At 76.3% G+C, this 52,299-nt stretch carries 48 protein-coding genes, 1 tRNA gene, 2 pseudogenes and 1 riboswitch; of the genes and pseudogenes, 35 read left to right on the top strand and 16 right to left on the bottom strand.

The window, feature by feature from the left end:
* Positions 1–93 precede the first annotated feature (93 nt).
* A pseudogene (locus ACK586_RS15490) lies at positions 94–297 on the bottom strand (IS1380 family transposase); the annotation flags it as partial.
* Positions 298–752: 455 nt separating this feature from the next.
* Here ACK586_RS15490 and ACK586_RS15485 point away from each other — a divergent pair.
* Positions 753–1,199: an SRPBCC family protein gene (locus tag ACK586_RS15485; RefSeq protein WP_409331386.1), complete on the top strand. Its 447-nt coding sequence runs from the start codon at positions 753–755 to the stop codon at positions 1,197–1,199.
* Positions 1,200–1,245: 46 nt separating this feature from the next.
* Here the strand turns inward: ACK586_RS15485 and ACK586_RS15480 are convergent, their stop codons facing one another.
* Positions 1,246–2,211 carry a cobalamin biosynthesis protein gene (locus ACK586_RS15480; protein WP_409331385.1) on the bottom strand — a complete coding sequence of 322 codons (966 nt, stop codon included), beginning with the start codon at positions 2,209–2,211 and terminating at the stop codon, positions 1,246–1,248.
* A gap of 39 nt (positions 2,212–2,250) precedes the next feature.
* Here ACK586_RS15480 and def point away from each other — a divergent pair, with 39 nt between their 5' ends.
* From def to cobM, 3 genes are all read left to right on the top strand, one after another.
* Complete coding sequence (gene def / locus ACK586_RS15475) at positions 2,251–2,799, top strand: peptide deformylase (RefSeq protein WP_409331384.1); 549 nt, start codon at positions 2,251–2,253, stop codon at positions 2,797–2,799.
* A complete protein-coding gene (gene cbiE, locus ACK586_RS15470; protein ID WP_409331383.1) occupies positions 2,796–4,019 on the top strand; it encodes a precorrin-6y C5,15-methyltransferase (decarboxylating) subunit CbiE in 1,224 nt (407 codons plus the stop codon). The genes def and cbiE overlap by 4 nt, the downstream gene beginning before the upstream one ends.
* A gap of 94 nt (positions 4,020–4,113) precedes the next feature.
* Positions 4,114–4,854: a precorrin-4 C(11)-methyltransferase gene (gene cobM, locus ACK586_RS15465; protein ID WP_409331382.1), complete on the top strand. Its 741-nt coding sequence runs from the start codon at positions 4,114–4,116 to the stop codon at positions 4,852–4,854.
* A gap of 44 nt (positions 4,855–4,898) precedes the next feature.
* Here cobM and ACK586_RS15460 read toward each other — a convergent pair whose 3' ends face one another.
* Positions 4,899–5,981 carry a cobalt-precorrin-5B (C(1))-methyltransferase gene (locus ACK586_RS15460; protein WP_409331381.1) on the bottom strand — a complete coding sequence of 361 codons (1,083 nt, stop codon included), beginning with the start codon at positions 5,979–5,981 and terminating at the stop codon, positions 4,899–4,901.
* A 26-nt stretch (positions 5,982–6,007) separates the two neighbouring features.
* On the opposite strand from ACK586_RS15460, the gene ACK586_RS15455 reads away from it, so the two are divergent.
* The 3 genes from ACK586_RS15455 (at position 6,008) to ACK586_RS15445 (ending at position 8,048) form a co-directional block, all read left to right on the top strand.
* Entirely contained in the window at positions 6,008–6,754 is a 747-nt protein-coding gene (locus ACK586_RS15455; RefSeq protein ID WP_409331380.1) for a cobalt-precorrin-6A reductase, read from the top strand.
* Between the two features lie 41 nt (positions 6,755–6,795).
* Positions 6,796–7,290: an FBP domain-containing protein gene (locus tag ACK586_RS15450; RefSeq protein ID WP_409331379.1), complete on the top strand. Its 495-nt coding sequence runs from the start codon at positions 6,796–6,798 to the stop codon at positions 7,288–7,290.
* 137 nt (positions 7,291–7,427) lie between these two features.
* Positions 7,428–8,048 carry a flavodoxin family protein gene (locus ACK586_RS15445; RefSeq protein WP_409331378.1) on the top strand — a complete coding sequence of 207 codons (621 nt, stop codon included), beginning with the start codon at positions 7,428–7,430 and terminating at the stop codon, positions 8,046–8,048.
* A gap of 3 nt (positions 8,049–8,051) precedes the next feature.
* Here the strand turns inward: ACK586_RS15445 and ACK586_RS15440 are convergent, their stop codons facing one another.
* Complete coding sequence (locus ACK586_RS15440; protein ID WP_409331388.1) at positions 8,052–9,314, bottom strand: MFS transporter; 1,263 nt, start codon at positions 9,312–9,314, stop codon at positions 8,052–8,054.
* A gap of 76 nt (positions 9,315–9,390) precedes the next feature.
* Between ACK586_RS15440 and ACK586_RS15435 the strand changes: the two genes are divergently transcribed.
* Complete coding sequence (locus ACK586_RS15435; protein ID WP_409331377.1) at positions 9,391–11,184, top strand: alkaline phosphatase D family protein; 1,794 nt, start codon at positions 9,391–9,393, stop codon at positions 11,182–11,184.
* 82 nt (positions 11,185–11,266) lie between these two features.
* On the opposite strand, the gene ACK586_RS15430 is transcribed toward ACK586_RS15435, so the two are convergent.
* The 3 genes from ACK586_RS15430 to ACK586_RS15420 all read right to left on the bottom strand — a co-directional run bounded on the left by ACK586_RS15430 (position 11,267) and on the right by ACK586_RS15420 (position 14,382).
* The gene (locus ACK586_RS15430) at positions 11,267–12,178 is read right to left on the bottom strand and encodes a DNA-formamidopyrimidine glycosylase family protein (RefSeq protein ID WP_409331376.1); all 912 of its coding nucleotides are present in this window, start codon (positions 12,176–12,178) and stop codon (positions 11,267–11,269) included.
* A 63-nt stretch (positions 12,179–12,241) separates the two neighbouring features.
* On the bottom strand, positions 12,242–13,765 hold the full coding sequence (locus tag ACK586_RS15425) for a precorrin-2 C(20)-methyltransferase (RefSeq protein WP_409331375.1): 1,524 nt from the start codon (positions 13,763–13,765) through the stop codon (positions 12,242–12,244).
* Complete coding sequence (locus ACK586_RS15420; protein WP_409331374.1) at positions 13,762–14,382, bottom strand: precorrin-8X methylmutase; 621 nt, start codon at positions 14,380–14,382, stop codon at positions 13,762–13,764. Before ACK586_RS15420 ends, ACK586_RS15425 begins: the two co-directional genes overlap by 4 nt.
* A 73-nt stretch (positions 14,383–14,455) precedes the next feature.
* On the opposite strand from ACK586_RS15420, the gene ACK586_RS15415 reads away from it, so the two are divergent.
* On the top strand, positions 14,456–15,640 hold the full coding sequence (locus tag ACK586_RS15415) for a glucose-1-phosphate adenylyltransferase family protein (RefSeq protein WP_409331373.1): 1,185 nt from the start codon (positions 14,456–14,458) through the stop codon (positions 15,638–15,640).
* On the opposite strand, the gene ACK586_RS15410 is transcribed toward ACK586_RS15415, so the two are convergent.
* Together ACK586_RS15410 and ACK586_RS15405 are read right to left on the bottom strand one after the other, a co-directional pair.
* The gene (locus ACK586_RS15410; RefSeq protein ID WP_409331372.1) at positions 15,637–16,809 is read right to left on the bottom strand and encodes a precorrin-3B synthase; all 1,173 of its coding nucleotides are present in this window, start codon (positions 16,807–16,809) and stop codon (positions 15,637–15,639) included. The genes ACK586_RS15415 and ACK586_RS15410 overlap by 4 nt on opposite strands.
* Before the next feature lie 85 nt (positions 16,810–16,894).
* Positions 16,895–17,572 (bottom strand): DUF4383 domain-containing protein, encoded by a 678-nt coding sequence (locus tag ACK586_RS15405; RefSeq protein ID WP_409331371.1) that lies wholly within the window; start codon positions 17,570–17,572, stop codon positions 16,895–16,897.
* Between the two features lie 120 nt (positions 17,573–17,692).
* Here ACK586_RS15405 and ACK586_RS15400 point away from each other — a divergent pair, with 120 nt between their 5' ends.
* The 8 genes from ACK586_RS15400 (at position 17,693) to ACK586_RS15365 (ending at position 27,399) form a co-directional block, all read left to right on the top strand.
* Positions 17,693–18,025 (top strand): tetratricopeptide repeat protein, encoded by a 333-nt coding sequence (locus ACK586_RS15400; RefSeq protein WP_409331370.1) that lies wholly within the window; start codon positions 17,693–17,695, stop codon positions 18,023–18,025.
* Between the two features lie 222 nt (positions 18,026–18,247).
* Complete coding sequence (locus ACK586_RS15395; RefSeq protein ID WP_409331369.1) at positions 18,248–19,864, top strand: ABC transporter substrate-binding protein; 1,617 nt, start codon at positions 18,248–18,250, stop codon at positions 19,862–19,864.
* Complete coding sequence (locus ACK586_RS15390; protein WP_409331368.1) at positions 19,852–20,946, top strand: ABC transporter permease; 1,095 nt, start codon at positions 19,852–19,854, stop codon at positions 20,944–20,946. Before ACK586_RS15395 ends, ACK586_RS15390 begins: the two co-directional genes overlap by 13 nt.
* Complete coding sequence (locus ACK586_RS15385; protein WP_409331367.1) at positions 20,943–21,794, top strand: ABC transporter permease; 852 nt, start codon at positions 20,943–20,945, stop codon at positions 21,792–21,794. Before ACK586_RS15390 ends, ACK586_RS15385 begins: the two co-directional genes overlap by 4 nt.
* Positions 21,791–22,642, top strand: coding sequence for an ATP-binding cassette domain-containing protein (locus ACK586_RS15380; protein WP_409331366.1), 852 nt, complete (start codon positions 21,791–21,793; stop codon positions 22,640–22,642). Before ACK586_RS15385 ends, ACK586_RS15380 begins: the two co-directional genes overlap by 4 nt.
* Positions 22,636–23,259, top strand: a complete 624-nt coding sequence (locus ACK586_RS15375) for an ABC transporter ATP-binding protein (protein ID WP_409331365.1) — start codon at positions 22,636–22,638, stop codon at positions 23,257–23,259. The genes ACK586_RS15380 and ACK586_RS15375 overlap by 7 nt, the downstream gene beginning before the upstream one ends.
* Positions 23,260–23,345: 86 nt before the next feature.
* A riboswitch (cobalamin riboswitch) is annotated at positions 23,346–23,414 on the top strand.
* A gap of 53 nt (positions 23,415–23,467) precedes the next feature.
* Complete coding sequence (gene cobN / locus ACK586_RS15370; protein ID WP_409331364.1) at positions 23,468–27,106, top strand: cobaltochelatase subunit CobN; 3,639 nt, start codon at positions 23,468–23,470, stop codon at positions 27,104–27,106.
* An 83-nt stretch (positions 27,107–27,189) separates the two neighbouring features.
* Positions 27,190–27,399: a hypothetical protein gene (locus ACK586_RS15365; RefSeq protein ID WP_409331363.1), complete on the top strand. Its 210-nt coding sequence runs from the start codon at positions 27,190–27,192 to the stop codon at positions 27,397–27,399.
* A 49-nt stretch (positions 27,400–27,448) separates the two neighbouring features.
* Here the strand turns inward: ACK586_RS15365 and ACK586_RS15360 are convergent, their stop codons facing one another.
* From ACK586_RS15360 to ACK586_RS15350, 3 genes are read right to left on the bottom strand one after another with little or no spacing between them, the layout of a single operon-like run.
* The gene (locus ACK586_RS15360; RefSeq protein ID WP_409331362.1) at positions 27,449–28,237 is read right to left on the bottom strand and encodes an adenosylcobinamide-GDP ribazoletransferase; all 789 of its coding nucleotides are present in this window, start codon (positions 28,235–28,237) and stop codon (positions 27,449–27,451) included.
* A complete protein-coding gene (cobU, locus tag ACK586_RS15355) occupies positions 28,234–28,755 on the bottom strand; it encodes a bifunctional adenosylcobinamide kinase/adenosylcobinamide-phosphate guanylyltransferase (protein ID WP_409331361.1) in 522 nt (173 codons plus the stop codon). The genes ACK586_RS15360 and cobU overlap by 4 nt, the downstream gene beginning before the upstream one ends.
* 13 nt (positions 28,756–28,768) lie before the next feature.
* The gene (locus tag ACK586_RS15350; RefSeq protein ID WP_409331360.1) at positions 28,769–29,320 is read right to left on the bottom strand and encodes a histidine phosphatase family protein; all 552 of its coding nucleotides are present in this window, start codon (positions 29,318–29,320) and stop codon (positions 28,769–28,771) included.
* Positions 29,321–29,410: 90 nt separating this feature from the next.
* Here ACK586_RS15350 and ACK586_RS15345 point away from each other — a divergent pair, with 90 nt between their 5' ends.
* Positions 29,411–30,193 (top strand): Fic family protein, encoded by a 783-nt coding sequence (locus ACK586_RS15345; protein ID WP_409331359.1) that lies wholly within the window; start codon positions 29,411–29,413, stop codon positions 30,191–30,193.
* A gap of 77 nt (positions 30,194–30,270) precedes the next feature.
* Here ACK586_RS15345 and ACK586_RS15340 read toward each other — a convergent pair whose 3' ends face one another.
* Positions 30,271–31,134, bottom strand: coding sequence for an HAD family hydrolase (locus ACK586_RS15340; protein WP_409331358.1), 864 nt, complete (start codon positions 31,132–31,134; stop codon positions 30,271–30,273).
* A 160-nt stretch (positions 31,135–31,294) separates the two neighbouring features.
* Here ACK586_RS15340 and ssd point away from each other — a divergent pair, with 160 nt between their 5' ends.
* From ssd to ACK586_RS15305, 7 genes and pseudogenes are all read left to right on the top strand, one after another.
* Positions 31,295–32,353, top strand: a complete 1,059-nt coding sequence (ssd, locus tag ACK586_RS15335; protein ID WP_409331357.1) for a septum site-determining protein Ssd — start codon at positions 31,295–31,297, stop codon at positions 32,351–32,353.
* Complete coding sequence (locus ACK586_RS15330) at positions 32,350–33,492, top strand: TadA family conjugal transfer-associated ATPase (protein ID WP_409331356.1); 1,143 nt, start codon at positions 32,350–32,352, stop codon at positions 33,490–33,492. Before ssd ends, ACK586_RS15330 begins: the two co-directional genes overlap by 4 nt.
* 8 nt (positions 33,493–33,500) lie before the next feature.
* Complete coding sequence (locus ACK586_RS15325; protein WP_409331355.1) at positions 33,501–34,283, top strand: type II secretion system F family protein; 783 nt, start codon at positions 33,501–33,503, stop codon at positions 34,281–34,283.
* Complete coding sequence (locus ACK586_RS15320) at positions 34,280–35,023, top strand: type II secretion system F family protein (protein ID WP_409331354.1); 744 nt, start codon at positions 34,280–34,282, stop codon at positions 35,021–35,023. Before ACK586_RS15325 ends, ACK586_RS15320 begins: the two co-directional genes overlap by 4 nt.
* 128 nt (positions 35,024–35,151) lie before the next feature.
* On the top strand, positions 35,152–35,439 hold the full coding sequence (locus ACK586_RS15315; RefSeq protein WP_409331353.1) for a DUF4244 domain-containing protein: 288 nt from the start codon (positions 35,152–35,154) through the stop codon (positions 35,437–35,439).
* Positions 35,440–35,489: 50 nt separating this feature from the next.
* The gene (locus ACK586_RS15310; protein ID WP_409331352.1) at positions 35,490–35,834 is read left to right on the top strand and encodes a TadE family type IV pilus minor pilin; all 345 of its coding nucleotides are present in this window, start codon (positions 35,490–35,492) and stop codon (positions 35,832–35,834) included.
* Positions 35,831–36,175 (top strand): annotated as a pseudogene (locus tag ACK586_RS15305) (Rv3654c family TadE-like protein); the annotation flags it as partial. The gene ACK586_RS15310 and the pseudogene ACK586_RS15305, both read left to right, overlap by 4 nt.
* Positions 36,176–36,229: 54 nt before the next feature.
* Here the strand turns inward: ACK586_RS15305 and ACK586_RS15300 are convergent.
* Positions 36,230–38,773 (bottom strand): DEAD/DEAH box helicase, encoded by a 2,544-nt coding sequence (locus tag ACK586_RS15300; protein WP_409331351.1) that lies wholly within the window; start codon positions 38,771–38,773, stop codon positions 36,230–36,232.
* A 219-nt stretch (positions 38,774–38,992) separates the two neighbouring features.
* Here ACK586_RS15300 and ACK586_RS15295 point away from each other — a divergent pair, with 219 nt between their 5' ends.
* The 5 genes from ACK586_RS15295 to ACK586_RS15275 all read left to right on the top strand — a co-directional run bounded on the left by ACK586_RS15295 (position 38,993) and on the right by ACK586_RS15275 (position 47,122).
* A complete protein-coding gene (locus ACK586_RS15295; RefSeq protein ID WP_409331350.1) occupies positions 38,993–41,269 on the top strand; it encodes a sodium-translocating pyrophosphatase in 2,277 nt (758 codons plus the stop codon).
* Positions 41,270–41,438: 169 nt separating this feature from the next.
* Complete coding sequence (locus ACK586_RS15290; RefSeq protein WP_409331349.1) at positions 41,439–41,756, top strand: hypothetical protein; 318 nt, start codon at positions 41,439–41,441, stop codon at positions 41,754–41,756.
* Positions 41,753–43,291, top strand: a complete 1,539-nt coding sequence (locus tag ACK586_RS15285; RefSeq protein ID WP_409331348.1) for an alpha/beta hydrolase — start codon at positions 41,753–41,755, stop codon at positions 43,289–43,291. The genes ACK586_RS15290 and ACK586_RS15285 overlap by 4 nt, the downstream gene beginning before the upstream one ends.
* A gap of 188 nt (positions 43,292–43,479) precedes the next feature.
* Complete coding sequence (topA, locus tag ACK586_RS15280) at positions 43,480–46,353, top strand: type I DNA topoisomerase (protein ID WP_409331347.1); 2,874 nt, start codon at positions 43,480–43,482, stop codon at positions 46,351–46,353.
* A 7-nt stretch (positions 46,354–46,360) separates the two neighbouring features.
* Positions 46,361–47,122: a class I SAM-dependent methyltransferase gene (locus ACK586_RS15275; RefSeq protein ID WP_409331346.1), complete on the top strand. Its 762-nt coding sequence runs from the start codon at positions 46,361–46,363 to the stop codon at positions 47,120–47,122.
* On the opposite strand, the gene ACK586_RS15270 is transcribed toward ACK586_RS15275, so the two are convergent.
* Positions 47,115–47,918 carry a trans-aconitate 2-methyltransferase gene (locus tag ACK586_RS15270; protein ID WP_409331345.1) on the bottom strand — a complete coding sequence of 268 codons (804 nt, stop codon included), beginning with the start codon at positions 47,916–47,918 and terminating at the stop codon, positions 47,115–47,117. The genes ACK586_RS15275 and ACK586_RS15270 overlap by 8 nt on opposite strands.
* A 109-nt stretch (positions 47,919–48,027) precedes the next feature.
* Here ACK586_RS15270 and tmk point away from each other — a divergent pair, with 109 nt between their 5' ends.
* The 3 genes from tmk (at position 48,028) to ACK586_RS15255 (ending at position 50,007) form a co-directional block, all read left to right on the top strand.
* The gene (gene tmk / locus ACK586_RS15265; protein ID WP_409331387.1) at positions 48,028–48,678 is read left to right on the top strand and encodes a dTMP kinase; all 651 of its coding nucleotides are present in this window, start codon (positions 48,028–48,030) and stop codon (positions 48,676–48,678) included.
* Positions 48,675–49,868, top strand: a complete 1,194-nt coding sequence (locus ACK586_RS15260; protein WP_409331344.1) for a DNA polymerase III subunit delta' — start codon at positions 48,675–48,677, stop codon at positions 49,866–49,868. Before tmk ends, ACK586_RS15260 begins: the two co-directional genes overlap by 4 nt.
* Positions 49,869–49,931: 63 nt before the next feature.
* Positions 49,932–50,007: transfer RNA gene (locus ACK586_RS15255), tRNA-Thr, on the top strand.
* Between the two features lie 13 nt (positions 50,008–50,020).
* On the opposite strand, the gene ACK586_RS15250 is transcribed toward ACK586_RS15255, so the two are convergent.
* The gene (locus ACK586_RS15250) at positions 50,021–50,560 is read right to left on the bottom strand and encodes an acyltransferase (protein ID WP_409331343.1); all 540 of its coding nucleotides are present in this window, start codon (positions 50,558–50,560) and stop codon (positions 50,021–50,023) included.
* A 235-nt stretch (positions 50,561–50,795) separates the two neighbouring features.
* On the opposite strand from ACK586_RS15250, the gene ACK586_RS15245 reads away from it, so the two are divergent.
* Together ACK586_RS15245 and ACK586_RS15240 are read left to right on the top strand one after the other, a co-directional pair.
* The gene (locus ACK586_RS15245) at positions 50,796–51,665 is read left to right on the top strand and encodes an LLM class F420-dependent oxidoreductase (protein ID WP_409331342.1); all 870 of its coding nucleotides are present in this window, start codon (positions 50,796–50,798) and stop codon (positions 51,663–51,665) included.
* Positions 51,666–51,744: 79 nt separating this feature from the next.
* Positions 51,745–52,299 (top strand): amidohydrolase family protein (locus ACK586_RS15240; protein WP_409331341.1); only part of this gene is annotated, 555 nt, incomplete at its 3' end.

Raw genomic sequence — 52,299 nt, 5'->3', positions numbered from 1 at the left:
GTGCCGCCGGGAACCTGTCACCAATCACCTACGAGACGACCGCGCTCGACCGAGCAGCGGCATAGGGAAGCCCTCCACGATCTCGGGGGAACCACAGTCCCCGCCGGCCAGCGCCGAGGAGATCACCGTCAGGCACTTGTCCCCCGGATGGGCCCCGGCGGTGATCCGCTCGTCGAACAGCTCCGCCAGCCCCAGCCGCGATGCCAGCGTCGCCGGCAGCAACAGCCCCGCGTCAGCGATCAGCGAATCCTCATCGGCGGTGATAGCCACCCGGTCCAACGTCTGCGAAGCTCGCACCAAGAGGGTGCTCCTGACTGATGTGGCGATCTGGGCGTGGTAACCGAGATCGTGCAGGTCAGAAGCACCCTCTTCCAATACCTCCCGCCTGCTCCCCCTGCAGGCCGGTGGATTCAGGCTCAGGCGCAGCGCCGGGGTCCGTGCCCATAGGCGGCGTCGCACGAACAGCTCCGGCGGCTTCCTTCGCACGCCGCTTCGATGGCGTGGGCGCAGTCGACGCGCGGCGAGGTCAGGGCGGCGCGTCACATGCGGCTGACGCGGCCGCGGGCACTCCCGAGTGCAGGTGCAGCGTGTGGATCGGCAGGGCGACCCGGGGCATCCCGTCCTCGTCGAGCTCGACGAGGACGATCCCCCGCCCTCTGTCTCGCCTCGATGTCGGACCTGGCCGACGCCACCGATGAGCCTGCGTGCGCCGGGGAGTCGTACCTGCACCGGACCGGAGAGCGGGAGGCACCATGGACATCCGCACCATCGAGCAGACCATCGACATCGACGCGGCAAAGGAACGGGTGTGGGCCGTGCTCCTGGAAGACGCCACCTATCGCGAGTGGGCGGCGGAGTTCATGGCGGGCTCGTATGCCGAGACGGACTGGCGAGAGGGCAGCCCCGTCCGCTTCCTCGGCCCTGACGGGACCGGCTTGCTCGGCCGGGTCGTCACCGCCCGGCGTCCGGAGGTCGTCGACGTGGAGTACGAGGGGGTCGTGGGCGACGGGCGTGACGACCGGGACAGCCACGCAGCGCGCCGGTACGCCGGGACGCGCGAGACCTACCGCCTGACCGGGGCCGGCGGCAGGACGCATCTGGCGATCTCCGCGCCGATGGAGGGCCAGTACTACGAGGACATGGTCGTGGCCTGGGACCGGGCGCTGGCCAAGGTCAAGGAACTCGCCGAGGCGCGGTGACGTCGAGGGTGTCGGCGGACCCTCCGCACTCGACGGCGCCGGGAGATCACCGGCGGAGGCGGGCGAGCACCGCGAGAGCGGCGGCGGCGGTCCACACCGCCCGCGACAGCCGCACCGCCCGCGGGACGTCGGCGGGCAGCGGCGGTCGCCCGTCGCCGAGGTGCGGACGCTCCTCGACCCGGCTGCCGTAGACGTTGCGCCCGCCCAGCCGGAGCCCCAGCGCGCCGGCCAGGGCGGCCTCGCAGCGGCCGGAGTTCGGGCTGGGGTGGGCAGCTCCGTCGCGCAGCCAGGTGCGCAGCGCGCCGGCCGCCGAGCCGCCCGCCGCCGGGGCCGTCGCCACGGTGAGGGCTGCCGTCAGCCGGGCCGGCACCCAGTTGGCGACGTCGTCCGCGCGCGCGGCCGCCCAGCCGAACCGCGCGTACCGCGGCGACCGGTACCCCACCATCGCGTCGAGGGTGTTCACCGCGCGGTAGGCGCACAGGCCAGGCAGCCCGGCGACCGCACCCCAGAACAACGGCGCGACCGCGGCGTCCGACGTGTTCTCCGCGACCGACTCGACGGTGGCGCGGGCGAGCTCCCCGGCGTCCAGGGCCGAGGGGTCGCGGCCGGCCAGCGCGGGCAGCTGTGCGCGGGCGGCGGCGAGGTCCGCGGTGCCGAGCGCGACGTACATGTCGCGGGCGGCCCGGCCGAGCGACGTCCCGCCGAGCGCGGCCCAGGTGACCGCGGCCGTGGCGAGCACGCGGGCGGTCGGCCGGCCTCGGGTCAGCCGGTGCAGGGCCACCCCCAGGGCGCCGGCTCCGCCGGTCAGCGCCGCCGCGTACCCGGCGCCGGCCGCGCGGGAGTCCCGCCAGGCCACCCGCTCCAGCGCCGAGGCCGCCGTCCCGAACCCGGCCACCGGGTGCCACCGGCGGGGGTCGGCCAGCAGCAGGTCGGCGGCCGCCCCCAGCGCCAGCCCGGCCGCCGTCGCCATGTCCCGGTCCTGGTCCCGGTCGCGGCCTCCGCTGCTCAGCACGGCGACCATCGTGCCAACCGCCGTCCCTAGGATCGCCGCATGCGCCTGCCCGGCCGTTACGACGGCGTCGCCCGGCCGATCGTCACCTACGGGAGCAACCCCGTGCTGCACCGGCCGTGCGCGCCGGTCACCGAGTTCGGCCGGGAGCTGCGCCGCCTGGTGCTGGACATGTTCGCCAGCATGGAGGCCGCCGACGGCGTCGGCCTGGCGGCCAACCAGATCGGCGTCGACGCGCGGGTCTTCGTCATCGACTGCCCGGACGCCGAGGGCGACGACGTCGTCGGCTACGTGGTGAACCCGGTGCTCACGGTCGTCGAGCCGGTCGGCGACGAGCCGGCCGACGAGGTCACCGAGGAGGGCTGCCTGTCGGTTCCCGGCCCGTACGCTGAGCTGCCCCGGGCGTTCCGGGCGCGGGTGGACGGGGTGGACGCCGCCGGCGTCCCGGTGACCATCGAGGCGACCGGCATGGCCGCCCGCTGCCTGCAGCACGAGGTCGACCACCTCGACGGCACCGTGTACGTCGACCGGCTGCCGGAGGACCTGCGCGACCGGCTGCTCGCCGAGTCCCGCGAGGGGACGGCGTCGTGACGGCGAGCCAGGTCGACGGGACGCCGATCGTCGTCGTCGGGATCGGCGCCGACGGCTGGGACGGGCTGGCGCCCACCTCCCGGGCGGAGATCGAGCGCGCCGAGGTGCTGATGGGCAGCTCCCGGCAGCTGTCGCTCGTGCCGGAGTCGGTTCCGGCCGAGCGCGTGCCGTGGCCCTCGCCGCTCACCGAGGCCCTGCCCGGGCTGGTCGAGCAGCACGCCGGCCGGGCCGTCGTCGTCCTGGCCAGCGGTGACCCGATGCTGTCGGGCATCGGCACCACGCTCACCCGGCTGCTCGGCGCGGACCGGGTGCGGGTGCTGCCCGCGCCGTCGTCGGTGTCGCTGGCCTGCGCCCGCATGGGCTGGGCGGTCGAGGACACCTGCGTGGTCAGCCTGGTCGGCCGGCCGATCGAGCTGCTGCACCCGCACGTGCAGCCCGGCGCCCGGCTGCTGGTGCTCGGCTCCGACGGCGGGACGCCCGCGCACGTGGCGCGGTTGCTGTCCGACCGCGGCTACGGGCTGAGCACGATCACCGTGCTCGCCGGGCTCGGCGGCCCGGAGGAGACGGTGCGCTCGGGGACGGCGGCCACCTGGTCGCAGCCGGCGCCGGCGCTGGTGGTCACCGCCGTCGAGTGCCGGGCCGAGCGCGGGACGATGCCGCTGCCGACCACCCCGGGCCTGCCCGACGGGGCGTACGAGTCCGACGGCCAGCTCACCAAGTCCGAGGTCCGCGCGATCACGTTGTCGCGGCTGGCCGCCGTCCCCGGCCAGCTGCTGTGGGACGTGGGTGCGGGCTCGGGCTCCATCGGCATCGAGTGGATGCGCGCGCACCCGACCTGCCGTGCGGTCGCGGTGGAGGCCGACGAGGAGCGCGCCGCCCGCATCGCCCGCAACGCCGCCCGCCTCGGCGTGCCCTACCTGCGGGTGGTCCGCGGCTCGGCCCCCGAGGTGCTGGGCCGGCTGGGTGCCCCGGACGCCGTCTTCGTCGGCGGCGGGCTGACCACCCCGCTGCTGCTGGAGACCTGCTGGGACGCGCTGCCGCCCGGCGGCCGGCTGGTGGCCAACGCGGTGACGGTGGAGAGCGAGGCGGTGCTGGCCTCCTGGCACGCCCGCGTCGGCGGCGAGCTGGTGCGCGTCGCGGTGCAGCGCGCCGAGCCGGTCGGCTCCTTCACCGGCTGGCGGGCGGCGATGCCGGTGACCATCTGGTCGGTCACCCGGTGACGGTCGTGTGCGGTGTCGATCATCGGCAGGTGGTCGCCGACACGCCGGGGGAGGGCAGCCACCCGGCGATGATCAACGGGGTGGGGGGTGCCCGGTGACGGTCTTCTTCATCGGGGCGGGGCCGGGCGCGGCCGACCTGGTGACCCTGCGGGCGGCCCGGCTGATCGCGTCGGCCCCCGTCTGCCTCTACGCCGGTGCCCTGGTGCCGCGGGAGCTGCTGGCCACCGCACCGGCCGGCGCCCGGCTGGTCGACACCGCCGACCTGGACCTCGACCGGATCACCGCCGAGCTGGTCGCCGCGCACGAGGCGGGGCTCGACGTCGCCCGGCTGCACTCCGGCGACCCGTCGGTGTACAGCGCGATGGCCGAGCAGATGCGCCGGCTCGACGCCGCGGGCGTGCCCTACGAGGTGGTGCCCGGCGTGCCCGCCTTCGCCGCGGCCGCCGCCAGCCTCAAGCGCGAGCTCACCGTGCCGGGGGTGGCGCAGACCGTCGTCCTCACCCGCACGTCGGCCCGCTCCACCCCCATGCCGCCGGGGGAGACGCTGGCGGCCTACGCGGCGACCGGCGCCACGCTGGTGCTGCACCTGGCGGTGCAGCGGCTCGACGAGCTGGCTCCCGAGCTGGCGGAGCACTACGGCGGCGGCTGCCCGGCCGCGGTCGTCGCCTACGCCAGCCGGGACGACGAGGTGGTGCTGCGCGGCACCCTCGACGACATCGCGGGGCAGGTGGCGCGGGCCGGCATCCGGCGGACGGCGGTCGTGGTCGTCGGCCCCGCCCTGGCCGCCGAGCAGTTCCCCGACAGCCACCTCTACTCGACGACGCGTGCCCGGTGATGCGGAGTGCGACAGCGCAGGTTTCCTGCGCTCTCACACTCCGCTCAGGCGCGGCCGACGATCGTGCCGGCGCGGTCGATCACCACGACGTCGACCTCGACCGGCGCCCCGGCCAGCACGCCGAGCGCGGTCGCCCGCGCCCCGGCGGCCACGAGGTCACCCAGCGGCAGCCCGGCCGCCGAGCACTGCTGCAGCGCGTCCAGCGCCGTGTTGGCCGCACGCACCCGCTCGATGAGCGCCGGTGCGCCCCCGGCGTCGCGCACCAGCGCCGCCAGCGCCTCGAACGACACCTGCGAGCGGGCCGAGTGCAGGTCCAGGTGCCCCTCGGCCAGCTTGGCGAGCTTGCCGATGCCGCCGGCCACGGTCAGGCGCGGCACCGGGTGCCGGCGCAGGTACTTGAGCACCGCGCCGGCGAAGTCGCCCATGTCCAGCAGCGCGTCCTCGGGCAGGCCGTGCAGCTGCTGGGCGACCCGCTCGCTGGTCGACCCGGTGCACCCGGCCACGTGGGTGCGCCCGGCGGCGCGGGCGACGTCGATCCCGCGGCGGATCGAGTCGATCCACGACGCGCACGAGTAGGGGACGACGACGCCGGTCGTGCCGAGGATCGACAGCCCGCCGAGGATGCCCAGCCGCGGGTTCCACGTCTTCCGGGCGAGCTCCTCGCCGCGCTCCACCGACACCTCGACGACCACGTCCCCGGTGCCGCCGTGCCGCGCCGCGACCGCGGCGACGTGGTCGCTGATGAACCGCCGCGGCATCGGGTTGATCGCGGGCTCGCCGACCGCCAGCGGCAGCCCGGGCTTGGTCACCGTGCCCACGCCGGCGCCGGCGCGGAAGGTCACCCCCGTCCCGGGCGCGCCGGGCAGCACGCGGGAGGACACCAGCGCGCCGTGGGTGACGTCGGGGTCGTCGCCGGCGTCCTTGACGACGCCGACGGTGGCCTCGGCGCCGGGCACGAGCTCCTCCCGCGCCAGCGCGAACGCCGGGTGCCGGTCGTGGGGCAGGTCGATCGTCACCGGGTCGGGGAACTCCCCGGTCAGCAGCGCGGTGTAGGCGGCGGCGGCCGCCGCGGTGGCGCACGCGCCCGTCGTCCAGCCGTGCCGCAGCCCGCCGCCCTCCCCGCTCACGGCACCAGCATGCACGGGCGGCGCCCGTGACCCGGCGCGTGCTCGTGCTGGGCGGCACCGGCGAGGCACGCCGGCTGGCCACGGCCCTGGTGGAGCGCGGCGACGACGTGCTCAGCTCGCTGGCCGGCCGGGTGGCCGACCCGGTGCTGCCGCCAGGCCGGGTGCGGATCGGGGGGTTCGGCGGCGTGGAGGGGCTGGCGCAGGCGCTCGCCGAGGTCGACGTCGTGGTCGACGCCACCCACCCGTTCGCCGCCGGCATGACGGCCAACGCCGCCGCGGCCGCCGCGGCCACCGGCACGCCGCTGCTGCGGCTGCAGCGGCCCGGCTGGTCGGCCGGCCCGGGCGACGACTGGCGCCGGGTGGCCTCGCTCGAGGAGGCGGCGGAGGCGGTCCGGGACGCGGCGTCGGTCTTCGTCACCACCGGAAGGCAGGGGCTCGCCGCCTTCGCGGGCCTGACCGGCGCGGTGCTGGTGCGCTCGGTCGATCCCCCCGAGCCGCCGCTGCCGTCGCGCACCACCGTCGTCCTCGCCCGCGGGCCGTTCACCGTGGCGGAGGAGACGGCGCTGATGCGGCAGCACGCCGTCGACGTCGTCGTCACCAAGGACAGCGGCGGGCCGATGACCGCGGCGAAGCTCACCGCGGCCCGGGAGCTGGGCATCCCGGTGGTGCTGGTCGACCGCCCGCCGCTGCCCGCCGGCGTGCCCCTGGCCGCGACGATCGAGCAGGCGCTGGCCTGGGTCGCGGAAAAGCGCTCGCGCGCCGGGGGAGACTGACCGGCGGCAGATCGAGCACCACCGACAGGAGCGCAGCACCCGTGGAACCCCTGACCGAGCAGCAGGTGCGCCGGTCGTTCGTCAACTGCTCCAAGGGCGAGGCCACCGCCGCCACCCTCCCGCGCGACCTCGAGGCGCTCCCCTGGGAGGAGCTCGAGGTGCTGGGCTGGCGCGACCCGAAGGCGCCCCTGCGCGGCTACCTCGTCGTCCCCCGGGACGGGAAGCCGGTCGGCGTCGCGCTGCGCGCCGCCGACACGCGCATGTCGGGCCGGACGGCGGCCATGTGCCTGCTGTGCCAGACCGCGCAGACCGGCGACGCCGTCTCGCTGTTCACCGCCCGCCGGGTGGGCGAGGCCGGCCGCAACGGCAACACGGTCGGCACCTACATCTGCGCCGACCTGCAGTGCGCGCTGCGGGCCCGGACCGAGATCCCGCCGTGGCTGGCCGACCGGGATCCCGAGGAGGTCGCCGCGCAGCGGACGGCGGAGCTGCGCCGGCGGGTGCAGGGCTTCCTCGACTCGGTGCACCGGCCCTGACCGGGCGGCTGGTGCTGTTCGACCTCGACGGCACCCTGGTCGGCTCGACCCCGGGCAGCCGGGCCTCGGTGCGCGTGGCGGCCGCGGCGCTGCTCGCCAACGTGTAGCGCGCAACCGACCGGGGCACGAGCCGGTGCATGACCGAGACCGCGCCCACCCTGTCCGCACTGGCCCTCGTCTGCACCCTCTCGCCGTCCCCGAAGCCCTCCAGCAGCGAGAAGATGGCCCGCGAGGTGCTCGACGCCCTGGCCGGGCACGGGGTGAGCGGCGACGTCGTCCGCGTAGTCGACCACGACGTGAAGCCCGGGGTCGAGGTCGACATGGGCGAGGGCGACGCCTGGCCGGCGATCCGCGAGCGGATGATGGCCGCCGACATCCTGGTCGTGGCGACGCCGACCTGGGTCGGGCACATGAGCAGCGTCGCCCAGCGCGTGCTGGAGCGGCTGGACGGCGAGCTGTCCGAGACCGACGACTCGGGGCGCCCGCTGGTCACCGGCAAGGTCGCCGTGACCGCCGTCGTCGGCAACGAGGACGGCGCGCACAAGATCACCGCCGACCTCATGCAGGGGCTCAACGACATCGGCTTCACGATCCCGGCCCAGGGCGGGACCTACTGGAACGACGAGGCCATGGGCGGCCGGGACTACCTCGACCTCGAGGAGACCCCGGAGGCCGTCGCCTCGACCACGACGACGCTGGCGGAGAACGCCGCGCACCTGGCGCGGGCGCTCAGGGCCTCGCCCTACCCGGGGCGCTGAGGCTCAGGCGGCGACCGGCTGCGCGGGCTCGGCCTCGGCCGCCGCGCGGCCGGCTCCCCGCCGGCGCAGCACGATCGCGGCGACGGCGGACAGCGCCAGCACGACCAGCAGGCAGGAGTAGACGACGGCCACCGCCTCCAGCGACCAGACCGACGCGGCGAACCCGGCGACGATGGTGGGCAGGCTGAAGCTCAGGTAGCCGACGACGAACAGCGCCGACATCAACCCCGCGCGCTCGCCGGCGGGGACGCCCGCGGTGACGCTGGCGATCGCCCCGAGGAAGACCATGCCCATGCCGGTGCCCGCGACAACGGCCGAGGCGAAGAGGACCGGCACGGCGGCGGTCGTCATCGCCACGACCGTGCCGGTCACCCCCGCGGCCAGCACGAGGGACCCGGCGAGCATGGCCCGCTCGGCGGCCAGGCCGCGGGCGAGGACGGCGGAGACCCCCGAGGAGCCCTGCACCGCCAGCACGAGCAGCGCGCCGACCAGGTGGTCGTCGATGCCGAACACCGTGTCCACCATCGACGGGCCCAGGGACTGGTACAGCGCGCCGAGCGACCAGCCGGCGACGACCACCGGCAGCGCCGCGAGGAACACCGGGCGCTGCGGTCCGGGCACCCGCACCCGCGGGCGCAGCGACGCCCGCGCCCCCGGCCGCTGCGGAGACGTCTCGGGCAGCACGAGCACGGCCGCGGCGGCCAGCAGCAGCGCGACGGTGAGCACTCCGAAGACCCAGGTGGTGGGGGAGGGCACGAACTCCAGCACCACGCCGGACAGGACCGCGCCCAGGGACAGCCCGACGCCGGGCGAGGCGCTGTTGATCACCGGGCCCAGCGGGCGCTCGGCGTGCTGGGTGTCGAGCAGCGCCGCGCCCAGCGTGCCGGTGAGCGACCCCATCGCGAGCCCCTGCAGGACCCGGGCGGCGATCAGCCAGCCGACCCCGTCGGCCGCCAGGAACAGCACCATCGACCCGGCCATGAGCAGCAGACCGGTGACCAGGACCGGACGCCGCCCGACGTGGTCGGACAGCCCACCCACGACCAGCAGCGCCACGAGCAGTGCGAAGGCGTAGACCGCGAAGACGACGGTGAGGACGCCGGAGCTGAAGTCGAAGCGCTCCTGGTAGACGCGGAACAGCGGCGTGGGCACCCCGGACGCCATGAGCGCCAGCAGGAGCATGGCGGTCACGGACCAGAACGCGGGGGTCCGCGCGAGCGTCGGGGAGGGCACGACCCTTCGCAAGGGCAACGATCCCCCGCGCATTCCCGCCCCGGGCGTGTCAGGCAGCGGGTGCCGAACGGCCATCTCCGGGACACCGGCCTGCGAGATGCTCGGCGGCATGCCGGACCTCAGGCGCACACCGCTCACCCGGCGCGCGGTCCTGCAGGGCGGCCTGGCCGCTGCTGCCGTGACCGTGCTCGGTGGCTGCACGTCCGGCGACGCCCGCGAGGAGGTGCACCGGGCGGCCCGGTCGGACGCCTTCGCCTTCGGCGTGGCCAGCGGCGACCCGACCGCCACGGAGCTGCTGCTGTGGACGCGGGTCACGCCCACCCCGGAGGCCACGCCGGGCAGCGGCCGCGGGCCGGCGGTGTCCGTCGAGTGGGAGGTCGCCGCCGACGAGGAGTTCACCCGGATCGTCACCTCGGGCAGCGCGCGCACCGACGCGTTCCGGGACCACACGGTCAAGGTGGTCGTCGGGGGTCTGGAGACCTACACCCGGTACTTCTACCGGTTCCGCCACGAGGGGGCGACGTCGCCGGTCGGCCGCACCCAGACGGCCCCGGACGAACCCGGGACGACGCACGCGCTGCGGCTGGCGTTCGTCTCGTGCAGCAACTACGCGGGCGGGTGGTTCACCGCCTACCGGGGCATCGCCGCGCGCGACGACCTGGACGTCGTCCTGCACCTCGGCGACTACGTCTACGAGTACGGCAACGGCCCGGCGGAGGCCGGCGTCCCCGGGGACGGGGAGCGGTACGGCCCGCCCGAGCTCGTCGGTGTGCGTGACGTCCAGCCGCCGGGCGAGACGCTCTCCCTCGAGGACTACCGGGTGCGCCACGCGTTCTACAAGACCGACCCCGACCTGCAGGCGGCGCACGCGCGGTTCCCGTGGATCACGATCCTCGACGACCACGAGGTCACCAACGACAGCCACGCCGCCGGCGCGGAGAACCACGAACCCGAGGACGACCCGGACACCGACGACACCGCCCCAGGTTCCCCGCAGGGAACCCGCGCCGAGGGTGACTACCTCGCCCGCCGGGAGGCCGCCTACCAGGCCTACCTCGAGTGGATGCCGATCCGCGAGCCGGCCGACTGGCAGCCCGAGGCGCACCAGGGCACCCAGTTCTTCCGCCGGTTCCGGTTCGGGGACCTCGCCGAGCTGTCGGTCGTCGAGACGCGGCAGAACCGCAGCCGGCAGGAACCCGCGGCGGTGGACGGCGGGCCGAACCCGGCGCTGGCCGACCCGGCCCGGCACCTCCCCGAGCCGGAGCAGATGACCTGGCTCACCAGCGGGCTCGTCGAGGGCCGGACCGCCTGGCACCTGGTGGGCAACCAGACGGTGTTCGCCCGGGTGTTCTCGCCGTTCGCGCCCGGCACGGTGTTCAGCACCGACCAGTGGGACGGCTACCAGGCCGACCAGCGCACGCTGCTGGACGCGATGGCGGCCAGCGGTGCGACCGACCCCGTGGTCCTCACCGGCGACATCCACTCGTCGTGGGCCAACGACCTGCCGCGGGACCTCGCCGCCTACCCCTCGGACGGCAACAGCGTGGGCGTCGAGTTCGTCTGCCCGTCGGTGACCAGCGACGGGTTCAAGGAGGTCCTCGGGTCGGTGCAGGCCGCGACCGACGCCATCGCCGCCGGGCAGGCCCTCAACCCGTGGGTGCGGTACCTGGACGGCGTCGGGCACGGCTTCGCCGTCCTCGACGTGACGCCGGACCGCGTGCAGACCGACTTCTGGTTCATCCTCAGCGACGGCGACAAGGGGCTGTCGGTCGACCCGCGGGTGGACCCGGAGGCGACCGTGGGCTTCGAGATCGCGTACGTCTCCGAGAAGGGGACGCGGCGGGTGTCCGGCCCCGTCGGCGAGCTGGGCGCGCGCAGCGACGAGCCCCGCGCTGCGTCGTAGCGGTGGAGGTCCCGTACCGGGTCGCGACGGCCGCCTTGCTGCAGGAGCCCGCCGGAACCTCCTGACGACGACGTCCGGACGGTCATCTGCGGGGGCCGCGCGCGTACCCGGGCGCGCCGCGCAGCCGCCGGCCGCGGGAGCCGAACGACTCCTCGTCGACGCCGCGCCGGAACCCCGGTCGGGTCGGTCGTTCGGCCAGCGACGGGAAGGGCCCGGGCTGGCAGTGCGGGCACCACCAGGTCTCGCGGGACCAGGGCGCGCCGGGCACCGAGTCCCGGAAGGCGACCGGCGTGCCGCACCGGCGGCACGGCCGCTCGGCCCTGCCGTACACCCAGTGGGTCTCGCCGCGGCGGGTGTTGCCGGTGGTGACCTGGCCGGGGTGGTCGAGCGAGTGCTGCATCATCCGGCGGGCCAGGCGGACCGTGGCGCGCAGGTCGACGTCGCGCACCGGCGTCCAGGGCGAGTGGCCGCGCAGGAAGCAGGTCTCGACGGCCCAGAGGTTGCCGATGCCGGCGAGGTTCCGCTGGTCCAGCAGCGCCTCGACGAGCGGCGCCTCGGGATCGCGTAGCAGGCGGTCGACGGCCGCGTCCTCGTCCCAGGAGGGTCCGAGCAGGTCCGGCCCGAGGTGACCGATGACCTCGTCCTCGCGGGCGGTCTCGACCAGTTCGAGCACCTGCATGCGCAGCGCGTACGCGGTCGGGCCGTCGGTCTCGAGGACGAGCCGGATCTCGTCGTCGAAGGTGCGCGGCAGCCGCTTGCCCGGGCCGACCACCTGCCAGGCGCCGTCCATCAGGAAGTGGGTGTGCAGCGTCAGCCCGCCGCTGAAGCGGGTGAGCATGTGCTTGCCGTAGGAGTCGAACGCGGTGATGCGGCGGCCCCCGAGGTCGGCCGTCGCGAGCTGCGGGACGCGGAAGTCGCTGCGCACGACGGTGCGGCCGACGAGGTGACCGCGCATCCTCCGGGCGGCCTTCCAGACGCTGTCTCCTTCCGGCACGCCCCCATGGTGCCCGCGCAGGCCCGGTCCCGCCGGTTCCTCGTGGGTGGAGGACGACCGGCCTCAGTAGGTGCGCGGGGTGTAGACGGCGCCGCCCGGGCCGACGCGGGTGCGCGAGGAGCCGACGAGCACCAGGCAGCGCATGTCGACCGTCTCGGGGTCCAGCCCGCCGAGCGTCGTCACCCGCACCTCCTCGGCCGGCCCGCCGACGTCGCGGCCCACGACCACGACGGTGTCGGCGTCCCGGACCTCCAGCAGCGTCTTCTGCGCCTCGCCGAGCTGGTGCGGCCGCGCCTTGGACCGGGGGTTGTACAGCGCCAGCACGAGGTCGGCCTGCGCCGCGTGCCGCAGCCGGTCGAGGACGACGTCCCACGGCTTGAGGACGTCGGACAGGCTGATGACCGCGAAGTCGTGGCCCAGCGGCGCGCCCACCCGCGAGGCGACGGCCTGCGCGGCGGTCAGCCCCGGCAGCACCCGGACGGCGATCCCCGCGTACTCCGGGCGGTCGGCGACCTCGAGCACCGCGGCGGCCATGGCGAAGACGCCGGGGTCGCCGCTGGAGACGACCGCGATCCGCCGGCCGGTGCGGGCCAGCTCGAGCGCGTGCGCGGCCCGCTCGGCCTCCACCCGGTTGTCGCTGGGGTGGCGGGTCTGCCGGGGGTTGACCTCGACCCGGTCCAGGTAGGGGCCGTAGCCGACCAGGTCGTCGGCGGCGGCGAGGGCCGCCGACGCCTCGGGCGTCGTCCACGACCGCTGCCCGGGACCGAGGCCGACGACGACGACCTCACCGGTGCGCGCCCGGTCCTCGTCGTGCTGCTCGGGACCCGGCCCCTGCCCGGTCAGCGGGCTGGGCAGCAGGGCGAGGGAGAAGTAGGGCACCGTCGCCGGGTCGACGTCGGCCAGCGGCATCGTCCGCTGCCGCTGCGTGGTGGCCCGCTCCACGTAGAGCGCCCGGTCGAGCACCCCGGCCGCCTCGAAGGCGTCGCGCACCCGGGGGAAGGTGCGGCCGAGCTTCATGACCGCGGCCGAGTCGGTGGTGGCCAGCCACTCGGCGAGCTCCTCGGTGGGCAGCGTGCCGGGCAGCACGGTGAGCACCTCGTCGCGCTCGACCAGCGGACGGCCGACGACCGCGGCGGCGCCGCTGACGCTCGTGACGCCCGGCACGACCTCGGTGGGGTACCGGTGCGCCAGCCGCTTGTGCATGTGCATGTAGGAGCCGTAGAAGAACGGGTCGCCCTCGGCGAGGACGACGACGTCGCGCCCGGCGTCCAGGTGGGCGGCGAGCCGGGCGGCGGCGGCCTCGTAGAACTCGTCGATCGCGCCCTGGTAGCCGCCGGGGTGGTCGGTGGCCTCGGTGGTGACGGGGTAGACCAGCAGCTCCTCGACCTGGCCCTCGCGCAGGTACGGCGCGGCCAGTGCCCGGGCCACCGAGCGGCCGTGCTGCGCGGCGTGGAACGCGACGACGTCGGCCGCGCCGATCAGCCGGGCGGCCTTGACGGTCACCAGCTCGGGGTCGCCGGGCCCCAGCCCCACCCCGTACAGCCGCCCGGTTCCGCCGACGTGGCCACTCCGGTGGTCGGCGCTCATTCCGCGTCGCTCGCGATCGCGTTCACGGCCGCCGCGGTCATGGCGCTGCCGCCGCGCCGTCCGCGCACCACCAGGTGCTCCAGGTCCGTGACGGCCAGGGCCTCCTTGGACTCGGCGGCGCCGATGAAGCCGACCGGGATGCCCAGGACGGCGGCCGGGCGCGGCGCACCGGACTCCAGCATCTCGAGCAGGTGGAACAGCGCGGTGGGGGCGTTGCCGATGGCCACGACCGCGCCGGCGAGCCGGTCGCGCCACAGCTCCAGCGCCGCGGCGCTGCGGGTGGTGCCGAGAGCGGCGGCGAGCGCGGGCACCCGCGGGTCGTCCAGGGTGCACACGACGTCGTTGTCGGCCGGCAGCCGCCGGCGGGTGACGCCGGAGGCCACCATCGTCGCGTCGCAGAGCACGGGCGCGCCGGCGTCCAGCGCCGCGCGGGCCCGGGACACGACGGCGGGGGAGAAGGCGACGTCGGCCACCAGGTCGACCTGCCCGCAGGCGTGGATCATCCGCACGACGACCCGCGAGACGTCCTCGGGCAGCCCCGCCAGGTCGGCCTCGGCGCGGATGGTGGCGAACGACTGCCGGTAGATCTCGGCGCCGTCCTTCTCGTAGGCGTACATCGGCCAGGAGGCTACGTCGCGGCTCGCCGGGCGTCGGGTTCGGGAGCCCGGCGGACGGGGGTAGGGCGGGCCCATGGCGCTGCCCAGGGTCCTCGTCCTCGTCCTCGCCGGCGGCAAGGGCAACCGGCTGGAACTGCTCACCGAGACCCGGGCCAAGCCCGCCGTCCCCTTCGCCGGGGTCTACCGGCTCGTGGACTTCCCGCTGTCGAACTGCCAGCACTCGGCCATCGCCGACGTGTGGGTGTCGGTGCAGTACCAGCCGCAGTCGCTGTCGGAGCACCTGGCCAACGGCCGGCCGTGGGACCTGGACCGCACCACCGGCGGGCTGATGGTGCTGCCGCCGTTCCAGGGCAGCGAGCGGGGCGGCTGGACCGAGGGCACCGCCGACGGGCTGTGGCGGCAGGCCGAGCTCGTCCGCGGGTTCGACCCCGACGCGCTGGTCGTCGTCAGCTCCGACGCCGTCTACACCCTGGACTACCGGGAGGTCGTCGACGCCCACCTCGGCTCGGGCGCCGAGGTCACCATGGTCACCACGGAGGTCTCCGCCGACGACGCCACCCGCTACGGCGTCGTCCGGGTGGGGGAGGGCGGGAAGGTGGAGGATTACGCCTACAAGCCCGACGAGCCGGCGACGACGACGGCGACCAACGAGGTGTTCGTGTTCAGCCCGCGGGAGACCCTCGACCGCCTCGAGGCGCTCGCCGGCGAGGTGGGCGAGGACGGGCTGGAGGACCTCGGGACGCACCTGCTCCCGGCCCAGACCCGCGACGGCGCCGCCCGCGCCTTCCCGCTGGCCGGGTACTGGCGCGACGTCGGCACCGTGACCGCCTACTGGGAGGCGCACCAGGACTTCCTGACCGAGCACCCGCCGATCGACCTCGACGGGCCCTCCTGGCCGGTGGGCACCCGCGGCGGCCGGCGCAGCGCGGCGCGGGTGCTCGACGACGGGCGGATCGAGAACAGCCTGCTCTCCGGCGGGACCCGGGTCTCGGGCGACGTCCGCGGGTCGGTGCTGTCACCGGGCGTGGTGGTGGAGTCCGGCGCGACCGTCGTGGACTCGGTCCTCCTGCCCGGGGTGACGGTGCGCGCCGGTGCGACGGTGACCCGCACCGTGGCCGACGACGCCGTGGAGATCGGCCGGGGCGCCTCGGTCGGCGGGGACGGCGACATCACCCTGCTGGGCCGCCGGGTGCGGGTCGGGGACGGGGCGGAGATCCCCGCCGGGGCCCGCCACCCCGATCCGGGGCAGGACGACTAGCCGACGGAGTAGCCGCTGCCGGTCGCGACGACGTCGACGACCTCGCCGCGGGGCCGGCCGCAGCGGCGTCCGCACCCCGCCCAGTGCTGCCGCGCGCCGCCCGCCGGGAGCGTGCCGGTGGCGACGGCGTGCGCGGCGTCGGCGCGGACGTCGGCCAGCGACCTGGCGCACCCCGGCCGCCCGGCGCAGGCGGTGACCCGAAGCCACGGGCTGCCCGCATCGAGCTCGAGGCCGGCGGCGGTGAGCGCGGCGGCCGCCCCCGCCCCGTCGGCCAGGTCCGGGACGGCGACGGCCCGCCCGGGCGTCACCTGCAGCCCGGCCGGCGCGAGGTCGGCCAGGAGGTCGGCCTGTTCCGCCGCCAGCCGGCCCAGCGGCACCACCGCGACGAGAGCCGAGCGCCCGTCGAGCTGGGGGACCACGCCCGCACCGACGGAGGACCTCGCGCGCGCAGGGGCCCCCGCGGGGGAGCGCTCCCCGCGCGGAAGTCGCAGGGAGGTCTCCACGCGGCGGGTCACTCGGTCCGGCCCGTCGTCCAGCTCGGCCAGTCGCCAGGCGGTGTTCCCCTGGGCGGTGCGCTCGTCCAGGAACGCGCGGGTCGCGGCGAGGACCAGGGCGACGGCGTCGCCGGGCGCGCACCGCAGCCCGCTGTCGGCGCCGGCCAGGGTGAGCGCCACCGTCCCGGGGTCCAGCGCGACGCCGCCGACGTCCTCGCCGAGACCGGCGACGTCGCCGCGGCCGTCGTCGAGCGTCGCCAGGTACCGGCCGGGCAGGTCGGCCAGCGCCGGCTCGGCGCACAGCCCGGCGTCCAGCGCGGCGACCCACGGGGTGACGTCCAGCATGCCGCCGGCGGTGCGGCCCGACAGCGTGCTGGCCAGCACGTTGCGCACCCGCTCGTGCGTCGCGCTGGGCAGCAGCCCGGCCGCGGCCAGCCGGTCGCCCAGCTCGGCCCCGGCGCCCGCGGGGAGGCCGCGCAGCTGCAGGTTGCCGCGGCTGGTCAGCTCGAGGGCGCCGTCCCCGAGGTCCCGCGCCGCGCCGGCCAGCACCCTCAGCTGCGCCGGGGTGAGCAGCCCGCCCGGCACCCGGACGCGGGCCAGCGCGCCGTCGGCGGCGGCGTGGGTCTGCAGCGCCCCGGGGCAGGCGTCGGGGCGGTCGCGCATCGGGCTGCTCATGACGCCAGGGAGGCTACGTCGGCTGCCCGGGCGGGGCCGCTGCGAGCCGGGCCGGCGCGGTCCCGCCCGGCCGGCCCGGCGGCCGTCAGCGGTCGAACGACATCCAGACCTCGCGCCGCTCGCCGCGGCCGCGGACCTCGGCCATCGCGGCCACCCGGCGCTGCTGGTCGGGGGTCGCCACGTGCTGGACGACGGCGACCTCGGCATCGCGCATCGCCTGCTCCGCCGCGTACTCCTGGGGCGTCGACGGCGAGTCGTCGGTCGGCTCGGGCTCGTCGGACGGCCGTGCGTAGGGGCTGTCGGCCGGCAGGTTGCCGCTGACCCGACCGTAGGCGCCCAGCACCAGCAGGGTCAGGCCGGCGACCACGGAGAAGATGACGTTGGGCCACTGGAATGCCAGCACGTTCCAGTCGGTGCGCAGCACGGCGAGGTTGACCAGCGCAGAGAGCAGGAACAGCGAGCCGACGACGATCATCACGGTCGAGGCGGTGCGGGGGCTGCGGAAGGCCGAGAAGACCAGCACCGCCGCGGTGACGACCGAGATCGTGGAGAGCAGGCCGTTGGAGCTCAGCCCCAGGATGCGCCCGCCCTCGGTGGAGAAGAACGGCAGGCCGTCGAGGAAGCCGAGGATCCCGAAGACGGCGATGACGGCGGCCACGGTCAGGGCACCGACCCGGTGCACGACCGGGACGCGTTGCCCCGGGGTGAGGGCTGTGGCACCGGGTCGCTGCGTCCGGTGGGGGCGGGAGAGGTGCAGGGTCATGGCGGTCTCCTCGCAGGGGTCGGGACGACACTCGTCCTTCCTCCGGGCTCCATACCCCGGATGCGACCGTTCAGGACGTGCGCCACGAAATTGTTCGCCACCTCGGCGTGTTGCCTGGGCATGACCCAGCCGTTCGAGATGGATGTGCACTCCGAGTACCTGCGCGCCGACCTGTTCCTCTCGATGGGGCAGCCGACCGAGGCCGCCCGGATCCTGGTCCCGGTCGTCGAGGCCGAGCCGGCCAACGAGGCCGTGCTCGAGCTGCTGGCCCGCAGCTACTTCGCCTCGGCCCAGCTGACCCGCGCCGAGGAGGCGCTGGGCCGGCTGGTGGAGCTCGCGCCGGTCAACAGCTGGGCCCGCCGTGCCCTGGCCCGCACCCTGGAGCGGCAGAGCCGGCACGACGAGGCGGTCGCCCACCACCAGCTGGCCGACGCCCTCGGCGCCGCCCGCTGAACCTCCGCCGTCACCCCGCCTGCCCTCACCCCGCCGTGATCATGGCCGTGTCGCCGCCCGGCCCGGCGTGCCCGCCCGTGTCCGCGGCGCGACGCCCGTGATCGCGGCGGCGGGGAGGCGGGCGCGGGTCACCGGGCCGCTGCTGCGCTGAGCGCCGGCCCCTCCGGCGTTGTCGCGAACGCCTTGCAATAGGGTTCGCGCTGGTCGACGGAGGGAGCGGACATGGCACAGCGGCGCACCGGGGGGCTGCGGTCGGTGGCGGTGGGGGCCGGCGCGGTGCTCGTCCTCGGGGCGTGCGGTGCCGCCGACCCGGCCGGTGCCGGCGCGGGGGAGCCGCCGACCGAGCTGCGCCTGGCCATCGGCGGGGAGCCCGACGACGGCTTCGACCCGACGCTCGGCTGGGGGCGCTACGGCTCCCCGCTGTTCCAGTCCACCCTGCTGGCGCGCGACGCCGATCTCGACGTCGTCCCCGAGCTGGCCACCGCCTGGTCGGTCAGCGACGACGGTCTGGTGTGGACCGTCGACATCCGCACCGACGCCGTGTTCACCGACGGGCAGCCGGTGACGCCGGACGACGTCGCCTACACCTTCACCACGGCCAGCCGGAGCGGCGGCCTCACCGACGTCACCGCGCTCGAGGAGGCCGTCGTCGTCGACGAGGACACCGTCGAGCTGCGGCTGGTCCGGCCGCAGAGCACCTTCGTCAACCGGCTGGTGTCCCTCGGCATCGTGCCCGCGCACGCCCACGGCCCGGACTACGCGCGCGACCCCATCGGCTCGGGCCCCTTCCGGCTGCTGCAGTGGGACCCGGGGCAGCAGCTGATCGTCGAGCGCAACGAGGACTTCTACGGCCAGCGACCGCAGTTCGAGCGGATCGTCTTCCAGTTCACCGGCGAGGACGCCTCGGTGGCCGCCGCCTCCGCCGGGCAGGTCGACATGGCCGCCGTCCCCGCGCAGCTCGCCGGCACGCAGGCGCCCGGGATGCGGCTGGTGTCCGTGCCGTCGGTCGACAACCGCGGGATCGTCTTCCCCTACCTGCCCGACACCGGCACCACCACCGACGACGGCCGGCCGGTGGGCGACGACGTGACCTCGGACCTCGCGGTGCGCCGGGCGGTCAACCTGGCCGTCGACCGGCAGGCCCTGGTCGACGGCGTCCTCGAGGGCCACGGCACCCCCGCCACCGGGCCCGTAGACGGACTGCCCTGGTACGAGCCGGCCTCGGCGATCGAGGACGCCGACCCGGCCGGCGCCGAGGAGTTGCTCGAGGGCGCCGGCTGGGTCGACACCGACGGCGACGGCGTCCGCGAGAGGAACGGCGTCCGCGCCGGGTTCGACCTGCTCTACCCGGCCGGCGACTCGCTGCGCCAGGGGCTGGCGCTCTCGGTCGTGGACATGCTCGCGCCGATCGGCATCGACGTGACCGCCCGCGGGGAGAGCTGGGAGGTCATCGAGCGGCGCATGCACGCCGACGCGGTCCTCTTCGGCTGGGGCAGCCACGACCCCACGGAGATGTACAACCTCCACGCCTCGGCCCGGGCCGGCGTGGAGTACTGGAACCCCGGGTTCTACGCCGACCCCGACGTCGACGCACACCTCGACGCGGCGATGGCGGCCACCGACGAGGAGACCGCCAACCGGGAGTGGCGCGCCGCCCAGCACGACGGCGAGGGCGGCGGCTTCGGCCCCTCCGGCGACGCGGCGTGGGCGTGGCTGGTCAACCTCGACCACACCTACCTCGTCCACGAGTGCCTCGACGTCGGCACCCCGCAGATCGAGCCGCACGGGCACGGCTGGCCGATCACCGCCGGCATCACGGGCTGGCAGTGGAGCTGCTGAGCCGCCTGCGGTCCGCCCTGCAGGTCGTCGGCGGCCGGCTGCTCCGGCTCGTCCTGCTGCTGGCCGCCGTGGCGACGGCGACCTTCGCCCTCATGGCGAACTCGCCGGTCGACCCCGTCGACGCCTACGTCGGCGGGGACGTCGCCGCGATCGGCCCCGAGCAGCGCGCGCAGATCGCCGAGCGCTGGGGCCTGGACGAGCCGCCTCTGGCACGCTTCGCCGCCTGGCTGGGCAACGTCGTGCAGGGCGACCTCGGCCGCTCGCTGACGTTCAACCAGCCGGTCGCCGAGGTCATCGGGGAGCGGTTCCTCGCCAGCCTGGCGCTGATGGCGCTCGCCTGGCTGCTGTCCGGGATCATCGGCTTCGCCCTCGGCGTGGTCGCCGGCGTCCGCCGGGGCCGGTTCGCCGACCGGGTGATCTGCTGGTGGGCCTACACGCTGGCCTCGGCGCCGACCTTCTGGGTCGGGCTGCTCCTGCTGTACGTCTTCTCGGTCTCGCTGGGCTGGACGCCGGTCTGCTGCGCGGTCCCGGTGGGGGTGCTGGCCGAGGACGTCACGCTGCTCGACCGCCTGCACCACCTCGTGCTCCCGGCGCTGACCCTCTCGGTGGTGGGCGTCGCCCCGGTCGTCCTGCACACCCGGCACGCGGTCGTCGAGGCGCTGGGCAGCGACTCCGTGGCCTTCGCCCGGTCCCAGGGCGAGTCGACGACCGGGATCGTCGTCCACCGGGTCGTGCGGCACGCCGCGGCGCCGGCGGTCCTGCTGCAGTTCGCCTCGCTCGGCGAGCTGTTCGGCGGCTCCGTCCTGGCCGAGCAGGTGTTCTCCTACCCGGGCCTCGGCGCGGCGACGACGGCGGCGGCGCTGGGCCAGGACGTGCCGTTGCTGCTGGGCATCGCGCTGTTCACCACGGTGTTCGTCTTCACCGGCAACCAGCTCGGTGACGCCGTCCACGCCCGGATCGACCCGCGGGTGTCCGCCGGGCGCTCCCGCGGCCGGTGGCGGGCCCCGATCGCGGCGCCGCCGCCCGAGGACGGCCCGGCCCCGGCACCGGACCCCACCCCGGCCGGGCAGGGCGCCCGGTGAGCGCCGTGGCCGTGGCGCCCGCCGGCCTCCTCGGCGACCGCCGCCGCCGGACGCTGGCCTGGGTGGGGCTGTCGCTGCTGGTGGTGGCCGCCGTGTTCGTCGCCGGTGGCCTGGCCGCCGAGGCAGCCCAGCGGACCGACCTCGCCGCGCGGAACCTGCCGCCCTCGGCCGGGCACTGGTTCGGCACCGACCGGCTGGGCCGGGACGTGCTGGCCCGCACGCTCGCCGGCCTGCGGCTCAGCCTGCTGGTCGGCACCGCCGCGGCCCTGGCGTCGGCGGCGATCGCCCTCGTCCTGGCCTCGCTGGCCGCCGTCGTCGGAGGCCTGGCCGACCGGGCGGTCGGGTGGCTGGTCGACCTCTTCCTGGCGCTGCCGCACCTGGTGCTGCTGATCCTGCTCGCCTTCACCCTCGGCGGCGGGACCGGCGCCGTCGTGGCCGCGGTCGCGCTGACCCACTGGCCGACGCTGACCCGCGTGCTGCGCGGCCGGGCGCGGGCGGTCGTGACGTCCGATGCCGTGGCGGTGTCGCGGCAGCTGGGCCGTGGGCGGCTCTGGATCGCCCGCCACCACCTGGCCGGTCACCTGACCGGGCACTTCCTCGTCGGCACGGTGCTGCTGTTCCCGCACGCGATCCTGCACGAGGCCGCGCTGTCGTTCCTGGGCCTCGGCGTGGACCCGGGGGAGCCCTCGATCGGCGTCCTGCTGGCCGAGTCCATGCGTCACCTGGCCGCCGGGTCGTGGTGGCTGGCGGTGCTCCCGGGCGTCTGCCTGCTCGTCGTCGTCAAGCTCGTCGACACCATCGGGGAGAACGCCCGGACCCTGCTCGACCCGCGCAGCGCCCACCTGTGAGCGGCCCGCTGCTCGAGGTGCGCGGCCTCGAGGTCGACTTCGTCCAGTACGAGCGCGGCCTGCGGCGCCGGGTGGTGCCGGCGCTGCAGGGGATGGACCTCGCCGCCGCCCCCGGTGAGGTCGTCGCCCTGGTCGGCGCCAGCGGGGCCGGCAAGTCGCTGCTCGCGCACGCCGTCCTGGGCCTGCTGCCGCCGAACGCGGTCGAGCGCGGCACGGTGCTCCACGACGGGGTGCCGCTCGACCCGGCCGGACGCCGGCGGCTGGCCGGGCGGGAGACGGCGCTGGTGCCCCAGTCGGTCGGCTATCTGGACCCGCTGACCCGCGTCGGCCGGCAGGTGCGGCGCTCGGCGCGGCTGGCCGGGGCGCCCGACCCCCGGCGGGCCGACCGGGAGGCGCTGGCCCGGCGCGGACTCGGCGCCGAGGTCCTGCGGCGCTACCCGCACGAGCTGTCCGGGGGCATGGCCCGCCGGGTGCTCCTCGCCATGGCGACGATGGGCCGCCCGCGGCTGGTCGTGGCCGACGAACCGACCGCCGGGCTGGCCGCGGACGGCGTCCGTGCGGTCCTGGCCGGGTTCCGGTCGATGGCCGACGAGGGCCGCGCCGTCGTGCTCGTCACCCACGAGCTGCTGGCGGTGCTCGACGTCGCCGACCGCGTGGTCATCTGCGACGGCGGCCGCACCGTCGACACCGTCGTCCCCGCCGCGTTCGCCGGTGACGGCGCCGGTCTGTCCCACCCGCACACCCGCGCGCTGTGGCGGGCCCTGCCGGTCAACGGCTTCGGGGTCGACGGCTTCCGGGTCGGCGGCTCCGGGGTGGACGGCTCGCCGGTCGAGGCGGAGCCGTGCTGAGCGCCGAGGACGTCTGGGTCCGGTACGGGCCGCGATCGGCGTGGGTGCTCGCCGGGGTCGACCTGGCCGTGCGCCCCGGCGAGGTGGTCGGCCTCTGCGGGCCCAGCGGCTGCGGCAAGAGCACGCTGGGGCGGGTCCTCGCCGGCTTCCTGGACGCCGACCGGGGGCGGGTGACCGTGGACGACGGCGCGCGGCGGCCGCGCCGCGCCCCCCACCCGGTGCAGCTGGTGCTGCAGGACCCCCAGCGGGCCGTGGACCCGCGGTGGACCGTGCGGGCGGTGCTCGCCTCGGCCGGCGCCGGCCCGGCGGAGATCGCCGCCCTCGACCCCCGCCTCGTGGCCCCGGCCTGGCTGGACCGCCACCCGCACGAGATCAGCGGCGGTGAGCTGCAGCGGGTGAACCTGGCCCGCGCGCTGCTCGCCCACCCCCGCTACCTCGTCGCCGACGAGATCACCGCCAGCCTCGACGCGGTCACCCAGGCCCGGATCTGGCGGCTGCTGCTGGCGCACTGCCGGGCCGCGGGGATCGGCGTGCTGGCGATCGCCCACGACCGGCCGCTGCTCGAGGTGGTGGCCGACCGGGTGGTCGACTGGCGGCCGGTGTCCGCCGACCCGTGAGGGCGGGCCCGCCGGGTACCGTCGCCGCACCACGGCACCACCACCCAGGGCGCCACCAGCACGGCGCCACCAGCACGGCAGCACCAGGGGAAGCCGGTGAGAACCCGGCGCGGTCCCGCCACTGTGAGCCCCCTCGGGGGCGCAGCCAGACACCCGGTCCTGCCGGAACCGACGATCCGGGGCGCGGACCCCGAGTGAGGAAGCGCGCGTGTTCGTCCTGCTCTCCACCAGTGACACCGACCTGCTCTCGGCCCGCGCGAGCGGCGCGCCGTGGCGGCTGGGCAACCCGGTCCGGCTCGGCGGGGAGGGGATCGCCGCGCTGGCGGACGGCGCCGAGCTCGTCGTCGTCCGCATCCTCGGCGTGCGTCGCCAGTACGAGGAGATGCTCGCGCCGCTGCTCGCCGGCCCGGCGCCGGTCGTCGTCCTCGGCGGCGAGCAGCTGCCCGACGCGGAGCTGATGGAGCTCTCCACCGTCCCGATGGGCGTGGCGACCGAGGCGCACGGCTACCTCGCCCAGGGCGGCCCGGACAACCTGGTGCAGCTGCACAGGTTCCTGTCCGACACCGTGCTGCTCACCGGTGAGGGCTTCGAGCCGCCGTCGGTCGCGCCGGACTGGGGCGTGCTCGAGCGGCCGTCGTCCGCTCCGTCCTCGCCCGCCGGCCCCCGGATCGCCGTCCTCTACTACCGCGCGCACCACCTCTCCGGCAACACCGGCTTCGTCGAGGAGCTGTGCACCGCGATCGAGGCGGCCGGCGGCTCGGCGCTGCCGGTCTTCACCTCCAGCCTCCGCTCGATCGACGAGGGCCTGCTGGAGACCCTGCGGGGCGTCGACGCGATGGTCGTCACCGTGCTGGCCGCCGGCGGCGCCCGCCCGGCCACCGCCCAGGCCGGTGGGGACGACGGCGCCTGGGACGTCGGCCAGCTCGCCTCCCTCGACGTCCCGGTGATCCAGGGGCTGTGCCTGACCCGCTCGCGGGAGGACTGGCTGGCCGATGACGACGGCCTGTCACCGCTCGACGTCGGCAACCAGGTGGCCATCCCGGAGTTCGACGGCCGGCTGATCAGCGTGCCGTTCTCGTTCAAGGAGACCGACGAGGACGGGCTGACCTCCTACGTGGCCGACCCCGAGCGGGCGGCGCGGGTCGCCGGCACCGCCGTGGCGCACGCCCGGCTGCGGCACACGCCACCGGCGCAGCGCCGGATCGTGGTGATGCTGTCGGCCTACCCGACCAAGCACGCGCGGATCGGCAACGCCGTCGGGCTGGACACCCCGGCGTCGGTGGTCCGGCTGCTGGCCGCGATGTCCGGCGCCGGCTACGACATCGGCCCGTTCGACGGGCCCTCCGCGCTGCCGGGCGTGGCCGACCTCGACGGCGATGCCCTGGTGCACGCCCTGATCGCCGCCGGGGGGCAGGACGCGGACTGGCTGACGTCCGAGCAGCTGTCGGGCCAGCCGGTGCGGATCGCCGCCGCGGAGTACCGCGCGTTCTTCGAGACGCTGCCGGCCGACCTCCGCGAGGCGATGGTCGAGCACTGGGGGCAGCCGCCGGGCTCGCTGTTCGTCGACGACTCCGGACCCGACGGCCCCGACATCGTCTTCGCCGCGCTGCGCGCCGGCAACGTCGTCGTGATGGTGCAGCCGCCGCGCGGCTTCGGCGAGAACCCGATCGCCATCTACCACGACCCGGACCTGCCGCCCTCCCACCACTACCTGGCCGCGTACTGGTGGCTGCGCTCGGTGTTCGGCGCGCACGCCCTGGTGCACGTCGGCAAGCACGGCAACATGGAGTGGCTGCCGGGCAAGACGGTCGGCCTGTCGGCCTCGTGCGCGCCCGACGCCGCGATCGGCGACCTGCCGCTGGTCTACCCGTTCCTGGTCAACGACCCGGGGGAGGGCAGCCAGGCCAAGCGCCGCGCGCACGCCACGCTGGTCGACCACATGGTGCCGCCCATGGCCCGGGCCGACACCTACGGCGACATCGCCCGGCTCGAGCAGCTGCTCGACGAGCACGCCAACGTCGCGGCGATGGACCCGGCGAAGCTGCCCGCCGTGCGCGCGCAGATCTGGACGCTGCTGCAGGCCGCCAAGCTCGACTCCGACCTGGGGCTGAACGAGCGCCCGGCCGACGAGCACTTCGACGAGATGATCCTGCACGTCGACGGGTGGCTGTGCGAGATCAAGGACTCCCAGATCCGCGACGGGCTGCACGTGCTCGGCTCGCCGCCGGAGGGGGACGACCGGGTCGGCCTCGTGCTGGCGATGCTGCGCGCGCGGCAGATCTGGGGCGGCTCCGTGGCCCTGCCCGGTCTGCGCGAGGCACTCGGGCTGACCGAGGACGGCAGCGCCGGGCTGCGGGCCACCGACGCCGTCGAGGAGCTGGCCCTCGCGCTGGTGACCGGCATGGAGGAAGCCGGCTGGACGGCGTCCGCCGTGGACGGCGTGGTGCGCGACGTCCTGGGCCGCGAGGACGCCGGCGTGGCTGCCGTGCTGCGCTTCGCCGTCGACGAGGTCGTGCCGCGCCTGGCCCGCACCACCGACGAGCTCGACGCCACCCTCCACGCCCTGGACGGCGGCTACGTGCCGGCCGGGCCGTCCGGCTCGCCCCTGCGCGGGCTGGTCAACGTGCTGCCGACCGGGCGCAACTTCTACTCCGTCGACCCGCGCGCGGTGCCCTCCCGGCTGGCGTGGGAGACCGGGCAGGCGATGGCCGACTCGCTGGTCGCCCGCTACCTGGCCGACACCGGCGGGTACCCGCGCTCGGTGGGTCTGTCGGTGTGGGGGACGTCGGCGATGCGCACCTCCGGGGACGACGTCGCGGAGGTGCTCGCGCTGCTCGGCGTCCGCCCCGTCTGGGACGACGCCTCCCGTCGGGTGACCGGCCTGGAGCCGATCGATCTCGAGGAGCTGGGCCGGCCGCGGATCGACGTCACCGTGCGCATCAGCGGCTTCTTCCGGGACGCCTTCCCGCACGTGGTCACGATGCTCGACGACGCCGTCGCGCTGGTCGCCGGTCTCGACGAGGGGGCCGAGCAGAACCTCGTGCGCGCCCACGTCGACGCCGACCTGGCCGTCCACGGCGACCGCCGGCGGGCCACCACCCGGGTGTTCGGCTCCAAGCCCGGGGCCTACGGCGCGGGCCTGCTGCCGCTGATCGACAGCCGCGACTGGCGTGGCGACGCCGACCTCGCCGAGGTCTACGCGGTGTGGGGCGGCTACGCCTACGGCCGGGGCCTGGACGGGGTGGAGGCCCGGCCGGACATGGAGGCGGCCTACCGGCGGATCGCGGTGGCGGCCAAGAACGTCGACACCCGCGAGCACGACATCGCCGACTCCGACGACTACTTCCAGTACCACGGCGGGATGGTCGCCACGGTGCGCGCCCTGACCGGGTCCGCGCCCCGTGCCTACATCGGCGACTCGACCCGGCCGGAGTCGGTGCGCACCCGGTCGCTGGGCGAGGAGACGGCCCGCGTCTTCCGTGCCCGCGTGGTCAACCCGAAGTGGCTCGCCGCGATGCGCCGGCACGGCTACAAGGGCGCGTTCGAGCTGGCGGCGACGGTGGACTACCTGTTCGGCTACGACGCCACGACCGGCGTCGTCGACGACTGGATGTACGAGAAGCTCACCGAGACCTACGTCCTCGACCCCGAGCAGCGGGAGTTCTTCGAGCGGTCCAACCCGTGGGCGCTGCACGGCATCGCCGAGCGGCTGCTCGAGGCGGTCGACCGCGGGATGTGGGCCCAGCCGGACCCGGCCCTGCTGGCCGAGCTGCAGCAGGCCTACCTGGACACGGAGGGTGACCTGGAGGGCGGCGAGACGGCGGCGCAGCAGAGCGCACCCGCGTGAACCAGGATGCACTGTGAGTGACGGCACACCGTCGATCGTCACGGGATCGTCATCTTCCGGCCGGAGCCGGGTATCCGGTCGCCATGAGCATCCTCAACCGCATCCTGGGCACTGCTGAGTCCACCGCCCGCGGCGCCGCCCGCGGTGCCGCCTCCGGCCGCGGCACGCGCCGTCCGGCGGCGTCGGCCGGTCGGGGCACGGGCCGGGGCATGGGGCGGCGCACCACCGCCGCGCCGGCCACCGGCGGCGGCCTCGGCCGCATCCTCGGCTCGCTGACCGGCCGCCGCTTCTGAGCCGTCCGGGGCGTGCGCCGCACGCCCCGGCCGACGGCCCGGTGACGGGCTAGCGGGCGAGGGCGGCGGCGACCAGCAGGACGACGGTCGCCGCCGCCTCGCCCATCGCCCCCATCACGTCCCCGTTCACCCCGCCGAGCCGGGCGCCGGCCCGGGCCCGGAGCGCCTCCGCGGCCAGCAGCCCCGCGGCCGCCGCCACCAGCAGCCGCCACGCCGCGTCGGTCCCCGCCCCCGCCCCCGCGGTCGCGCCCGCGAGCAGCCAGGCGGCGCCGCCGGCCAGGACTGCGACCACGACCAGCCAGCCGGCCAGCCACGGCCGGGAGACCGTGCCGGCCACCGCCCGACCCAGTGACGAGCCCGCGGCCGTGGGGACCCCCGGCAGGCCGGCGCGCGACATCGCCAGGCGGGCGACCACGACCGCCGTCCACACCGCCACCCAGCCGCCGTCGGCGGCGAGGAGCGCGGCGGCCGTCGCGGCCTGCAGCAGCAGCACGAGCACGAGGGTGAGGACGCCGAACGGGCCCACGTCGCCCTGCCTCATCACCTCCAGCGCGCGCTCGCGGCCGCGCAGCGGCCCGAGCCCGTCGGCGGTGTCGGCGAGGCCGTCCAGGTGCAGGCCGCGGGTGGCCGCCGCCAGCAGCGCCAGGGCGAGCACCGCACCCGTCAACGGCGAGACCAGGTGCGCGCCGGCCACGCCGACCCCGGCCGCGAGCCCGCCCAGCACCAGACCGACCAGCGGCGCCCACGGCAGCACCCCGCGGGCCGAGGCCGCCGCCGATGGGGGCACCGGCAGCACCGTGAGCAGCGCCGCGGACTCCAGCGGCCCCGTCCACCTCACCGCAACCGCTGCGGCAGCCCGGCCACCACGAACCACACCTCGTCGGCCGAGGCCGCCAGCCGCTGGTTGACCTCGCCGAGGGTGTCGCGGAACAGCCGGCCGGCGCGGGTCTCGGGCACGACCCCGAGTCCCACCTCGTCGCTGACGGCCACGACGTGCGCCGGCGTCGCCGCCCAGGCCCCGAGCAGCGCCTCGCAGCGGGCGGCCAGCTCCTCCGCCGCCGCGGGGCCGTCGTCCCAGATCCCGGCGTCGTCCATCAGCGCGGCCACCCAGGTGGTCACGCTGTCGACGAGGACCGTGCCGGGGCGCACCAGGTCACCGGGGGCCGTGCTCTCCAGCGTCGTCCAGGAGGACGGGCGCCGGGCACGGTGCGCGGCGACCCGGGCCGCCCACTCGGCGTCTCCCGGCGCGGGGGCCGAGGCGGCCAGGTACACGACGTCGGCCCGGTCGGCGACCAGCGACTCCGCGTGCGCGGACTTCCCCGAGCGGGAGCCGCCGAGGACCAGCACCCTGCTCACCGCGCCGCCCCGCTCACCGGCAGATCTCCAGCCGGGTGACCGTCCCGTTGTGCGGGGTGACCGCCGGCAGGGCGTCGGGACCCAGGCCTCCGGCGACGGCCTGCGCGGCCCGGATGGTGTCCCCGTGCGTGACGAGCGCGACGACGTCGGCCGGGCGTTCCGCGCACAGGTGCTCCAGGTAGGCGGCGACCCTGCCGTGCAGCTCGGCCAGGCTCTCCCCGCCGTCGGCCGCCCAGTGCGGATCGGTCCAGTCCACGACGTCCCACAGCTCCCGGGAGGGCCGGCCCTCCAGCACGCCGTAGCCCTGCTCGCGCAGCGCCGGGGTGGTGCTCAGCGGCAACCCTGTCGCCCGCGCGCAGTGCGCGGCGGTCTGCACCGCACGGTGCAGGTCGCTGGAGACGAGGACGCCCGGCCCGAGGCCGGCGAGTTCGCGGGCCGCGGCGGCGGCCTGCGCGTGGCCGAGGTCGGTGAGCGGGACGTCGGCGGTCTGACCCTGCAGCAGCCCGGCGGCGTTCCACTCGCTCTGCCCGTGGCGGACCAGGAGCAGCGTGAGCGGTCGGGACATGGCCTGCGGAGCGTAGACGAGCCCCCGGCGTTCCCGACGTCACCGGTTCGGGTGCGCCGGTGGCGGCGCGCCCCTCGTACCGTCGTCGGCGTGACCATCCCCGTCCGCCCCGGCGCGGCACCACCCCGCTCCACCGCACCCGACCCGCTGGCTCCGCTGCTGGAGCTGCCCGGTGTCCGCGACGCGGCGGAGGAGGCGCGGACCGCGATCGACCGGCTGCTGCGGCACCGGCTCATGCGCAACCGGTCCGCCGAGGTGAGCGCCGAGTCGGCGCTGCGCGGTGCCCGCGCGTCGGCGGCCATGGAGGGGGCCGACGTCCCGCTGGCCGACGTCCGGGCCGGCCGGGTCGAGGACCCGGTGGTGCAGGGGGCGCTGCGCGCCTCGGTGGCGCTGGGCTCCCTCGTGGACACGTGGTCGCGGGCGCCGGGGCAGGTGCTGGCGCGTCTGCACGTGCTGGCGGCCGCCGACCTGGCCGACCGGGGCGACCTCGGCCGGCCCGGCCCGCACGCCGGCCCGCGCCTCTCGGGTCTGTTCTCGGTCGTCACCGGCACGAGCACCGTGCCCGCCGTCGTCGTGGCCGGGCTGGTGCACGGCGAGCTCGCGGCGCTGGCGCCCTTCGGCACCGCCGACGGCGTCGTCGCGCGCGCGGCGGGTCGGCTGACCGGCATCGTCCGCGGGTTGGACCCCAAGGCCGTCTCCGTGCCCGAGGTCGGCTTCGCCGAGCTCGGCCGGGAGGCGTACGACGCCGCGCTCACCGGCTACGCCTCGGGCGAGCCCGAGGGACTGGCCGCCTGGCTGGTGCACTGCTGCCGGGCGACCGGTCACGGCGCCGTCGAGGGCCTGGCGGTGGCCGAGGCGATCCTGCGCGGCTGAGCCGGCGGAGGTGCCGGCGGAGGTGCCGGCGGAGGTGCCGGCGGAGGTGCCGGCGGAGGTGCCGGCGGGGGAGCGGCTCAGGCGCCGCGGCGGCGCCGCCGGCCGGTCACCGGGGCCGGTGTCAGGGGTGCGGGCCTCAGCGATCCCGGGGACGTCTCGCGCAGCGCCCGCCGGCGGGCGTACCAGGCCAGCCCCACGACCGCCGCCCCGACGCCCATGGCGGCGCCGGTCACGACCGGCGCCGTCGGTACGGCGAAGCGGCTGCGCATCGACACCGGGCGGCTGAACTCCCGGACCGGCCACCCCCGCTCGGCCGCGGCCCGGCGCAGCCCGCGGTCGGGGTTGACCGCGGTCGGGTGCCCGACGGCCTCCAGCATCGGCAGGTCGGTCACCGAGTCGCTGTAGGCGAAGCAGTCGGCCAGGTCGTACCCGCTCTCGGCCGCCACCTCGCGCATCGCCGACGCCTTGTTCTCGCCGTAGGCGTAGAACGCGATCTCGCCGGTGTAGCGGCCGTCCTCGGTGACCATCTGGGTGGCCACCACCCGGTCGGCGCCGAGCATCTGACCGATGGGCTGCACCATCTCCGCGCCGCTGCTGGAGACGATCACGATCTCCCGGCCGGCGGACCGGTGCTCCTCGATCAGGTCGGCCGCCTCGGCGTAGACGAGCGGGTCGACGATCTCGTGCAGCGTCTCCCGGACGATGTCGTGCACCGTCGCGACGTCCCAGCCGGTGGCCATCCGGGTGATCTGCGCGCGCATCCGCTCCATCTGGGTGGCGTCGGCGCCGGCCAGGGAGAAGACGAACTGGGCGTAGGCGCCCTTGAGCACGGTCCGGCGGTTGATCAGCCCGCCCTCGAAGAACGGCCGCCCGAAGGCCAGGGTGCTGGACTTGGCGATGATCGTCTTGTCCAGGTCGAAGAACGCCGCTGCGCGGGTCACGGTTCACGACTGTAAGCGCAGCACCGGGGTGTGACCCGCGTCATCCCGCCGTCCACACCCGTTCGGGTCATCCACAGGTCCCGCCGGCCTCTCGCCTGCCCGCGCGCCCCGCCGGTGAGCTGACCGGGTGACCGCACCGGCTCCTGTCCGCCCCCTGCTCGTGAGCACCGACGACGACCTGCTCGACGACGCGCTGCGGCTGCTCGCCGCGGCGGGAGCCGAACCGGAGGTCGCCACCGCCGGCCCGGCGCTGCGCCGCGCCCACCGCCGGGCGCCGCTGGTCCTGCTGGGCGGGGACGTGCTGGCCAGCGGCGCGGTCCGTGCGCTTCCCCGCCGGCCGGGCGTCGTGGTGGTCACGCGGGCCGAGCTCCCGCCGGCCGGCTGGGCGGCCGCCGTCGAGCTGGGCGCCGAGCGGGTCGCCGTGCTGCCTGCCGACGAGGCCTGGGTGCTCCAGCGCGCCGGTGCCGCCCTGCGGCGGCCCGTGCAGCGGGGGGCGCTGGTCGCGGTCGGGGCCGCCTGCGGCGGAGCGGGAGCGAGCACGCTCGCCGCGGCGGTGGCCCTCACCGCGGCGGCGACCGGGGACGGCGCGCTGCTCCTCGACGCCGACCCCTGGGGCGGCGGGCTGGACCTCCTGCTGGGGGCCGAGCACACCGACGGCCTGCGCTGGCCGGACCTCGACGGCCTGCGCGGGCGGGTGTCGGGTGACGCGGTCATGGCTGCGCTGCCCGGGGTCGGCGGCGTCGGGGTGCTCGCGGCCGCCCGGTCGGCGCCCGCGCCACCGTCACCGGAGGCGGTGGCCGCCGTGGTGGAGGCCGGTCGCTCGGCCGGCCGGCCGGTGGTGGTCGACCTGCCCCGCGGACCGGCCCCGCCCTTCGCCGAGACGGTGCTGGCCGACGCCGACCTCGCGGTCCTGGTGGTGCCGGCCCGCGTCCGCGCGACCTCCGCAGCGCAGGGTCTGGTGGCCGGCCGGCCGGGCGGCGGGGCGGCGCCCTGGGCGGGCGCGCGCCTCGTCGTGCGCCAGGTGCGCGACGGCCTCGACGCCGCGGAGGTCGCCGGCCTCGTCGGCGCGGACCTGCTCGCCGAGCTGCCGCACGACCGCGGGGCCGTGGCACGCGGCGAGCGCGGTGATCCGCCACCGACCGGCCCGCGTACCCCGTGGGGAGCCGTCGCTCGAGCGGTGCTGGCCGCTCTGCCCGCGCCGGCGGGACCGGGCTCGTGACCGGCGCCCCGCTGGTGGAGCGGGTCCGGGCCCGGCTCGCCACCGAGGTGGCCGTGCCCAGCCGCCCTGCCGTCGCGGCGCTGGTCCGGGAGGAGGCCGGTGGCCTGGCCGGTGACACCGCCGTCCTGTCCGCCGTCCGCGCCGCGGTCGACGAGCTCTCCGGTGCCGGGCCGCTGGAGGAGCTGCTCCGCGCGCCCGGCGTCAGCGACGTGCTGGTGAACGGCCCCGACGAGGTGTGGGTCGACCGCGGTGCCGGCCTCGAGCGGGCCGGGGTCCGGTTCCCCGACGACGACGCGGTGCGCCGGCTCGCCGTCCGGCTCGCCGCCGCGGCCGGCCGGCGCCTGGACGACGCCGCCCCGTGGGTGGACGCGGGCCTGCCCGACGGCACCCGTCTGCACGCCGTCCTCGCGCCGGTGTCGGCCCGCGGCACGTGCCTGTCCCTGCGCGTGCTGCGCCGCTGCTCGCTCGGGCTGGCGGAGCTCTCCGCGCGCGGCACGCTGCCGGGCGGTTCGGCGGAGCTGCTGCGCGCCGTGGTCGCCGCGCGGCTGGCCTTCCTGGTCACCGGCGGCACCGGCTCGGGGAAGACGACCCTGCTGTCGGCGCTGCTGGGGCTCGTCGAGCCCGCCGAGCGCATCGTCGTCTGCGAGGACGCTCCGGAACTGACGCCGGCGCACCCGCACGTGGTCGGGCTGGTCACCCGCCCGCCGAACGTCGAGGGGGTCGGCGCCGTCGCGCTGCGCGACCTGGTGCGGCAGGCGCTGCGGATGCGACCGGACCGGCTCGTCGTCGGGGAGGTCCGCGGCGCGGAGGTGACCGATCTGCTGGCCGCGCTCAACACCGGCCACGAGGGCGGGTGCGGCACGCTGCACGCCAACCGCTCCACCGAGGTGCCCGCCCGTCTCGAGGCGCTGGGGGTCGCGGCCGGGCTGGACCGGGTCGCGGTGCACAGCCAGGCGGCCGCCGCACTGGCGGTGGTCGTGCACCTGCGGCGCGCGGGCGGGGTCCGCAGGGTGGAGGAGCTCGGCGTGGTCCGGCGGGCCGGGGACCTCGTCGTCGTGGAGCCGGCATGGCGCGCCGAGGGCGGTTCCTGCCCGGGCCGCGGCCGGCTGGACGAGCTGCTGGCCGGCGGCGGGAGGTGACCGGCCAGGTGGCCGGTCCCGCGGTGCTCCTGCTGCTCGCCGCCGCCCTCCTGAGCTGGCCGGTGCGGCCGGGCCGCGGCCGCCTGCGCCGTCCGGCCCGGAAGTGGGCACGGCCGGTGCGGGCACCGGTGCCCCTGCTGGCGGCCACGGCGGCGGCAGCGGCGGGTTGGGCGGCCGGCACCGTGCTGGTCGCGGCGCTCGCGGCGCCGGCTGCCGCAGCTGCGGTGCTCGCCCGGGAGCGCAGCCGCCGCGGGGGGCAGGAGGAGGAGCGGGTGGCCGCCCTCGCGGAGGGACTGGGCGCCCTGGCGGCGGAGCTGCGCAGCGGTCGCCCGGTGGACGAGGCCGCGGTCGCGGCCGGAGCCGCGTGCGGCGATCCGGCGGGCGCGGACGCGCTGGTCCGGGCGGTGCGGGCGCCGGCCTCGGTCGCCGCGCCGCGGCCGGGCGCCGGCCCCTGGGAGGCGGCGGTCGCCCGGCTGGCCGCCGCCGTGCGGCTCAGCGCCCGCACCGGCTGCTCGCTGGCGGCCGTGGCGGGGGCGGTGGAGGACGACCTGCGGGCCCGCCGCCGGCACGGGCTGGAGCTGCGCTCGGCGCTGGCGGGGCCGCGGGCGAGCGCCGCGCTGCTGGCCGGGCTGCCCGTCCTCGCGCTGCTCATGGGCAGCGGCGTGGGTGCCGACCCGTGGGCGGTGCTCACCACGACGGGCAGCGGGCAGGTCCTGCTCGTCCTCGGGGTGGCCCTGGAGGGCGCCGGCCTGGCGTGGACCGGACGCCTGGTGCGCCGGGCCGCCCGGTGAGCGCTGCGGCGCACCTGCCCGTGGTCCTGCTGCTGGTGGCCGCGGCACTGCTGCTCCGGTCCCCGCCCGGCCGTCCCGCCCGCGACCGCGCGCGGGCCGTCGCCGCGGCGCGGCTGCCCGCCGTGCCGCCGTCCCCGGACCCGTCGGCGGACCCGCGCCGGCGGTGGGTCCTGGCCGCGGTCGCGGGGGTGGCCACGGTGCTGCTCGTGGGCGGGCCGGTCGGGCCGGTCGCCGGAGCCGCCGTCGCCGTCGGCCTGGAGCGGGCGCTGCGCCGCTCGGCCGGCAGCGGGGCCCGGCAGACCCGTGCGGCCCTGGAGGACGAGCTACCGGTGGCCTGCGACCTGCTGGCCGTGTGCCTCGCCGCCGGACTGCCGGTGGGCGGCGCGCTCGCCGCCGTGGCCGGTGCCCTGCCCGGCCCGCTCGGCGAGGAGCTGGCGGTGGTCGCCGGCCGCTACCGGCTGGGTTCGGCGGCGCGGGCGGCGTGGGCCGGGGTCCCGCCGCCCCTGGCCGGGCTGGGCAGGGTCCTGGCGCGGGCCGGGGAGTCCGGTTCCACCGTCGCCGCGGCGCTGCACGGACTGGCGGCCGACCGCCGGGCGGTGCTCCGTGCCGGGACCGAGGCCCGGGTGCGCCGGGCGGGGGTCTGGGTGCTCGCCCCGCTGGGAGCCTGCTTCCTGCCGGCCTTCGTCTGCCTGGGGGTGGCACCGGTCGTGCTCGGCATCGCCGCCGACGTGCTGCCGTGACCGACGAGGCCCGGTCCACAGGAACCGGCTCCCTCCACAGACCGGGCCGCTCGATGGATCCCGGGTGCCGGCCACCCCAGGGTCGGGGCACGGGGCCCGGACCGCGGGCCCGCTCCGGAGGAGGACCCATGAGCGCACAGTCCCCGCACGCCGAGCCGGGGGCACGGCCCGCGGCACCGTCCACCGGCGCGACACCGGAGGAGGACGGGGAGCCGGCGCCGCCGGGGGGCCCGCTCGCCCGCCGGTGGGCGCGGCTGGCGGCGGAACCCGAGGCGGGGATGAGCACCGCCGAGTACGCCGTCGGGACCATCGCCGCCTGCGCCTTCGCCGCGGTGCTCTACAAGGTCGTCACCGGCGGGTCGATCGTCACGGCGCTCACCGACCTGGTCGCGTCGGCGCTGGCCACGCTGGGCTGACCGTGCGGAGCCGCGGAGGAGGGCGACGGGCGTGGCGCGGAGAGGCCGGCATGGTCACGGCCGAGACGGCGGTCGTGCTGCCCGTGCTGCTGCTGGTCCTGGCCGGGGCGGTCGCCGCGGTCACGGTGGTGGGCGCCCACCTCCGCTGCGTCGACGCGGCCCGCGAGGGGGCCCGTGCGGCCGCCCGCGGCGACGACATCGCCGCGGTCCGGGCCGTCAGCGCGGCAGCGGCTCCGCCGGGCGCTGCGACGTCCGTGCAGGTCGAGGGCGCCCGCGTGCGGGTGACCGTCACCGCCCGGGTACCCGCGCTGGGCCCGCTGCCGTTGCGCGTGGAGGTCAGCGCCACGGCGGTCGCGGACCTGGAACCCGGGGTCGTGCCGGGCGGTGCGCCGTGAGACGGCGGGCGACGGCGCTGCGCGGGGAACGCGGTTCGGCGACGGTGTGGGTCGTCGCCCTCAGCGGCGTGCTGGCCGCGGTCGGGCTGGCCGCCGTCCTCGTCGGGACGGCGGTCACCGCCCGGCACCGCGCCACCGCCGCCGCCGACCTCGCCGCCCTGGCCGGTGCAGGTCGCGCGGTCACCGGGGCGGCCGACCCATGCGCCGCGGCCGGGGAGGTGGCGCGGGCCAACGGGGCGTCGCTGGTCGGCTGCTCGGTCGACGGGGCCGTCGTGTCGGTGACCGTCGAGGTCCCGGTGCGGCTCGGCCCGCTGGGCACGCGGCAGGCCTCCGCGCGGGCGCGCGCGGGCCCGGTGGCCCCGGCGGCGTCCGGGCCGGTCGCGGGCGCGGGGGTGTCAGAAGACGAGGTCGTCCTCGCCGGCGCGCGGCGGGACGGCGGCGTCCTCCGGCTCCCCGTCCGCGAGGTAGCCGTCCCCGGGCCCGCGTCCGCACCCCTCGCCGGCGGCCTCCCGCCCGGTGTCGTGCCGGTCCGCGCGGGCGGTGAGGTCCAGCCGCTCGTCCGCGGCCGCCAGTTCGTCGAGGACGACGTCGAGCACCCGCACCGCCCCGGCCTTGTCCAGCGGGTCGTTGCCGTTGCCGCACTTGGGCGACTGCACGCACGAGGGGCACCCGCTCTCGCACTCGCAGCTGGCGATCGTGGCGCGGGTCGCCTGCAGCCAGCGGCGGACCGCCGTGTAGCCGCGCTCGGCGAAGCCCGCGCCCCCCGGGTGCCCGTCGTAGACGAAGACCGTGGCCGACCCGGTGTCGGGGTGCAGGGCCGTGGAGAGCCCACCCAGGTCCCAGCGGTCGCAGGTGGCCAGCAGCGGGAGGATGCCGATGGCCGCGTGCTCGGCCGCGTGGAGGGCGCCGGGCAACGTCGTGTGGTCCACCTCGGCACGGGCGACGGCGGTCTCGTCGAGGGTCAGCCACACCGCCCGGGTGCGCAGCTGACGGGCCGGCAGGTCCAGCGGGAACTCGGCGAGGACCTCCCCGGACCCCAGCCGCCGCCGCTGGTAGGCCACCACCTGGTTCACCACGTCGACGACGCCGGTGTGCACGGTGACGGTGCGCAGCCGACGCGAGCGGTCGACGTCCACGACGGAGAGGTCGGTGACGTCGCGGGCGACGGTCGTCCACTCGGGAGCGTCGGCGTGCACGATCGCGCAGGCGTCGTCGAGATCGAACTCGTCCACGACATAGGTCTCCCCGCGGTGCACGTAGAGCGCTCCGGTGTGCACGGTGGAGTGCGCGGAGCCGCCGTCGACGGTGCCCAGCAGCCGGCCGGTCGCGCCCTCGACGATCGACACCGGCGCGAGACCGTCGCCGCGGATGTCGACCTCCGGCCGCCCCCGGCCGGCCCAGTACCAGCCGGCGGGGCGCCGCCGCAGCAGGCCGTCGGCCACCAGCTCGGCGAGCCGCGCCTCGGCCGCCACGCCACCGAACTCGGGCAGGTCGGCCGGGACCAGCGGCAGCTCGGCCGCCGCGCAGCACAGCTGGGGGCCCAGCACGTAGGGGTTGGTCGGATCGGTGACCGTCGCCTCCACCGGCCGGCCGAACACCGCCCGCGGATGGTGGGCCAGGTAGTGGTCCAGCGGGTCGTCGCGGGCCACGAAGACCACCAGCGACTCCCGCTGGGCCCGGCCCGCCCGGCCCGCCTGCTGCCACAGCGAGGCCAGCGTCCCGGGGTAGCCGGCCAGCACCACGGCGTCCAGCCCGGTGATGTCGATGCCCAGCTCGAGGGCGTTGGTGGTGGCCACCCCGAGCAGCTCACCGGAGGAGAGGGCGCGCTCGAGCTCCCGGCGCTCCTCGGGCAGGTAGCCGCCGCGATAGGAGTCCACGCGGGCAGCGAGGTCGACGCGGCCGCGCTCGACGAGGACCCGCCGCGCCTGGTCGGCGACCGACTCGGCGCTGCGTCGCGACCGCACGAACGCCAGCGTGCGCGCCTGCCGCTCGACGAGGTCGGCCAGCAGCGAGGCGGTGTCGTGGGCCGCGGACCGGCGCAGCGGGGCACCGTGCTCGCCCAGACGCTCGGTCAGCGGGGGTTCCCAGAGCGCGAAGGTGGCCCCGGGCCGGGGCGATCCGTCCTCGGTCACCGCCACGACGGGAGCGCCGACGAGCCGGCCGGCCGCCCCGGCGGGATCCGACACCGTGGCCGACGCGAGGACGAACACCGGCTCGGACCCGTACCGCCGGCAGATCCGCCGCAGCCGGCGCAGCACGTGGCCGACGTGCGACCCGAAGACCCCGCGGTAGGCGTGGCACTCGTCGACGACGACGTAGGCGATCCGGCGCAGCGTCGAGGACCACTTCTGGTGGGCCGGCAGCACGCCGCGGTGCAGCATGTCCGGGTTCGTCACGATCCACCGCGAGTGGCGGCGCACCCAGTCGCGCTCCTCGGTGGGGGTGTCCCCGTCGTAGGCCGCCGGCCGCACCGACGGGTCGGCCAGCGCGGCCACGGAGGCGAGCTGGTCGCGGGCCAGCGCCTTGGTCGGCGCGAGGTAGAGGACGCACGCGCGGTCGTCCTCGGCCAGCCGGCTCAGCGCGGGCAGCTGGTAGGCCAGCGACTTGCCCGACGCGGTGCCGGTGGCCACCACCACCGAGGTCCCGTCGTGGGCGAGCTCGGCGGCCTCGACCTGGTGCCGGTAGGGGGCCCGCACGCCGGCCTCCTCCAGCCGGCGGCGCAGCGCCGGGTCGACCCACGCCGGCCAGGGCAGGGTCCGGCTCTCCCGCACGGGGAGCCGGTGGACGTGGGTGACCGGGTGCTCCTCCTCCGGCGTGCCGTCGAGGAGGTCGTCGAGCAGATCGGCGCCGGGCAGCGCGCCGGCGGTTCCGGCGGGCCCCCCGGTACCGGTGCCCGGGCCGGGAGGGGGAGCCGACCGGACGGGGTGGAGCGCCGTCACCCCACCACTGTCACACCTGCCGGCAAGCGGCGACGGCCTGCCCCTCGTCCCGCTCCGTCTCCAACCGAGGAGATGGAGCTCGTCGGGACTACCGCTACCGGGTGTGACCTCGCTTACACTCACGCGGCGTCCGCCCCGGTGAGCAGCGCCGACCGGACGTGACCTCCGCCGTCCGGGGCGTGTGCGTCCCGGCAGTCGCCGACCGCTGGGAGGAACCACATGCCGGAGACCGCTCTGTCCGGCGGGGACGTCACGCTGGTGCTCGTCGTCCTCGCCATCTCCCTCGCCGCCCTCGCCTTCGCCGGCTTCCTGGTCCGGGCGGTCATCGCCGCCGACCAGGGGACGACGACCATGCGCGACATCGCGCGGGCGGTGCAGGAAGGCGCGGCGGCCTACCTGCGCAGGCAGTTCCGCACGCTCGGCGTCTTCGCCGTGATCGTCTTCGTCCTGCTGCTCGTGCTGCCGGTCGCGGAGGGCGGCTGGGGGACCAGGACCGGGCGCGCGGTGTTCTTCCTTGTAGGAGCGCTGTTCTCGGCGGCCGTCGGGTTCATCGGGATGACGCTGGCCACCCGCGGCAACGTCCGGGTGGCCGCGGCCGCACGCGGTGGCGGCTACGTGCCCGCCTTCCGCATCGCCTACCGCACCGGCGGCGTCGTCGGGATGATCACCATCGGTCTGGGCCTGTTCGGCGCCGCGCTGGCCCTGCTGTTCTTCGACGAGACCGCGCCGGTGGTCCTGGAGGGCTTCGGCTTCGGCGGGGCCCTGCTCGCGATGTTCATGCGCGTCGGCGGCGGCATCTTCACCAAGGCCGCCGACGTCGGTGCCGACCTGGTCGGCAAGGTGGAGGCCGGCATCCCCGAGGACGACCCCCGCAACGCCGCGACGATCGCCGACAACGTCGGGGACAACGTGGGCGACTGCGCCGGCATGGCGGCGGACCTGTTCGAGTCCTATGCCGTCACGCTCGTCGCCGCGCTGATCCTCGGCCAGGTGTTCCTCGGCGCCGACGGCATGGTCTTCCCGCTCGTCGTCGCCGCCATCGGCGTCATCGCCTCCGTGGTCGGCGTCCTCGCCAGCAACCCCGGCCAGTCCGACTCCAGCGGGATGACGCCGATCACCCGCGGGTTCTTCACCTCGGCGGTGGTCTCCTTGGTGCTGGTGGCCGCGGCGTCCTTCACCGTCCTGCCGAGCGTGGCCGACCTCGAGGACACCGCGGTCAGCCCGCAGGTCCTCGGGTTCCTCTCGGTCCTGGTCGGCATCGTGCTGGCCGCCGCGATCCAGCAGCTCACCGGCTACTTCACCGAGACCTCGCGCAAGCCGGTCAAGGACGTCGGCCGCAGCTCGCTCACCGGTCCGGCCACCGTGATCCTCTCGGGCATCTCGCTGGGCCTGGAGAGCGCGGTCTACGCCGCGCTGCTGATCGGCGGCAGCGTCTACGTCGCCTTCCTCATCGGCGGCGGCGCGGCGCTGTACGCCGTGGCGCTCGCCGGGTGCGGGCTGCTCACCACGGCCGGCGTCATCGTCTCGATGGACACCTTCGGCCCGGTCAGCGACAACGCCCAGGGCATCGCCGAGATGTCCGGCGACATCGACGAGGACGGTGCCCGCGTGCTCACCGACCTCGACGCCGTCGGCAACACGACGAAGGCCATCACCAAGGGCATCGCGATCGCCACCGCCGTCCTCGCCGCCACGGCGCTGTTCGGCTCCTACAACGCCCAGGTGGCCGTCGCCCTGGAGGATGCCGGCGCCACGCTCGGCGACGCCTTCAGCCTGGTGAACCCGAACAACATCGTGGGCGCCCTGGTCGGGGCCTCGGTCGTCTTCCTCTTCAGCGGGCTGGCGATCAGCGCGGTCTCCCGGGCCGCCGGCCGGGTCGTGTTCGAGGTGCGGGAGCAGTTCCGGACCCGCCCGGGGATCATGGACTTCAGCGAGCGGCCGGACTACAGCCGCGTCGTCGACATCTGCACCAAGGACTCGCTGCGGGAGCTGGCCACCCCCGGCCTGCTCGCGGTGCTGGCCCCGGTCGCCGTCGGCTTCGGCCTGGGCATCGGCCCGCTGGCGGCCTACCTGGTGGGTGCCATCGCCACGGGCACCCTGATGGCGGTGTTCCTGGCGAACTCCGGCGGCGCGTGGGACAACGCCAAGAAGATGGTGGAGGACGGCGAGCACGGCGGGAAGGGCAGCGAGGCGCACGCCGCGACGGTCATCGGCGACACCGTCGGCGACCCCTTCAAGGACACCGCCGGCCCGGCCATCAACCCGCTGATCAAGGTGATGAACCTGGTGGCGCTGCTCATCGCCCCTGCCGTGGTGGGCCTGTCGCTGGGCGAGGGGCAGAACGACGTGGTCCGTGCCCTCATCGCGGTGGCGGCCGTGGCCGTGATCGTCACCGCCGTCGTCGTCTCCAAGCGCCGGTCGATCGTCGTCGGCGGCGCGGGACCGGCCTCCGCCGGCGGCGAGCCGACCGACGAGCTGACCACGACCGCCCCGTGAGACCACGCCCCGGAGCCTGCCGCGGCGCGTCCGCGGCGGGCTCCGGGGGGCGGTGGCTGTGGACGGGACCGGCCGGTGTGGACGGCCGGCGGCCCTTCGTCGGGGGACCTCCCTAACGTGCCGCGGCGCCGGTCCGTGGGAGACCGGCTCCACCGCCGGGAGGTCGCTCGTGTCCGACAGCATCGCCGTCCAGTTCTCCACCCTCGAGCAGCTGGCCGACGAACTCGTCCTGCTCGGCGCCGAGCTGGCCGGCGAGTCCGACCTGTGCCGGTCGGCGACGTACACGCTCGGGACCGCGGTCGACGGCGAGCTCGGCGCGAGCGCCGGGCAGCTGGGCGCGACCTGGTCGCAGCTGGTGGACCTGCTGGCACAGGGAGCCGGTGCCGTGGGGCACACGCTGCGCGACGCCGTGCACTCCTACCGCGTGCACGAGGCCACGCTCGCCGACCGCAACCTGCACGCCGCGGCCGGGATCCGGGTCCCGTGAGGTCCGGGCTCTCGGCGGTCGCGGCGTGGGACACGAGGCTGCTCGCCAACGCCGTCACCACCCTCGACGACGTCGCCGGGCGGCTGGTGTCCTGGCGGGCGCGCACCGAGCACGTCGGGCGGACGCTCGCGAGCACCGAGTGCTGGTCCGGCGACGCAGGGGGCGCGGCGGCCGCCGCCCTGGCGCGGCTGTCCACCGTCGTCACCGAGGTGACCGCCGCCCTGGAACGGTCGCTGGCCGAGGCCCGCGGGATGGTGGGCGCGGCCACCGTCGCCGCCGGGCGGGCCGGTGACGCCCTGGCGGCCGCGGCGGCGGTCCCGGTGGCGCTCGACGAGCGGGGTGTCCTCGGCCCGCTGCCCCCCGTGCCCCTCGACGCCGGGATCGACCCGGCGACCGCCCTGGCCCGGCAGTACGCCGTCATCGGGGAGCAGGCGGCCGCGGCCGCCCGGGCGGCGGAGGCGGCGGCCGCGGCGCTCGGCTGGGCGGACGTCGCCGTGGGCTCCGCCGGCGAGGCGGCCGGGGTCCTGGCGAGCGTGGGGGTCCTCGGCGGCCTCGCGCCGGTCACGTTCGACGACCTGAGCGCCCTGATCGGACCGGCGGCCGCCGCTGCCGGCCGCCCTCCGCTGGCCCCGCCGGAGGTCGCCGCGTGGTGGGCGGAGCTGTCCGAGGAGGAGCGGCTGGGCTGGATCGACACCGAGCCGGCGCTGGTCGGGATGCTCGACGGCCTCCCCGCCTGGGCGCGAGACCGGGCCAACCGGCTGCTCCTGGACCGGCTCCTCGAGGATCCCGGCCGCCCGGAGGGGTGGACGGTCGCGCTGGCGACGGACGCCGAGATCCGCGCGCGGGAGGAGGCCGGGGAGACCGTGCAGCTCCTCCAGTTCGCGCCGCGGCACGAGATGGTCGCGCTCTCCCTCGGCGACCTCGACACCGCCGAGGCCGTCGCGGTGGTCGTCCCCGGGGTCGGCAACGACCCGATCGGCGACCTGGACGACGTGGCGGCCGATGCCTCCGCGGCCGCGGACGCCGCGGCCGCCGCCGCGCCCGGGCTGGCCGTCGCCACGGTCGCCTGGCTCGGCTACCGGCCGCCACCCGGGGTCGGCGACGGCTTCGACACGGCGGCGGCGCGTACCGGAGGGGTGTCGCTCGACCGGACGCTCGACGGCATCGCGGCCGCCCGTGCCCAGGACCGGCCGCGCGTGACGGTCCTGGCGCACAGCTACGGGACCGTGGTCACCGATCGCGCCGCCGACGCGCCGGGCGAGCTGGCCGCCGACGCCGTCGTGCTGATGGGCAGCCCGGGGGTGGACAACGACCGGGAGGGATTCGAGGTGGCCGAGCTCTACGAGGCCTCCGGTGGTCTGGACCTCATCACGTGGTTCGAGCCCCACGGCGGGCAGACCTGGGACCCCGACACGGGCCTGGACGCCATCGGGCTGCCGACGGAGTGGGACCTGACGCACGGCGACTACTACGACGCCGACCGGCCCACCCTGGCCGCGCTCGGGGAGGTGGTGGCCGGCACCCACGAGGGGTGAGGCCCGGGAACACCCGACCGGCGTCGTCCATTGGAGCGGGTGTCGGCGCGCCCACGCACGGTCGCCACCCGCTCCCGCACCGGGGTCGTGGCCTACCGTGGCGGTCGCCGAGGGCGGACGCGCACGACGGCGTCCCCCGGCGTCCCCGCGCCGGAGCCCACAGCCGAAGCAGCACCGACAGGAGCACCGTGCCCCCCACGAAGACCGCGAAGACCGGCAGCGAGACCGCGACCGAGACGGCCGGCGGGACGCGCACGCCTGCCCGCCGCCGGACCGCCGCGGCCGGCGGACGGCCCCTGGTCATCGTGGAGTCGCCGACCAAGGCGAACAAGATCGCCGGTTACCTGGGCGGCGGGTACGTCGTCGAGGCCAGCGTGGGCCACATCCGCGACCTGCCGCGCAACGCCGCCGACGTCCCGGCCGAGCACAAGGGTGCCTCCTGGGCCCGGCTCGGGGTGGACGTCGACAACGCCTTCGAGCCGCTCTACGTGGTCAGCCCCGACCGCAAGCAGCAGGTCAGCCGGCTCAAGCAGCTGGTGAAGGAGGCCAGCGAGGTCTACCTCGCCACCGATGAGGACCGCGAGGGCGAGGCGATCGCCTGGCACCTGGTGGACACCCTCAAGCCGCGCGTCCCCGTGCGCCGGATGGTCTTCCACGAGATCACCCCGGAGGCCATCGCCCGCGCCGTCGCCAACCCGCGGGAGCTGGACACCGCGCTGGTCGACGCGCAGGAGACCCGGCGCATCCTCGACCGCCTCTACGGCTACGAGGTCAGCCCGGTGCTGTGGAAGAAGGTGCTGCCCAAGCTCTCGGCCGGCCGCGTGCAGTCGGTCGCCACCCGCATCGTGGTCGAGCGGGAGCGCGAGCGGATGGCCTTCCACGCCGCCGACTACTGGTCCCTGGAGGGCACCTTCGCCGTCCCGGGCACCGCGGCCGGCGCGGACGAGGGGGAGCCGACCACCCTGCGCGCCAAGCTCGTCAGCGTCGACGACAGCCGGGTGGCCACCGGCCGCGACTTCGACCCCGCGACCGGCCGGGTGACCGGTGACGTCGTGCACCTCGACGAGGCCGGCGCCCGCGGGCTCGCCGCCCGCCTGGAGGGCCGGCAGGTCACCGTCGGCCGGGTCGACGAGAAGCCCTACCGGCGGCGGCCGTACGCCCCCTTCACCACCTCCACGCTGCAGATGGAGGCCGGTCGCAAGCTCGGCTGGTCCTCGGCCCAGGTCATGCGGGTGGCGCAGCGGCTGTACGAGAACGGCCACATCACCTACATGCGCACCGACTCGACGAACCTGTCGAACGAGGCGATCAACGCCGCGCGCAGCCAGGCCCGGGAGCTCTACGGCGACGCGTACGTCCCGGCCGAGGCGCGGCGCTACGCCAAGAAGTCCAAGGGCGCCCAGGAGGCGCACGAGGCGATCCGCCCCGCCGGTGACAGCTTCCGGACGCCGGGCCAGCTCGCCGGTCAGCTCGCCCGTGACGAGTTCCGGCTGTACGAGCTGATCTGGCAGCGCACGGTGGCCTCGCAGATGGCCGACGCCGTCGGGCAGACGGTGAGCATCCGGCTGGCCGGCCGCAGCGCCACCGACGAGGCCGTGGAGTTCACCGCCAGCGGCCGCACCATCACCTTCCCCGGGTTCCTGCGGGCCTACGTCGAGTCCCGCGACGAGGGCAGCAGCGCCGGCGACGACGACCAGGGCGCCGACGACGCCGAGCGCCGGCTGCCGCGCGTCGAGCGCGGTCAGCAGCTGGACACCCGGCAGCTGGACGCGAAGGGCCACACCACGACGCCGCCGTCCCGCTACACCGAGCCGAGCCTGGTGGCGCGGCTGGAGGAGCTCGGCATCGGCCGCCCGTCGACCTACGCGTCGATCATGCAGACCATCCAGGACCGCGGGTACGTCTGGAAGAAGGGCTCGGCACTGGTGCCCTCCTTCGTCGCGTTCGCCGTGGTGAACCTGCTCGAGCAGCACTTCGCCCAGCTGGTCGACTACGACTTCACCGCGTCGCTGGAGGAGGAGCTCGACGAGATCGCCGGTGGCACCCTGCAGCGGGTCACCTGGCTGACCGAGTTCTACTTCGGCGGCGAGGGCGGTCACGCCGGCGCCATCGCGCAGGCCGGCGGGCTCAAGCGGGTCATCGGCCAGCGGCTGGAGGAGATCGACGCCCGCGGTGTCAACTCCATCCCGCTGCGGGCGACGGGGACCGACGGCGAGCCGGTCGTCGTCCGGGTGGGCCGCTACGGCCCTTACCTGCAGGCCGGGGACGACGGCGCGCGCGTCAGCATCCCCGAGGACCTCGCCCCCGACGAGCTGACCGGCGAGAAGGTCGCCGAGCTGCTGGCGGCGCCCTCCGGTGACCGTGAGCTGGGCACCGATCCCGACAGCGGCCTGCCCGTCGTGGTCAAGGCCGGCCGGTACGGCCCCTACGTCACCACCGTGGTCCCGGAGGGCAGCAAGGAGCAGCCGCGGACGGCGAGCCTGTTCTCCTCGATGTCCCCGGAGACGGTCACCCTCGAGCAGGCGCTGCAGCTGCTCACCCTGCCGCGCACCGTCGGCACCGCCCCCGACGGCGAGGAGATCCAGGCCCTCAACGGCCGCTACGGTCCCTACCTGAAGAAGGGCAGCGACTCCCGCTCCCTCGACGGGGAGGACAAGCTCTTCAGCACCACGCTGGAGGAGGCGCTGGCCATCTTCGCCCAGCCCAAGCAGCGCGGGCGCCGGGCCGCCGCCGCCCCGCTCAAGGAGCTCGGCCCCGACCCGGTGACCCAGGGGGCGATCACGGTGCGCGAGGGCCGCTTCGGCCCCTACGTCACCGACGGCGAGACCAACGCGAGCCTCCGCAAGGGCGACGACGTCGAGTCGATCAGCCTGGAGCGCGCCGCGGAGCTGCTCGCCGACCGGCGCGCCCGCCCGGCCGCCACGAAGAAGAAGGCGACCAAGAAGGCGCCGGCCAAGAAGGCGACGGCCAAGAAGACCGCGGCGAAGAAGACGACGGCGGCCGAGAAGGCGCCGGCGAAGAAGAAGGCAGCGACCTCGGCCGACGCGGTCCCGCTCGCCTGAACGGGCCGTGACCGGCTCCCCGGACCCGGCCGGCTGGCAGGCGCGGCGCACGTCCTTCGGGTCGGTCGCGGCCGACTACGCCGCGCTCCGCCCGGGATACCCCCCGGGTGTCGTGGCCTTCCTCCTCGGCCCCCGCCCGCGTCGGGTGCTCGACCTCGGCGCAGGCACCGGCCTGCTCACCCAGGTCCTGGTCGCCGCCGGGCACGAGGTGGTCGCCGTCGACCCCGCGGCGCCGATGCTGGCGCAGCTGCGCGCCCGCCTGCCGCAGGTGCAGGCCGTGGTCGGGGACGCCGAGCGGATCCCCCTCCGGGACGCCTCCGTCGACGCCGTGGTCGCCGGCCAGGCCGCCCACTGGTTCCGGCCGGAGGAGGCCGCCCCGGAGCTGCGCCGGGTGCTGCGCCCCGGCGGGGTGGCCGGCTTCGTGTGGAACACCCGGGACGAGCGGGTCCCGTGGGTGCGCGCCCTGGGCGCGGCCCTCGCCCGCGAGGCCCGCGGGCAGGAGGCCGACCAGGGGATCGTGCAGGCCTTCGCCCGGGCCCTGCCGGCGCGGGTGGTGCACGTGGAGTCGTCGGTGGTGCAGCGGGTCACCCCCCGGGAGGTGGTCGCGGGGATCGGTACCCGCAGCTACGTCGCCACCATGGATCCGGCGAACCGGGAGGCCTTCCTCGGGGGTCTCGCGGACCTGCTCGCCGGCCACCCCGGCACGCGGGGGCACGCGGTCCTGCAGCTGCCGTACCGGACCGACGCCTACCGGCTCGAGCTCAGCTGATCCGCTGCCCGACGGCGAACACGCGGCGGAAGGGCAGGACCGTCGTCCCGTCCGGGCGCGGCGGGTAGGCCTCCCGCAGGCCGGCGGCGTAGGTCGCGGTCAGCTCGGCACGCTCCGCGTCGTCGAGGAGGGCCAGGACCGGCCGCAGCACCGTGCTGCGCACCCAGTGCAGCACCGGGTCCTCCCCGGTGAGCACGTGCAGGTAGGTGGTCTCCCATGCCTCGGTGCGCAGGCCGGCGTCCTCGAGCAGGGCCAGGTACCCGGCCGGGTCGAGCACCGGCGACGGCGGGGGAGCGGCGGCGGCCAACCGGCCGCGCCACCGCGGCGCGGCGCACAGCCCCGCCAGCAGCCGGTGCGTCGGCGCGCCGGCGTTGCCGGGCACCTGCAGGGCCAACCACCCGCCGGGGGCCAGCTGCCCCGCCCAGCGGGTCAGCAGCTCCTCGTGCCCCGGGACCCAGTGCAGGACGGCGTTGGTGACCAGGACGTCGACCGGCTCGGCGGCCGTCCACTCCCGCGCGTCGCCCGGCACGAACCCCACCCGGCCGGGGACGGCGTGCCGGGCGGCGGCCGCCAGCATCTCGGCGGAGGAGTCGATGCCGGTGATGCGCGCGCCCGGCCAGCGCCGGCCGAGCGACGCCGTGAGCGCCCCCTCGCCGCAGCCCAGGTCGACCACGACCCGCGGGTCCACCGCCCCTACCCGGGCCAGCAGGTCGGTGAACGGGCGTGCCCGCTCGTCGCCGAAGCGCAGGTACCGCGCCGGGTCCCAGGCGGCACCGGCCACGGGGTCGACGGTCACGGCGCCGACCCTACGAGCGCCTCGGGACCGTCACCCCCGGCCGGTAGCGTGACGCCCGCGCGACCGGTCCTCCGGCCGCGGCCCGCCCGCACGACACCGGGAGAGCGTCATCCCCAGCACCGACCGCCCCGGCACCTTCCTCGCCTTCGAGGGCGGGGAGGGGGCGGGCAAGTCCACGCAGGTGCGGCTGCTCGTCGAGTGGCTCGCCGCGGCCGGTCACCGGGTGCGGTCGACGTTCGAGCCCGGCGACACCCCGGCCGGAGCGGTGGTGCGGCAGCTGCTCCTCGACCGCGCCGACCTGGCACTCGGTCCCCGCGCCGAGGCGCTGCTGTACGCCGCCGACCGGGCCCAGCACACCGCCGAGGTGCTGCTGCCGGCCCTCGAGGCGGGCGAGGTGGTGGTCACGGACCGCTTCGTCGACAGCTCGCTGGCCTACCAGGGCGCCGGCCGCGCGATCCCGCGGGACGAGGTCGCCCGGATCTCCCGGTGGGCGACGCAGGCGCTGGTGCCCGACCTGACGGTGCTGCTGGACCTGCCGCCGGCGACGGGGCTGGCCCGTGCCCGCGGTCGCGCCGCCGCCGACCGGATCGAGGCCGAGTCCCTGGACTTCCACGAGCGGGTGCGCCGGACCTTCCTGGAGCTCGCCGCCGCCGAACCGGACCGCTACCTCGTGCTCGACGCCACCGGCTCGCCCGAGGAGCTCGCCGGGCGGATCCGCGACCGGGTCGGCGCGCTGCTCGCCCCGGCGGTGACCCGGTGAGCGCCGCCACGGCCGAGGGGGTCTGGTCGGGGCTGGTCGGGCAGGACGACGTCGTGGCCGTGCTGCGCGGCGCGATCGCGGATCCGGCGGCGATGACCCACGCCTGGCTGTTCACCGGGCCACCCGGGTCGGGACGGTCGGTGGCGGCCCGCGCCTTCGCCGCCGCGCTCCAGTGCCCGGCCGGGGGCGACGGCACCTGCCACGCCTGCCGCACGGTGCTCGCGGGCACGCACGCCGACGTCTCGGTGATCGTCCCCGACGGGTTGTCGATCGGCGCCAAGGAGGCCCGCGAGCTGGTGCGCCTCGCCGGCCGGGCGCCGTCCCAGGGGCGTTGGCAGGTCATCGTGGTCGAGGACGCCGACCGGATGACCGAGCACGCTGCCAACGCCGTCCTCAAGATGCTCGAGGAGCCGCCGCCGCGGACCGTCGTCATGCTCTGCACGCCGAGCCTGCACCCGGACGACATCATGGTCACCATCCGGTCCCGCTGCCGCGTGGTGGGCCTGCGCACGCCGCGGGTGGAGGCGATCGCCGACGTCCTGGTCGCGCGGGACGGCGTCGATCCGGCGATGGCCGCCTGGGCCGCCGCGGCCTCGGGCGGCCACGTCGGCCGCGCCCGCCGCCTCGCCCGCGACGAGGGCGCCCGGCTGGCCCGCAAGGCGGTGCTCGACGTGCCGGTCTCGCTGGTCTCGCTCGCAGCGTGCCTCACCGCCGCCGACGACCTGGTGGCCGCGGCCAAGGAGGAGTCCGACCAGGCCACCGCCGCTCTGGACGGCACCGAGACCGAGGCGCTGAAGAACAGCCTCGGGGTCGGCGCCCGCGGGCCCGGGGTGGCCGCGGCCAGCCGGGGCGCCGGGCAGCTCAAGGAACTGGAGAAGCGGCAGAAGTCGCGCGCGACCCGGCTCGGGCGCGACTCGCTGGACCGCGCGCTGGTCGATCTCGCCGCGCTCTACCGCGACGCGCTGGTCCTGGCCGCCGTCCACGGGTCCGGGCACGAGCCGCCGCCCCTGGCGCACCCCGACCGGCGGGCCGACGCCGAGGAACTGGCCGCCCGCATCGGCGCGGAGGGGGCCCTGCGGCGGATCGACGCGGTCCTGGCCTGCCGGACCGCGCTGGAGCAGAACGTGAAGCCGCAGTTCGCCGTGGAGGCGCTCACCGTCGCGCTGCGACTGCCCGCCGAGCGGGGCTGACCGCACCTCCCGACCGGTGCACGGACCCGCCGCGGCGGTGCCGTAGGCTGGCTGCGCACGTCCGCCGCCTTAGCTCAGTCGGTAGAGCATCTCACTCGTAATGAGAAGGTCGTCGGTTCGATTCCGACAGGCGGCTCCACACCACCGCGCGGTCAGGCGGCCGTGACGTCCTCCGTGGCGCTCCGATCGGGCTGCGGCCCGCGGACCAGGCGCGCGGGGTTGCCGGCGTAGAGCCCGCCCGGTACGCAGTTGCGCCGCACGATCGAGCCGGCCGCCACCGTGCAGCCCGCTCCGATCGTCACGCCGGGCAGGATGACCGACCGGGCACCGATCCAGGCGCCGTCCTCGATGGTGACCGGCTTGCCGACGGCCTTCCCGGCAGCCCGGCCGTTCGTCCCCTTCTCGTGGGTGCTCGTGAGGATCAGCACCTGGTGGCCGACGTAGACCTGCTCGCCGAGGGTGATCGGGGCCATGGAGTCGAAGACGACGCCCATGTTCACCCCGCTGCCGCGGCCGATGGTGACGTCGCGGCCGCCGAACCACACCCCGGAGCCGATCAGCGCGGGTTCGAACGGGAAGCCGCACGCGCGCAGGAGCCGCCACCGCTGGCTGAAGGGCACCAGCGGGTGTGCCAGCACCCCGTTCACCACGGACCGGAAAGCGCCTTCACGGATCTCCGCCAGAACTCCCATGCGGCGACCGTAGGGACGTGTGACGCCGGGAACACGACCTCGGCCGAGCGCGTGACCCGCACGGGTGATGGCCGCAGCCTGCGTCCGTCCGCCGGAGGTCGTCGTGGGGTGAAGTGGGTCACAGCAGGGTATCGCAAGCCGTACGATTGCCAAGGCCGCCGCTGCGGGTGAAGATGTGACCGATGTCAACACGTCAAAGCATCCGCGGGCTCCGCCGGGTGCCGGGGAGCTCTGCATGAGACTCGGTCTCCACCTGAACGACTACTCGCACCTCGGCGAGCCGGCGCAGATGGGACCGGCGCTCGCGCGGATCGCCCGGGCGGCCGAGGACGCCGGGTTCGCCCGGCTGAGCACCACCGACCACCTGTGGCAGATCAGCCTCATCGGCGAGGAGAACGAGCCGATGCTGGAGGCCTACACGACCCTGGCCTTCCTGGCCGGGCAGACCTCGCGGATCGAGCTCCAGACGCTGGTCACCGCGGCGACCTACCGCGCTCCCGGTCTGCTGGCCAAGATGGTGACGACGCTCGACGTGCTCTCCGGTGGGCGGGCGTGGCTGGGCATCGGCACCGGCTGGAACGAGCAGGAGGCGACCGGCCTCGGGCTGCCCTACGACTCCCACGACGGGCGGTACCACCGGCTGGAGGAGACCGTCCGCATCTGCCTGCAGATGTGGAGCGGCAGCGACGACCCGATCGTCACCGAGCACCACCAGCTCGGGCAGACGCTGAACGTGCCCCTCCCGGTCCAGCAGCCGCGTCCGCGGCTGCTGATCGGCGGTGGCGGTGAGCTGCGCACGCTGAAGCTCGTGGCGAGGTACGCCGACGCGATGAACGTCTGGGGCGGGGAGGACGCCGGGCAGAAGATCACCCGGCTGCGGGAGCGGTGCGCGGAGGTCGGCCGCGACCCCGGCGAGATCGAGAAGACCGCCCTGTGGACGTTCGACGTCGAGGGCCCGCGTGGCGCCGACGGCGTCCTCGAGGACCTCCGCCGCCTGCACGAGCTCGGCTTCACGACCGTCTACGGGTGGGTGCCCGACCTCGGCTCCGAGGCCCCGCTGGAGGTCATCGGCTCGAAGGTCGTCCCGGAGATCAGCTCCTGGTGACCCCCGCCGCGGGAGCCGGCACCGCACGTCAGGCACGCACCAGCACGCCCGAGATGTCGCAGAGGAGAGAGGAACGGTCATGAACGTCGAGGACATGATCATGATCAGCATCGACGACCACGTCGTCGAGCCGCCCGACATGTTCAAGAACCACACCCCGGACAAGTGGAAGGACGAGGCGCCGAAGTCCATCCCCGACGAGAACGGCTACGAGAAGTGGTGGTTCCAGGGGAACTCGATGGGCACCGTCGGGCTCAACGCCGTCGTCGGCTGGCCCAACGAGGAGTGGGGCCTCAACCCCGCCACGTTCGCCGAGATGCGCCCGGGTGCCTACGACATCCACGAGCGGATCAAGGACATGAACCGCAACGGCATCCTGGCCTCGATGTGCTTCCCCTCCTTCGCCGGCTTCAGCGCCCGCTACTTCCAGGAGGCCAAGGACAAGGACCTTGCCCTGATCTTCCTCAAGGCCTACAACGACTGGCACATCGACGAGTGGTGCACCGCCTACCCCGGCCGGATGATCCCCTGCGCCATCCTCCCCGTCTGGGATCCCGTCGAGCTGGTCAAGGAGGTCGAGCGGGTCGCGGCCAAGGGCGTCAAGGCCGTCACCATGCCCGAGCTGCCGCACATC

It is taken from the genome of Trujillonella humicola (genome assembly GCF_046233715.1).
Taxonomy (GTDB): domain Bacteria; phylum Actinomycetota; class Actinomycetes; order Mycobacteriales; family Geodermatophilaceae; genus Trujillonella; species Trujillonella humicola.
The sequence above is the reverse complement of the archived record's forward strand: the minus strand, read 5'-3'. Positions and strand labels throughout refer to the sequence as shown.

What these genes read in the sequence shown, in the direction of transcription:
- ACK586_RS15415 (WP_409331373.1), top strand. Translation starts at nt 14,456, where the DNA reads ATGGCGCTGCCCAGGGTCCTCGTCCTCGTCCTCGCCGGCGGCAAGGGC.
- ACK586_RS15425 (WP_409331375.1), bottom strand. Translation starts at nt 13,765, where the DNA reads ATGAGCGCCGACCACCGGAGTGGCCACGTCGGCGGAACCGGGCGGCTG.
- ACK586_RS15445 (WP_409331378.1), top strand. Translation starts at nt 7,428, where the DNA reads ATGACCGAGACCGCGCCCACCCTGTCCGCACTGGCCCTCGTCTGCACC.
- ACK586_RS15410 (WP_409331372.1), bottom strand. Translation starts at nt 16,809, where the DNA reads ATGAGCAGCCCGATGCGCGACCGCCCCGACGCCTGCCCCGGGGCGCTG.
- ACK586_RS15485 (WP_409331386.1), top strand. Translation starts at nt 753, where the DNA reads ATGGACATCCGCACCATCGAGCAGACCATCGACATCGACGCGGCAAAG.
- ACK586_RS15405 (WP_409331371.1), bottom strand. Translation starts at nt 17,572, where the DNA reads ATGACCCTGCACCTCTCCCGCCCCCACCGGACGCAGCGACCCGGTGCC.
- ACK586_RS15350 (WP_409331360.1), bottom strand. Translation starts at nt 29,320, where the DNA reads ATGTCCCGACCGCTCACGCTGCTCCTGGTCCGCCACGGGCAGAGCGAG.
- ACK586_RS15310 (WP_409331352.1), top strand. Translation starts at nt 35,490, where the DNA reads ATGGTCACGGCCGAGACGGCGGTCGTGCTGCCCGTGCTGCTGCTGGTC.
- ACK586_RS15400 (WP_409331370.1), top strand. Translation starts at nt 17,693, where the DNA reads ATGACCCAGCCGTTCGAGATGGATGTGCACTCCGAGTACCTGCGCGCC.
- ACK586_RS15395 (WP_409331369.1), top strand. Translation starts at nt 18,248, where the DNA reads ATGGCACAGCGGCGCACCGGGGGGCTGCGGTCGGTGGCGGTGGGGGCC.
- ACK586_RS15420 (WP_409331374.1), bottom strand. Translation starts at nt 14,382, where the DNA reads ATGTACGCCTACGAGAAGGACGGCGCCGAGATCTACCGGCAGTCGTTC.
- ACK586_RS15250 (WP_409331343.1), bottom strand. Translation starts at nt 50,560, where the DNA reads ATGGGAGTTCTGGCGGAGATCCGTGAAGGCGCTTTCCGGTCCGTGGTG.
- ACK586_RS15435 (WP_409331377.1), top strand. Translation starts at nt 9,391, where the DNA reads ATGCCGGACCTCAGGCGCACACCGCTCACCCGGCGCGCGGTCCTGCAG.
- ACK586_RS15295 (WP_409331350.1), top strand. Translation starts at nt 38,993, where the DNA reads ATGCCGGAGACCGCTCTGTCCGGCGGGGACGTCACGCTGGTGCTCGTC.
- ACK586_RS15245 (WP_409331342.1), top strand. Translation starts at nt 50,796, where the DNA reads ATGAGACTCGGTCTCCACCTGAACGACTACTCGCACCTCGGCGAGCCG.
- ACK586_RS15440 (WP_409331388.1), bottom strand. Translation starts at nt 9,314, where the DNA reads ATGCGCGGGGGATCGTTGCCCTTGCGAAGGGTCGTGCCCTCCCCGACG.
- ACK586_RS15365 (WP_409331363.1), top strand. Translation starts at nt 27,190, where the DNA reads ATGAGCATCCTCAACCGCATCCTGGGCACTGCTGAGTCCACCGCCCGC.
- def (WP_409331384.1), top strand. Translation starts at nt 2,251, where the DNA reads ATGCGCCTGCCCGGCCGTTACGACGGCGTCGCCCGGCCGATCGTCACC.
- ACK586_RS15315 (WP_409331353.1), top strand. Translation starts at nt 35,152, where the DNA reads ATGAGCGCACAGTCCCCGCACGCCGAGCCGGGGGCACGGCCCGCGGCA.